Here is a 56,966-nt window from a genome sequence, read left to right as displayed (position 1 = left end):
CGGGCTCAACAACTGGCTCGATGCCGTGGTGGAGCGGATTGATCGACCGGCGGTTTTCGTCGGCTGGTCGCTGGGCGGTCTCATCGCCCTGGGAGCGGCGCGTCGCTATCCCGAACGCCTGCAGGGGCTGGTGCTGGTGGCCACCCTGGCGCGCTTCATTCGTGAGCGCGGCAACGACTACGGCATGAAGCAAAGCGCCATCGAAGCGACCCGGCGGGGCCTGAGCGAGGATTTTTCGACCACGTTGAGCGAGTTTCTGATGCAGCAGGTACTCGGCGAGCCGGGGGCGGCCCGCGCGGTGCGCAGCCTGCGCAACGACCTCATGGACCAGCCGCCGGCCCAGGAGGCGCTCGAACGCGGACTGGATATTCTTTTCGAGGCGGATTTCCGCGATGCGCTGGGCGATATCGAGGCGCCGGCGTTGGTCATCGCTGGCGCGCGCGATCGCATGGCCCATCCTGATGGCATGGCCGCCATGGCCGATGCAATGCCCAACGCCCAGTTCTGGCGCGTGGAGCGGGCCGCGCATGCGCCGTTCATCTCGCACGAAAAACCGTTCGCTGACCGGCTGGCTACGTTCGTGGATGCCTGCGTGCAGGGCGGGCAGGCCGGATGACGGCACAAACGCTGTTCGTGACCGGCACCGATACCGGTATCGGCAAGACGCGTATCGCGGTCGCCCTGCTGCACGGGCTGCGGGCCGCGGGTTTTTCGGCGGTGGGTTACAAGCCGGTGGCCAGCGGCTGCGAGGCCACCTCCGCCGGTCTGCGCAACGAGGATGCCCTGGCGCTACAGGCCGCGAGCACGCCGGGGTGGGACTACGGCGCCATCAATCCGATCGCGCTTGCCGAGCCCATTGCCCCGCATATCGCCGCGGCCGAGGCGGGGGTGACGATTGATACCGAGGTGCTCGATGACGGCCATGCACGCCTGGCGGCCGCCAGCGACTGGGTCGTGGTCGAAGGCGCGGGCGGCTGGCATGTACCGCTGCGCGCCCGTGTCGATTTCGCCGACTGGGTGGGTGGCCACGGATGGCCGACGCTGCTGGTGGTCGGCATGCGTCTGGGCTGTGTGAATCATGCCGTGCTCAGCGCTCGTGCGATCGCCGCCGCCACGCCATTCATCGGCTGGATAGCGAATACGCTGCCGCCGATCCAGCCGCGGCTGGAAGAAAATATCGCCTGCCTGGAGCAGGCGATCGCCGCGCCTCTGTGCGCCCGTGTGGCCTGCGATGCGCGCGCCGATCTCGCGCTGAATCCCGCGCCGTGGTTCGTGCGTATGAACAGGCGTGAATGAAGGCTGAATCGTTTGCCAGCACAATAGCGCTTCGCATAAACTCTCGGCCGGAGGACACGGCGGGATGTCGAGTCGATACGAAATCACCGAACCCATGCGCCGGTTGGTCATCGCCCCGAACGGGTCGTTGTCGGTCGCACAGGCGCAATGGTTTTTTCTCGGCATGTGTAGCGTGTCATTCGGTATCGCGGCCTTCATGACAGTGTTCGGTTTATGGCTGATATGGCCGTTCGCCGGGCTGGAAATGGCCGCGCTTGGGGCAGGTCTCTACCTGAGTTTGCGCGACAACGGTTACCGCGAGGTCATATCGGTATACGAGGATCGTATCGAGGTCGAAGCCGGCCTCAACGAGCCCGAGCGGCGTTGGGAGTTTCCGCGCCTGCTGACCCAGGTCCGGCTGAGTCCGGGCGTGTATCGGAACAGTCCGTCACGCTTGCTGTTGACCCGTCATGGCCACGGCTGTGAACTGGGTCGCTGCCTGAGCGAGGAAGAACGGGAGAAGGTTGCCCAGAGGCTGAAGTCGTGGGTGACCGCGCCGCAGCTGTCGTCATCGCGCGACGATAGCCGGCAACGTGTTTTATAGAGAGCGATTATGAATAAAATCAGCATTCTGTCTCGATCGGGCCTGGTCGCGCTGGGGGCGTTGGCCATGTCGCCGGCACACGCGGCGTGGACGCTCAACATGAACGAGGGCGTCACCGATCTGACCAGCAAGGTCTTCGGCCTGCACATGCTGATTTTCTGGATCTGCGTGGTCATCGGCATCGGCGTGTTCGGCGTGATGCTCTATTCGGTGATCGTGCATCGCAAGTCGCGCGGCTTCGAGGCATCGCATTTTCACGAGTCGACGGTGGTGGAAATCGCCTGGACGATCGTGCCCTTCATCATTCTGATCGCGGTCGCGATCCCGGCCGCCGGCACGCTGCTCCAGATCGAGGATTCCAGCAATCCCGACATGACGATTCGTGTGACCGGCCATCAGTGGCTCTGGGAATACGACTACGTTGATGCCGACGTGCATTTCTTCAGCCGTCTCGACCGCGATAGCGACAACGCGCGTCGACTCAACTCCGGTATCGACCCGAATACGGTCGACAACTATCTGCGCAACGTCGACAACCCGATGGTGGTGCCGGTCGATACCAAGGTGCGCCTGCTGCTGACCGCGAGCGACGTCATCCATTCCTGGTGGGTGCCGGAACTGGGTGGCAAGAAGGACGCGATTCCGGGCTATATCAACGATATGTGGTTCCAGGCGAACAAGACCGGCGTTTATCGTGGGCAGTGCGCCGAGCTGTGCGGCCGCGGCCACGCCTTCATGCCGATCGTGGTCAAGGTGGTCTCGCAGAGCGATTACGACGCCTGGGTGCGTGAGCAGGGCGGCAACCCGAATTCCGACTCCGAGCTGGCCACCGGTCAGCCGAGTACCAACGAGGCCAATGCCGAGGCACAGACGTCGGCCGACGAAAGCGCGACCGCCGGCAACGCCACCGAGGCGCGTACCGAGGACGGCAGCACCAACGATCCGCAGGCCGCCGAAGAGAGCATTGTCGGCACCGGCGAATCCAACAACGAAGGCGCCGACGACGCCGACCAGCGCGAGGCCGAGGCTTCCGATGATCGCGGTTCGCCGAAGGTGCCGGATCCGGACGAGCAGGATCAATCCTCCGCCGACGATAGCGAGCAGGACGGCTCGGCCGCTACGGGTGACGAAATGCCGCGCGATGCGCTGATGAGCCAGGGCAAGGAAGTCTACGGCAACCTTTGCGCCGCCTGTCATCAGCCCGATGGCAGCGGCATGCCCGCGGCGGGCTTCCCGGCCATGAAGGGAAGTGCGGTCGCCACCGGCGATATCAATACGCACATCGGCCAGATCCTCAATGGCAAGGGCGCGATGCCGCCTTACAAGGGCACGCTCGACGACAAGCAGATAGCGGCGGTTGTGACGTATGAGCGCAACGCATTTGGTAACGATACCGGCGACGTGGTGCAGCCTTCCCAGGTTGCGGCGCAGCGATAAGTAGACCGCCCGCACGGCGGTTCAGGAGTTTGCGATGAGCACTGTCAATCCGACTGATACCCACCACGATCATCACGATCACCACCACGGCCCGGTCACTCTGGCCGACGGCGTGTGGCCGTGGATGAAGCGTTGGATCGGTACGACCAACCACAAGGATCTGGGTACGCTGTACCTGATCTTTTCGTTCACCATGCTGTTTATCGGCGGCCTGATGTCGCTGGTGATCCGTGCCGAGTTGTTCGCGCCGGGCATCCAGTTCGTCGACCCCGGTTTCTATAACGAGATGATCACCCTGCATGCGCTGGTGATGATCTTTGGTGGCGTCATGCCCGCCTTCGTGGGCCTGGCCAACTGGATGGTGCCGATGATGATCGGCTGCTCCGATCTGGCGCTGCCACGCGTGAACAACTGGGGGTTCTGGATTCTGCCGTTCGCGTTCACCATGCTCCTGGGTACGTTGTTCGTCTCCGGCGGTGCGCCGGCCTCGGGCTGGACCATGTACCCGCCGCTGGTCATGCAGACCGGTAATGCCTTGCCGCTGATGGTATTCGCCATCCATCTGGCCGGTATTTCGTCCATCACCGGTGCCATCAACATCGTGGTCACCATCCTGAACATGCGTGCGCCGGACATGCCGCTGCTCAAGATGCCGCTGTTCGTGTGGACCTGGCTGATCACTGCCTACCTGCTGATCGCGGTGATGCCGGTGCTGGCGGGTGCGGTCACCATGATCCTGACCGACCACTTCTTCGGTACCACCTTCTTCGACGCGGCCGGCGGCGGTGACCCGGTGCTGTTCCAGCATATCTTCTGGTTCTTCGGTCACCCCGAGGTCTACATCATGATTCTGCCGGCCTTCGGCATTGTCTCCACGATCATCCCGGCCTTTGCGCGCAAGCCGCTGTTCGGGCATGACTCGATGGTGTACGCCGTGGCCTCGATCGCCTTTCTGTCGTTCATCGTCTGGGCGCATCACATGTTCACCGTGGGCATGCCGGTCTCGGCCGAACTGTTCTTCATGTTCGCGACCATGCTCATCGCCGTGCCCACGGGCGTGAAGGTGTTCAACTGGGTTGCCACCATGTGGCGCGGCTCGATGACCTTCGAAACGCCGATGCTGTTCGCGCTGGGCTTCGTGGTGCTGTTCACCATCGGCGGCTTTTCCGGGCTGATGCTCGCGCTCACCCCCGTGGACTTCCAGTACCACGACTCCTACTTCGTGGTGGCCCATTTCCACTACGTGCTGGTGCCGGGCGCGATCTTCTCCATCATCGCTGCGATCTACTACTGGATTCCGAAGTGGACCGGCGTGATGTACAACGAAAAGCTCGGTCAGTTCCACTTCTGGTGGAGCGCGATCTGGATCAACGTGCTTTTCTTCCCGCAGCACTTCCTGGGTCTGGCCGGCACGCCGCGTCGTATTCCCGACTACGCCACCCAGTTCACCGATTTCAACGTGATTTCGTCGATCGGTGCGCTGATGTTCTTCCTCGGGCAGTTCGTGTTCATCTACAACATGATCATGTGCATGCGCGGCTCGGGTAAGAAGGCCACGGGTCGCGTCTGGGAAGGCGCGCGCGGGCTCGAGTGGACGGTGGCCTCGCCGGCGCCGTACCACACCTTCGAGCAGCCGCCGAAGATCGACCCGCGCGAGCTGGCGTAAGCGGGCGGGCTGCTCGACATGTCGCCCAAGCGCAAGAACGCGCTGCTCGCGATCGCCCTCGCGGGCATCGCGGTCGGCGTGTATGTCGCCTTCTTCTTCGAGATGGCGGCCCGCTAGCCGAAAGTAGTCAGGGGAGAGGGGCGCGCTGCGGCGTGCCCTGCAACGGCCGAGCCCGTAGAGCGGGTGCAAGGCAGCAAGAATAGAAGCAAGGACCGATCGTTATGGCCACGCATACCAGCGAACACCACAAGTATTACGTACCGGAACCGTCGCCGTGGCCGTTCATGCTCACGGTCGCACTGTTTCTCATGCTGGGCGCCGCCGGCTTCTGGCTGAATGGCCATACCGGGGTGGCGCCGTATATCGCTGCCATCGGCCTGGCCATGGTGCTCGTCATGGTGTTCATCTGGTTCCGTGACGTGGTGCACGAGAACCGCACCGGCGCCTACGGCGTACAGGAAGACCGCACCTATCGCTACGCGATGATGTGGTTCATCTTCTCGGAAGTGATGTTCTTCGCCGCATTCTTCGGCGCGCTGTTCTATACCCGCATGATCGCGCTGCCCTGGCTGAACGGCGAGGGCGAGAAGTTCTTCACCAACGTCTACCTGTGGCCCCAGTTCGAAGGCGCCTGGCCCACCAACGGCCCGGGCAATATCGGCGGCGAGTTCGAAACCGTCAACGCTTGGCATCTGCCGCTGATCAATACGCTGCTCCTGCTGACCTCGTCGGTGACCATCACCTGGGCGCACTGGGGGCTGAAAGAGGACAATCGCTGGAAGCTGTGCCTGGGCCTTGCCGCCACGGCCGCACTGGGCGCGTTCTTCCTGTATTGGCAGGCGGTCGAATATATCGAGGCCTATCAGCATCTCGGCCTGACCCTGGGTTCGGGTATCTACGGCTCGACGTTCTTCCTGCTGACCGGCTTTCACGGCATGCACGTGACGCTGGGCACGATCATGCTCATCGTCATTCTGCTGCGTTGCCTGAAGGGCCACTTCAGTTCCCACGATCATTTCGGCTTCGAAGCCGTCGCCTGGTACTGGCACTTTGTCGACGTGGTCTGGCTGGGCCTGTTTATCTTCGTCTATATCCTCTGAAGGATTAGCGACGGGGTACGGTCAGGCTGCCGAAAGGCAGCTCTAACCATTGCGGGCGGCCTGCGGGCCGCCCGTCGTCGTTCAGCGGGCCGTGGTTACTGGCCTAGATTGTGCGGCTGTACGATGCCGGTCAGGTAGCCGAGCACCAGTAGCGCGATAAGCGCCAGGGACAGGCTGATCCGCCAGGTCAGTGCCTTGACCGTGCGTCTGGTGTCGCCGCTGTCGCGTACGAGAAACACCAGCCCCGAGGCCAGGGCCGCGATGATGGCGAACAGGAACACAACGATGAAAATCTTGACCATATGCGGTTAGGGCGCTATCGGTTTGCGCCCCCTTTGTGGGGTTGGGTGATCGTAATCGTCGGCGTGACGGCACTGTCCAGCCTCGGCCTGTGGCAGATCCAGCGCGGCGAGAGCAAGCAGGCGATGCTAGCGCAGCGCCAGGCCGCGGGCAAAAACCCCGCGCATGATTTCATGGCCGCACGGCGTGCCGAGGGCGGGTCAACACCGGCATATGGCCTGCGATACACCGTGACCGGGCGTTTGGATGCGGATCGGCAGGTGCTGTTCGATAATCAGGTGCGCAACGAGCGTATCGGCTACCACGTCTGGACGCCGCTGGTGCTTGAAGACGGCGGTCGGGTCATGGTCGATCGGGGCTGGGTGCCGCTGGGCCCGGGCGGGCGAAGCCAACCCCCCGATCCCGCGGCGCCCACCGGTGAGGTCACGATGGTGGGCGTTTGGCGCGACCTGCCACGCCCGGGCATGCGGCTCGGCGGTGACGGCGTGTGTCAGCTCGAGGGTTGGCCGCGGGTCCTCAACTATCCCGACGTCGAACAGCTGCGCTGCCAGTACGACGGCGATGTGGCCAACGGGCTGTTGCTGCTGGATGAGGCCGACCCGCGCGGGTTTGCCCGCAACTGGCAGAACCAGTTCGAGCAGATGCCACCGGTTCGCCATTTCGGCTATGCGCTGCAATGGTTCGCCATGGCGCTGGCGGTGGCCGTGATCTTCGTGGTTCTCAACACAAGGCGTATTCGATGACGACACAGACACGCGCCCGTCTCAAGCTTATCGGCGTGATGATGGTTTTCGTGGGTCCGCTCGCGCTGGCCTATCTGCTCTACTACGGCCTGTCGTACGGCGGGGCGGGCACCAACGGTGGAACCTTGATCGACCCGGCCATGCGGGTGCCCGACGTCACCCTGACTGATGCGGCCGGCAACACGCAGCCGGGCGGCGCGCTGTTCGAACAGAAATGGACGATTCTGCAGGTCGCGCCGGGCGGCTGCGAAGCCGCATGCATCGAATCGCTGAAGGAAACGCGCCAGATTCGTGCGCTGCTGCATCGGCGCGCGACCCGCGTGCAGCGCATTCTGCTTACCGATGCCTCCACGCTGCCGGATATGCCGGAACAGCCCGACCTGAGTCTGTATCGCGCGCCGCTGGACGAATTCAGCGCCATGTTCGAAAGCCAGGACGCGGCGACCCCGGGCACGGTGTATCTGATCGATCCGCTGGGCAACTGGATGCTTTACTATCCGCCCGGCGGTGACGGCTCGGCGCTGTTCAAGGACGTCAAGCACCTGCTCAAGCTCTCCCATATCGGTTAGGCCGGGAATCTGCCATGACCCGTTTTCGTCTCAATCTGATCGTGGTCTGTCTGACCTTCGTTGTGATCACCCTCGGCGCGTTTGTGCGCCTGTCGGATGCCGGGCTGGGCTGCCCGGACTGGCCCGGCTGCTACGGCCATCTCGATGTGCCCACGGCAGAGGCCGATGTGGCGCGCGCCAACGAGCGCTTTGCCCATCGCCCCGTGGAAGCGCCCAAGGCCTGGAAGGAGATGATTCATCGCTATGCGGCCGGCGCCCTGGGCCTGCTGATACTGGCGATGGCGCTGCTCACCCTCAAACGCAGCAGCAACCCGCATCAGCAGCGACGACTGCCTTGGGTGATTCTCGCGCTGGTGATATTTCAGGCGCTGCTCGGCATGTGGACGGTGACCCTGCTGCTCAAACCGTTGATCGTGACCGCCCACCTGCTTGGTGGCATGGCCACGTTCGCGCTGCTGGGCTGGTGTCTGTTTCGTGAGGGGGCGCTGTTCCAGGGCTATGCTCTGGCCATGCGCCGAGGCCTGCGTGTTGCCGCGGGCACGGCGCTCGCGCTGCTGGTCGGCCAGATTTTTCTTGGCGCCTGGACCTCGACCAACTATGCGGCCATGGCCTGCCCGGATTTTCCCACCTGTCAGACCTACTGGTGGCCGCCTACGGACTGGTCCACGGCCTTCACCCTCTGGCATGGGCTGGGCATCAACTATGAATACGGCATCCTCGACAGCGTGCCTCGTGCGACCATTCACTGGGCGCATCGACTCGGGGCGGTGGCGATTACCGGGGTCATGCTGGGGCTCGCAGTGCTGCTCTGGCGCCAGGGCCGGGTCGACCGGCGCTGGCGGGCCATGGCGCTGACCCTGGTCGCGGCGCTGGCGCTGCAGGTGACGATCGGCATTTCGGTGGTGGTCTTCCACCTGCCGCTGCCGGTCGCCGTCGCCCACAACGGCGGCGCTGCCCTGTTATTATTGACGCTTATGGCCATCAACCACGCAGTCTGGAAAGCGCGCGATCATGTCTAGCTCCTCCAGCTCAACAACGTTCGACCGTGCGACGCTGTCCCAGCGTCTGTCGGATTACTACGAGCTGTGCAAACCGCGCGTGGTGCTGCTGATCGTGTTCACTGCCATGGTCGGCATGTTCCTGGCCACGCCGGGCATGGTGCCGATTGATGCGCTGCTGTTCGGTACGCTCGGCATCGGCCTGATGGCCGCTTCGGCGGCCGCCGTCAACCAGATGCTCGACCGCAAGGCCGATCAGCGCATGGCGCGCACGCGCAAGCGCCCGCTGGTGACCGGCCATCTGGATATGGCCCAGTCGGCAAGATTCGCGGCCGCGATCGGCCTGCTGGGCATGGCGATCCTGCTCTGGCTGGTCAATCCGCTCACCGCCTGGCTGACGCTGATCACGCTGGTCGGCTATGCCGGTATCTATACGGTCTATCTCAAGCGCGCCACGCCCCAGAACATCGTGATCGGCGGGGCGGCCGGCGCGGCGCCGCCGCTACTGGGCTGGGTGGCGGTTACGGGGAGCGTCGACGCGCACGCGCTGATCCTGTTTCTGATCATCTTCATCTGGACCCCGCCACATTTCTGGGCGCTGGCGATCGAACGCCACCGCGAATATGCGGAAGTGGATATTCCGATGCTGCCGGTGACCCACGGCCTCGAGTACACCCGCACCCAGGTACTGCTCTATACCGTGCTGCTGTTCATCGTCTCGCTGCTGCCGTTCGTGACCGGCATGAGCGGGCCGCTGTACCTGGTCAGCGCGATCGGGCTATCGGGCTGGTTCTTGGTCTACGCGATTCGGCTCAAGTATGCGCCGAAGCCCGGGTTGGCCATGCGGACCTTCGGCTACTCGATTCTTTACCTTATGGCGCTGTTCAGCGCGCTGCTCGTCGACCACTACGTGCCGGCGATCTTCGGGGTCTGATCAGGCCGGGTCCGTGCCGCTGATCGCGCGGTCGAATTCGCGCAGACGATCAACGACCGCCTGTTTGCCCGGCTGCTCGGCCAGCGCTTCTTCTGCCAGCGGCGCGATCGCGCTGGCGCCCGGCAGTTCACCATTGTGTTCGATGATCTCGCGCATGCGCGGTATGAACACGAACTGTAGCCACTCGCTGAAATCCAGCGTATCCGCACAGAACGGCGTACGGCTGGCCATGGCGGCCGGTGAGGGCGCGTTCGCATGCCAGAGATCGGCGGCGCGCATGCTCTGCTCGATCGCTAGCATCAGGTCGGCAAGCTGGTGTAATTGCTTCATCTCGTTTTCAGGCATAAGGGCAGGACGAATCGGGCGAGGCGCGGTTCAGAACGGCCACCACCAGTGGCCGGGGTTTTCCAGGTCGGCACGACAGCCCCGCAGCTGGCCGGCATAGCGGTCGGCACGGGCGTTGACCCGGCCGGCGGTTCGTTCGAGCCAGGGTTTGCGGCGATAGCTGCCGCGCTTAAAACCGGTCTGGCCTTCGTGATAGGCCAGGTACTGGCTATAGGCATCCCACTTGGAAATGCCGAGCATGGCGTTGCTCTTGGCAACATACCAGCCCACGAAATCGGTGGCGTCGGCAAAGTCGTCGCGGCTGGCCCAGCCGTTGCCCGTATCGGTCTTGTACCAGTCCCAGGTGCTGTCGAGCGCCTGGGTGTAGCCATAGGCCGAGGTGATATGGGTCCAGGGGATGAACCACAGCAGGCGCCGACGCGGCGGACGCGCGTCGCCAACGAACGCGGACTCCTGATAGATGATGGCCATCTGTACATGAATCGGCGCGCCCCAGCGATCGAAGGCCGAGTCGGCCGCATCGAACCAGCCGTTCTTCTCGTAGAAAATATCGCAGACATTGCCGGGCGAACGCGGCGGCGCGGTGACACAGCCGCTGAGCACGACGGCCACGCAGATCAGAACAAGACGATGCATGCGCAAAGCGTAGCAGAGCTTTCGGATACGGTCGCCCGGTGGCAGGGCGGACAAGACTCGGAAGTCGTCGTGACAGTACGAAGTGCGCAGGGGACACGCTCGATGCTCTGCTCCGGGTTGTCCGGCGGTTCGCGGCGCGGGAGGCGAACCGGGCCGAGCCGACCGCATAGGCACGCCGGCTAAGACCGTAGCGCCCGACACGGGTATAATGCGGCGCCCTGCGTGCGGCTCGAAGCGTTGCAGCGGGCGCGCCCATGTCGAAAAGTTATAAGAAAATAAAAATTCAGACGTTTTAAGATAGATCGCGGGCGGCTAACCTGCGCGGCGCAGGCCGGCGGTCTGAAGAACCCACCTTTTGCGGATTGTTGATGAAGGTCTCCCCCATTCAAGAACACACCAGCCCGCTCGATGCCCAACAGGCCCAGCAGCTGTCGGCGTTGATCGAGACGCTCACGCCCATGCAGGTGACCTGGATCAGCGGTTATCTGGCCGGCATCAATGCGAGCGCCGCTACGGGCGAAGTCGCCGCGCCAGCCGAGGCTGCCGCGCCGGCCGCCCAGGGCGATGCGAGCGAGCCGTTGACTATTCTTTATGGTTCGCAGACGGGCAATGCGGAAGACATCGCGGAGAGCCTGCGCGAGCGCGCCGAGGCGGCGGGGCTGAATGCCACCGCCTACGACATGCTCGACTACAAGCCCAAGGATCTCAAGAAAGAGAAGAACGTCATTGTCTGCGTGTCCACGCACGGTGAGGGCGATCCGCCGGACAATGCCGAAGAACTGCATGCCTTCATCTTTGGCAAGAAGGCGCCCAAGCTCGACGGCTTGAAGTTTTCCGTGCTCGCCTTTGGCGATACCAGCTACGAACATTTCTGCCAGACCGGCAAGGATTTCGATGCTCAGCTCGAAAAGCTGGGCGGCACCCGCGTGACCGATCGCGTGGATCTGGACGTGGATTTCGACGAGGCCGCCGAAGCCTGGATCGAAAGCACGATCGACAAGTACAAGCAGGAACTTGGCGGCGGCGACACGCCGCACCCCACCGTGACCGCCATGCCTGGCGCGGCGCCGGCGGCCGAAGGTGCGAACTACTCGCGCAAGAACCCGTACTCGGCCGAAGTGCTGGAAAACGTGGTGCTCAACGGCCGTGGATCGGACAAGGAAGTCCATCACATCGAGATGGACACCGAAGACTCGGGGCTTGTCTGGGAGCCGGGCGATTCGCTGGGCATCATCCCCGAGAACGATCCCGCCGTGGTCGAGGAACTGATCGCCGCGCTGAACCTCTCGCCGGAAGAGAAGGTGACGGGCATCGATGGCGAAGTGACGCTGCAGCATGCGCTCACGCATCAGTACGAAATCACCACGCTCACGCGCCCGTTGATCGAGAAGTACGCGGTCCAGGCCCAGAACGAATCGCTCGATGCGCTGCTCGCCGAAGATCAGCGCGAAGCCCTGGCCGAATACATGCACGGTCGATTCCTGATCGATCTGGTCGAGGATTATCCGATCGAAGCCATGACCGGCCAGGATTTCGTACGCCTGCTGCGCAAGCTGCCGCCGCGGCTGTATTCCATCGCCTCGAGCCATGCCGCCAACCCGGACGAGATTCATCTCACCGTGGCCGCGGTGCGCTATGAAACCTTTGGGCGGGCACGTAGCGGCGTGGCGTCGATCCAGCTCGCGGATCGCAGCGAAGATGTGAAGCTGCCGATCTATATCGACCACAACAAGAACTTCAAGCTGCCCGACAACGACGACGCGCCCATCATCATGATCGGGCCGGGCACCGGCGTGGCCCCGTTCCGGGCGTTTCTCGAAGAACGCGAAGAACGTGAGGCCGCCGGCGACAACTGGCTGTTCTTCGGTGCCCAGCATTTTCTGACCGACTTCTACTATCAGACCGACTGGCTGCGCTGGCGCAAGGAAGGCCTGCTCACGCGCATGGATGTGGCGTTCTCTCGCGACCAGGAAGAAAAGATCTACGTACAGGACAAGATCCGTGCCGCAGGCAAGGAAGTCTTCGAGTGGATCGAGCGGGGCGCGACCGTCTATGTCTGTGGCGATGCCAATGCCATGGCCCATGACGTGCATGAAGCGCTGCTCGAGCTGATCGGCGAAAACGCAGGCCTCGACGCCGACGGCGCTGCCGACTATCTCAAGAACCTGCAGAAAGAAAAGCGCTATCAGCGCGACGTCTATTAAGCAGCGCCCGCGCCCTTGTACGCGTCAGGCGACCTGCTTTACCGACACCACCGATTTCGAGTTCCCTCATGAGCGATAAAGAACTATCCGCCGTCGAACACATCAAGACCGCCAGCAACTACCTGCGGGGCACCATTGCCGAGGGGCTGGCCGATGAACTCACGGGTTCGATCGCCGAAGACGATACCCAGCTGACCAAGTTTCACGGTTTCTATCAGCAGGACGACCGCGACCTGCGCTCCGAGCGCAAGGCCTCGAAGCTGGAGCCGCACTACCAGTTCATGCTGCGCCTGCGTTTGCCGGCAGGCGTGGTCACCGGCGAGCAGTGGCTCAAGATCGACGATCTGGCGCATCGCTATGCCAACGGCACGCTGCGCCTGACTACCCGTCAGACCTTTCAGTATCACGGTGTGCTCAAAAAGCACCTGCGCCCGCTGCTCCAGGGCGCCTACGAGGTGGGCGTGGATGCCCGCGGTGCCTGTGGCGACGTCAATCGCAACGTCATGGCCTCGGCCAACCCGGATCTGTCCGCCCTGCATGGCGAAGTGCATGACTGGTCGGTGAAGATTTCCGAGCATCTGGCTTGGAAGTCCCGTGCCTATGAAGAGATCTTCCTGCAGCAGCCGCCTCAGGGCGAGGACCACGAACCGATCTATGGCACCACCTATCTGCCGCGCAAGTTCAAGATCGCCATCGCCATCCCGCCGGAAAACGATGTCGACGTCTTCGCCAACGATATCGGGCTGATCGCCATCGTCGAGAACGACAAGCTGGTCGGCTTCAATATCGCCATCGGCGGCGGCATGGGCTCGACCCACGGCGACGAGGCCACCTACCCACGGCTGGGTTCGGTGATCGGTTTCGCCACGCCGGAAGATACGCTCGAGGTGGTCGAAGAGCTGGTCAAGATCCAGCGCGATCATGGTGATCGCGTCAACCGCAAGCACGCGCGCTTCAAGTACACCATCGACGACCACGGTCTGGGCTGGATTCACGAGCAGCTCGACGAGCGTGCCGGCATCAAGCTCAAGCCCGCCCGTGAATACAAGTTCGAGCGCAACGGCGACCCGCTGGGCTGGGCCGAGGGCGATAACGGCAACTGGCATCTGACCCTGTTCATCGAAAACGGCCGTATCGCGGATTTCGACGACAACGGCACCGCCCACTATGGTCAGTATCAGGGCCCGCCCGGCTACAAGCTCATGACTGGCCTGCGGGAACTGGCGAAGATCCATACCGGCGAGTTCCGGCTGACCGGCAATCACAACGTGATCGTCGCCAACGTCAAGCCCGAGGACAAGGCCGCGGTTGAAGAGCTGGTGGCCCACTACGGCCTCGACGACGGCCAGAAGTATTCCACGCTGCGTCATTCCGCGATGGCCTGTGTCGCGTTTCCGACCTGCGCGCTGGCCATGGCCGAATCCGAGCGCTATCTGCCGACGCTGGTGACCAAGATCGAGAAGATCGTCGACGACGCCGGTATCAAGGATCAGCCGATCGTCATCCGCATGACCGGCTGCCCCAACGGCTGCGCACGGCCGTTTCTCGGCGAGATCGGCTTCGTCGGCAAAGCCCCCGGCAAGTACAACCTGTATCTGGGGGCGGGCCACGACGGCGCGCGGCTCAACAAGCTCTATCGCGAGAACATCGACGAGCAGGAAATCCTCGCCGAGCTCACGCCGATCATCGAGCAGTACGCCGCCGAGCGCGAAGCCGGCGAACCGTTCGGGGATTTCGTCATTCGGGCCGGTATTATTGCCGAAACCACCGAAGGACGGTTCTTCCATGAAAACGTCGGCTCCCCAGAAGCGGCCTGATACCCATCGTCTGAGCGGCGCGGGCCGATGGCTCGCGCCCGCGCTGTTCCTGCTGTTTTGTGCTGCACCGCCGCTGCTGGCTCAGGGCGGCACGTCGGCGACGACTCGTGCCGACTCGGCCGGCAGTCCGGCCGCGCAACAGGACAAGGACGACATCATCCGTGAGCTGATCGCGCTCACGGATGCCGAGCAGCTGGAAGCGATCTTCTCGCGCCAGTTCATCGATCGCGTGGCCAATGCCGTGGCGCTGTTTCGACCGGATATGGATCCGGCCACCATGCGCGTCATCCGCCAGGAAGCCACGGCGGTCATCCGCGAACGTATCGAGTCGGGCGATGCGTTGTATTCCGTGCTCTACCCGGTGTACGAGAAGCACTTCAATATCTTCGAGCTCAACCAGCTGGTCGAGTTCTACCAGTCGCCGCTCGGCCAGAAGCTGGTACGCGTGTCTCCCGAACTGCTGAGCGAATCGCTCGCGCTGGGCCGCGAATGGGGCCTGTCGCTGGTACCGGAGATCATGGAGCGGGTGCAGTCGCGTCTGGACGAGTGATCGATCCGGGTCTTGATGACGCATGAAACGCGTCGGGCTAGCGGGCCAGCGGGCTGCTCTTAAGCAAGCAGGTGGTCCGCAAATGAACGCGAAGATACGCAAATAAGGCAAACACGGATGGCTCGAAGCCCAAGTGGCCTGATGTGCGCGCCGCCGGGTGATTTTTGTACACAGGCAACCGCAATGGTGTCGACACGACGGCGTTCGTGGGTCCAAGCGCCGCTGCGCTAAGTGAGGCGAATCGGCGCGGGCCGAATCCGGTCGACGTTTGCAGCAAGCGCCGAATACCTCGTCAGGCGCAGCCCGTAGCCGGGGCGTGCGTGTCCTTGGATAGCGCAACCGGCGCGAACAGGTGCGTTTTATTCGCGTGAATCTGCGTTCATTGGCGGACGGTCTTGCACGATAACGTGCCGACGCTTTATGCAGACCGGCTTTCCCAGCGTCCCACGCCCATGAAGATCAGGCGCAGCTGTTTTTCGGCGCGCAGCATCAGCGCATCGTCTTCGGCGTTATCCGGATCGACGTCGAGGATGCGCTCGGACAGCGTGATGACCGTATTGACCACGAGGTCGGAGATTACGCGCAGATCGTCCTGCGAGATATGCGAAAACTCGTCGAAGCGGGCCAGGTCGGCGGCCAGGGCGTTCGTGAGCAGCACGATTTCGTTATGAATGGCCTCGCGCATGGCCACCGTGCCGGCGAATCGCTCCTTGACCACGAACTGGAACAGCAGCCGGTTGTCGCGCACGTAGTGGGCGAACAGTTCCACCGAATAGCGAACCAGACCCTTGAGCGGCATCGAGGCGAGCGCCGCGTCGCCAAGAATCTGGCGAAGCGATCGGAACGTGTCCTCGATCAGCGTCAGCCCGAGCGCGTCGAGGTCTTCGAAATGCCGATAGAAGGCGGTCGGCACCACGCCGGCCTGGCGTGCGATGCGACGCAGGGAAATGGCTGAGAAGTTCGCTTCGCTGGATACGAGCTCGAGAGCCGCGTGCATGAGCGCTTCCCGCGCTTCGCCTCGACGTGGCGCGCCGCGCGCACGTGAGGACGGGATTTTCTCGTCGCGGCTCATGGTATTCGATGGTAACGGCATGAATGCATGACAGGCATGGGTAGCGACCTTAGCCGCTTGCAGGGCGCTTGAAAACAGCGGTCGGCCAGGGCGTGATCTCAGGCGCGAAATGTCGTGTGAACAAGTGTTGACTTAAGGTCGATAACCGGCCTAAAGTGTACACGTGTTCACATTCATGAGGAAGCGTCGATGAACCCCGTGGTTAAGAAGGTCCTCGGCAGTTCGGTGGTTGGTGCGCTGACCAGCCCGCTGTCCGTGGACGACTATCTGGCCCTCATCGATGGGCGTCTGTCGCTCTCCGAGCCGCGTGGCCGCGTCACGCAGGCAATACGCCAGACGCCCGACAGCGTCACCCTCGTAATCGCGCCCAACGACAACTGGCAGGGGCATCGTCCCGGCCAGCACGTGCTGCTGGGCGTGGATCTGGACGGCGTGCGTCACAGCCGCTGTTTCTCGGTGGCGAGCGCACCGGATCAGGCCACGCTCGAGATCACGGTCAAGCGCAACGGCGAGGGCCGGGTAAGCAACTATCTGGTCGACCAAGCAGCCCGTGGTCAGCTGGTCTATCTGAGCCCGGCCGAGGGCGAATTCTATCCCGAGGCGCGCACGGCGCACCCGGCGCTGCTGCTCAGTGCCGGCAGCGGCATCACCCCGGTGATGAGCGTGCTGCGCTACTGGATCACGAATCGACAGCTGCGTGACGTGGTGTTCATCCACTACGCGCGCACGCGGGCCGACATGATCTATGCCGACGAGCTCGAAGCGCTGGCACAGCGCCACGACGGGCTGCGGGTGGAAACGGTGTTCACGGCCGATGGCGGCGATCGAATCAGCGAAGCGTCTCTCACGCGGCTGGTGCCTGATCTGGCTACGCGCGAAACCTGGCTGTGTGGTCCGGCAGGCTTCATGGACGTGGCCGACGCGCTCGTGACGGCGGCCAGCGATCTGCCGCTGCATCGCGAACAGTTCGCGGCCACCCGTCGTGAAGCCGCGCACGGCGAAGGCTCGGTACGTTTTCTCAAAAGCGATATCGCTGCCTCGGGCGAAAGCGGTTCCCTGCTGGAAGTGGCCGAAGGCGCAGGCCTGAAGCCCAACTACGGCTGTCGCATGGGGATCTGCCATGCCTGCAAGTGCCGCGTGGCCGAAGGCAGCGTACGCGATCTGCGTACCAACCGGGTTCGCGACGTACGCGACAGCGACATACAGCTTTGTATCCACGCCGCCGCGGGTGACGTGGCGGTCGAACTCTAGAAAGCGGTTCGGCTGCGAGTTGAAGAAATTCTCACGATCGACGCCAAGGCGTCATGGAGTAGGACATGGGTAAGCCGACACATTTGAGCAAGGAAGATATCGAAGCGTTCGGCCGCGAAATCGATGCGGTTCGCGACGAAGTCATGAACGACCTCGGTGAGCGCGATGCCCGCTATATCCGCAGCATTCTCAAGACCCAGCGCTATAGCGAAGTCGCCGGCCGGGCGTTGCTGATGGCGGGCTTTCTGCCGCCGGCATGGCTCAGCGGCGTTGGCCTGCTGTCGTTGTCCAAGATTCTCGAGAACATGGAGATCGGGCATAACGTGATGCACGGTCAGTGGGACTGGATGAACGACCCCTCCATCGACTCGGCGACCTACGACTGGGACAACACCTGCCCGGCGCATCAGTGGAAGCATTCGCACAATTACATGCACCACACCTTCACCAACATCGTCGATCTGGATCGCGATGTGGGCTACGGCATCCTGCGCATGAGCGAAGACCAGGCCTGGCGGCCCCAGCATCTGGCCCAGCCGTTGACCGCGGCCACGCTGGCCACTTTCTTCCAGTGGGGCGTGGCCCTGCACGATCTGGAAGTCGAACGTCTGGGCAAGGACAAGACCTTCAAGGAAGCCGCCGTTCAGGCACGCGAGATCTGGGCCAAGGCCCGCAAGCAGGTGCTCAAGGACTATCTGCTGTTCCCGGCGCTGGCCGGGCCGATGTTCGCCCCGGTGCTCGCGGGCAACATCACCGCGAATCTCAACCGCAACCTGTGGTCGTTTCTGATCATCTTCTGCGGCCATTTTACCGACGAGGTGGAAATGTACGATGTGGAAGAGACGCGCGAGGAAACCCGGGGCCAGTGGTATCTGCGCCAGCTGCTGGGTTCGTCGAACCTCACCGGCAGCGTGCCGTTTCATATCCTGACCGGCCATCTGAGCTATCAGATCGAACATCATCTGTTCCCGGACATGCCTTCGCATCGCTATCGCGAAGTCGCGCCCAAGATTCAGGAAATCTGCGAGCGCTACGGCCTGAACTACAACACCGGCCCGCTCACCAAGCAGTTCGGCGGCGTGGTCAAGCGTATTCTGCGCATGTCGTTGCCCAATCGGCGTAAACGCAATACGCTCGAGGCTACGCCGTCCACGGATGCGCCTGTTTATGCTGAAGCTGCTTGAAACACTCAAGGACTCGGCCGAGTCGACCTTCGACTCGGCCGCCTTGCGCGTGGAGAACGTACACCGCCTGATCGGCGGCTATGTCGGTGATCGAGCCCGTCGCGTGCGCGGCCAGGCCAAGCCTGAAGCATCGCAGACGACCGACCACGGGCGCGCCAGTATTTACGACGTGATTCGTGGCGTGAACCGCGAAATCGGCGAGTTCGGTACCGACCTTTTCGAAATCATCGACGATGCCCGTGCGCGTCGCGAGGCCGACAAGCCGTCCGCTTCCAAGCGCTCCGATCGCGAATCCTGATTGCCGGAATCGTTACTTGCAGGATGCCTGACCCGGCCGCGAGCCCTTGGATGCGGCCGCCGTGATGCAGCGTCCGCCGTGGGCTGCGAAGACAGGCCCCAGGAACGAACGTTCGGTTCGCCGTGGCAGGCGCGAACGCGTAAAATCGCCCGCGAATCATAGCCGAGCGGGATCCCAATGACGGTACCGGTGTTTATGCGTCGATGCGGGCCCCAGCGGCTGGCCGGTGCAGTGCTGTGCTGGTTGCTGTTATGCCTTGTCGCGGCGATGCCGGCCGGCGCCCAGGTCGCGGACTCGCAGCAGAGTCTGGACAAGCGCATCGAGGATCTGCGCAGTCGCGTTGACGCGGTGCCCTCCCAGAGCAACATGGATGCGGCCCTGCGCGAGCAGGTGGTGGATACCTACCGCCAGGCAATCTCGTCTCTCGAAACCGCGCGTAACGCGCGCCAGCAAACGCGCGAGATGCGCAGCCAGGCCGAACAGGCCCCGGCACGTATTCGCGAACTGACCGACGAACTTCAGCAGATCCAGGCGCCCCCCTCGAGCGAAGCGCTGAGCGACCTGTCGGCCAGCGCGCTGTCCAGCCGGGTCGATGCGACCAGTTCGCGCCTTGCGGACAATCAGGCACGACTGACCGATTTGCGCGATCAGCTCAACCGCCTCGCCCAGCGGCCGGACGCCGCACGCGAAGCCCTGGCCGATGCGCGCGAGTCGCTGCGATCGCTGGACGGCGAAACCAGTCCGATCGAGCGTGATCAACCCAGCCAGCTGGTAGAGGCAAAAAGCGCTGCACAGGCGGCGCGGCGTGAGGCGCTGACTGCCGAAATCGAGCGTCTGCAGCAGGAAATAAGTAGTCAGGACGAGCGTCAGCGCGAGCTCGAAGCACGGCGTGCGCTCACCGAGGCGCGCCAGGCCTACGACACCGAACTATTGGCCGCGCTGCAGCTGGCACTCGGCCAGCGCCAGAATCAGAGTGCGATCGAGCTGCGCTCGGCCAGCGAAAACAAGCTCAGCGAGCTGCGGACCGCCGCCGAGCCGGTCAGCGACGCCGCGCAACGCAACGTCGAACTCGCCGACCAGCTCACCCAGATCACCACGCAAACGGAAGCGCTGACCAACGAGCAGGTGCGTCAGCACACCCGGGTCGACGATATTCAGCGGCGGCTGAGCCTGGTGCAGCGCCAGCTCGAAATCGGCGGCTCGTCGGTTGCGCTCGGTGACGTGCTGCGCGCCCAGCGCCGCGAGGTCGCCAAGCCGGGGCTGCTGTCCACGACCACCCGAAGCAGCACGGATGCCACCCAGCCGCAGATTGCCTCGGCCGAACTGCAGCGTTTTCAACTCCAGCAGCAGCGGGCGGACCTGGAAGACATCGACCGGCGCGTCGCGCAGCTCGTGGCCGAAAACCCCGAGCTTAGCGAAGGCGAGCAGCAGTCGCTGGCCGGGCTGCTGCGACATCGGCGCGAGATCCTTGATCTGCTGATTAGCGCGGAAGGGCGCTTCATCGAGATCGGTCGGGATCTGCGGCGGCTGTCATCGGAATACAGTCAGACCGTCGATTCGTTCAACCGACTGCTCAACGAGCGTCTGTTCTGGCTGCCTTCGTTCGGCGCCCTGAGGCTGGACTGGTTTGGCCGCGCCATCAGCGACTTGCCCTGGGCGTTCCAATGGTCGTCGTGGGTGAACGTACTGCAACGGCTGGCCGACGGGGCCCGGGCACGGCCGTTCATGACCGCGGTCGGCCTGACGCTGATCGTCGGTCTGTTGCTACTACGCGCGCCGCTGCGCAGCCGTCTGCGGCGACTGGCCGAGCCGGTCGGCAAGGTGCAGCACGATACTTTCTGGGTCACGCTGCGCGCGGCCCTGGCCACCGTGCTGCTGTTCATACCGCCGGTGGCGACCTTGTTGCTGGCGGGTTATCTGGTACGCACGGCCGCCAACGGTGACGTGTTCACCATGGCAGTGGCGGAAGTCTTCATTCGGGTCGCTATTCTTGTGCTTTTTCTGGAGCCTTTTGCCCAGGTCTGTCGCAGGTATGGCCTCGCGGAGAGCCATTTCCAGTGGCCCGAAGAGGCGCGGGCCGGCTTGTATCGAATGCTGCGCTGGCTGCTGGCCATGCTGCTGATCCCCACCATGCTGATCAGCTTCACGGAAGCCTTCGACGACGACAGCAAGCGGGAAACGATCGGCCGCGGCGCGTTCATGGTCAGCTCGCTGATGATCGCTGCGTTTGGATGGCGGCTGCTACATCCGACACGCGGCGAGCTCGCCGGGGTGATCAATTCGGAAGAGGGCTCCTCCTGGCGGCTCGGCTATCTGTGGTTGCCGATCGCGGTGGGCCTGCCGCTGTTGCTGTTCGGCCTAGCGGGCATGGGCTACTACTACACCGCCCTGCAGCTGCAGAGTCGCTTCTTCTATTCGGCGGGTCTGCTCGGCGGCGGCTTCGTGCTCTATGCGCTGATCGTCCGCTGGCTGACGGTCGCCGAGCGGCGTCTGGCGTTGACGCGGGCACTGCGACGGCGTGAAGAAGCGCGCGAGGCCAGGGCGACCCGCGATGCCGCTGCCGCGGCCGGCGAGAGTACCCCCGAGAACCTGGATACACTTGAAATCGATCTCGTCCAGATCAGCGAGCAGACGCGTGGCCTGATCAAGGTGGTGATCGCACTGCTGGCCATGGGCGCCCTGTGGCTGATCTGGTCCGATACGCTGCCGGCGCTTCAGCTGCTGGACAACATCACCCTCTGGCAGTACGCCAACGAAGTCGATGGCCGAACCCAGCTCACCCAGGTCACGCTCGGCGCGCTGCTGCTTGCGCTTGCACTGGGCGTGGTTACCGCTCTGGCCGGACGCAACCTGCCGGGCTTTCTCGAGATTACCGTGCTGCGGCGGTTTTCCATGGACGCGGGCAGTCGCTATGCCATGGCGACCCTGTTCCAGTATGCGATCGTGATTATCGGCATGCTCGGCGCGGTCGCGCTGATCGGTTTTCGCTGGTCGTCGATCCAGTGGCTGGTCGCCGCCGTCGGTGTCGGCCTGGGCTTTGGTTTGCAGGAGATCTTCGCGAACTTCGTCTCGGGTATCGTCATTCTGTTCGAGCGCCCGGTGCGGGTGGGTGATACGGTCACCGTGGGTACCCTGACGGGCACGGTGTCGCGTATCCGTATTCGTGCCACCACGGTCACGGACTGGGACAACAAGGAAGTGGTGATCCCGAACAAGACGTTCATCACCGAAACGGTGATCAACTGGACGCTTACCGACGACATCACCCGCCTGATCCTGCGCGTGCATCTGGCGCTGGATACCGATACCGAGCTGGCCGAACGACTGATCATGGACGTCATCAAGGACGAGCCGGTGGCGCTCGAGAATCCGGCGCCGACGGTATTCTTCGTCGGCTACGACGACAGCGCGCTGATCTACGAAGCGCGTATCTTCTACCACGATCTCTACAACTTGCTGCCGCTGCAGCATGCGATCTATAAGGGTATGCATGCAGCATTCCGGGCCAACGACGTGGTCGTGTCGTTCCCGCAGCAGGATCTGCACCTGCGCTCGGTCGACGACTCCTTTGCCAAGGTGTTCAAGGGGCCGCCGAGGCAGGCACAATCATCGGACGAAAACGCCAGCGATTCGGCGCCGACGCCCAGCACGAGCCGTTGAACGGCCCGCGGGCCGCAGGGGACGTGTCTCAGTCGGTGGCAGCCTCGGCATGCAGCTGGCGCGGCAGGGCCTCGGGATAATAGGCATACAGCCAGGTTTCGCTGATCCGGCGATCGCCACGGCGTAGCGTGGCCTGAAGATCGACCGGCGTATCGTTGGGCGGCAGCGCGCCTTTCCAGTCGAAGAATACCCGCCAGCGCCCGGTTTGCTCCACGTGCTGGACATAGGGATTGTCGATCTGGCCGTGACTGGCTTGCACGCTGGGCTCGGGCGGATTGTCCTCGTTGAACTCGTCGAGCGTGGCGCCGGCGAAATCGATGACGAACTTGCGCGCCAGCACCGACTGGTCTTCATAGGTGCCCGGCGCGCCCGCTCGGCCGGTGCGCGTGGACATAACCCGGGCCAGGGCAGTCGGGTTCGGCTGGTCGGCGCCCCAGTGCAGGCGATAGTCGAACTGCCACGCATCGCCGGCGGCTGCCTTGCCGGCCGGCACCCAGAACACGTTGATGTTGTCGTAGACCTCTTCGTCGGTCGGCAATTCGAGCAGGCCGACATGACCGCGCCCCCAATCGTGCAGCGGCTCGACCCAGAGGCTGGGGCGATTTTCGAAGGCGACGTCCGGATCCTGGTAATGATCGAACACGCGATCGCGCTGGAGCAGGCCAAAGCCTTTGGGATTGTTGTCCTGAAAAGCGCTGTACTGGGTACGGGGCGGGTTCACCAGGGCGCGCCAGAGCCGCTCGTCGTTGCCGGTGGTCATGGCCAGGCCGTCACTGTCGTGTATTTCCGGGCGCCAGTCGACGCCGCGGCGGGCATTGGTTTCGGAAAACCAGAACATGCTGGTCAAAGGCGCGATGCCCAGGCGCTGTACGTCGCGGCGCTGGAACAGCCGGGTTTCGATATCGAGGATGACGTCGTCAGGCCGGCTCAGCACGATGCGATATGCGCCGGTGATGTGTTCGCCTTCAAGCAGCGCACAGATCGTGAGGGTCGACGCGTTCGGTTCGGGTTTGATCAGCCAGTACTGGCTAAAGTCCGGAAACGCCTCGTCGCTGTCGTAGCCGGTATCGATGGCCACGCCGCGGGCCGACAGGCCGTACTGATCGAGTGCGCCCGGGCTGCGAAAATAGCTCGCCCCCTTGAAGGCCAGCCATTCGCGGGCGGGTTCGCCGCGGCCGAGCATGCGAAAGCCGGAAAAACCCAGATCGGCCGGCAGGCGTTCGGCAAGCGCCGGGTCGTCGTAGCGAAACAGATTGCCGTCGTATGCGATACGCCGACTGCGTCCGGACTCGACCACGTGGATCGCCACCGGCTTCCGGGCGTTCTGGTCGAGATGAAAGAACTCGACCGTGACCGGGGTCTCGGCGTCGGCCCAGAGCGCGGCCTCCTTGCGGGCATGAATACCCATGAAGGCCTCATAGCCGATTTCGTTCAGCAGCTCACCATAGCGCTCATCGGGCGCCTGATAGGGCTGTTGTGAAAGGCTGCGCGCATGCGCGACCAGGGTCTCGAAATCGAAGGTTTCGCCGTCGGCCGGCAGTGGGGCAACGATGTCGGCCCGAGCCCAGGAGGGCAAAAAAGAAACGCCTGCCAGTGCCGTTGCCGACACAAGCAGGCGTCTTCTACTGCGATCGATTGTCATGCGCGGCCAGTGGCGCAGTCGCGGCCCGCAGGCCGTATCGGGCGACTAGGCCGCGGTGACCATCGCGCCCCGAAGTTTCTTGATCGCGGCGACTTCGAGCTGGCGGATACGCTCGGCCGATACCTTGTACTTGTCGCCAAGCTCCTGCAGGCCGATCTTGCCGTCCTCGCGCAGCCAGCGGCTTTCGAGAATGTCCCGGCTGCGATCGTCGAGCTGGGTCATGGCCCGCGAGAGATTGGCGTGCTGGTAGGTCTGCCAGTCGCCGTTCTCGATATCCGAGGCCGGATCGTAGCCGTCGTCCGCGGACAGATAGTCCTCGGGCGCATAGCTGTCTTCGTCGTTGGCCGAGGGCAGGGCGTTGTAGGACGTATCGCCGCCCGACAGGCGACGCTCCATCTGCAGCACCGTCTCGGGCTTGACGCCCAGATCGCCGGCCACGGCCTGGACTTCCTTGTCGTTCATCCAGCCCAGACGCTTCTTGGAACTGCGCAGGTTGAAGAACAGCTTGCGCTGCGCCTTGGTCGTGGCGACCTTGACGATACGCCAGTTGCGCAGAATGAACTCGTGAATTTCGGCACGAATCCAGTGCACGGCGAAGGAAATCAGGCGCACGCCCACGTCGGGGTCGAAACGCTTGACCGCCTTCATCAGGCCGATATTGCCTTCCTGGACCAGATCGGCCAGCGGCAGACCGTAGCCGGAATAGCCACGGGCGACGTGAACCACGAACCGCAGGTTGGACAGAATAAGCTTCTGGGCTGCCTGGATATCCCCGTCATCACGCAGCTTGCGTGCGAGCTGCTGCTCGTCGTCGACTTCCAGTACCGGAATGCTGGAAACGGCCTGCAGGTAGGAATCGATACTGCCCGACGACAGCGTCGGCAGGTTCATCTTCGCGGGGGAAAGAGAGATATCGTTAGCCATGTGCAAAGCCTCCTTTGGACTTTTGCCTATTACAGACAGTCTAGCAAAAATTGGCGGCTGTTGATGCAGCAATCATAGGAATGACGTTAAGACCTCTGGGCGCACGTTAGGTTCCCTCTATCGGCGCCTAGAGCGGTTCGATGGCCGCCAGGCGTCGGTTCACGGTGAGAACGCAGCCCAGCCAGCCCAGCGCCACGCCGATGCCAAGCAGCATCAACACGCCATCGAAGCCCAGCCCGTGCATGGCCAGGGCGCCGTCGTAGGATCGGGTCAGCGCGCCCAGGGGCTCGGCCAGGGCAAGAAAACAGATGCCCAGCAGCACCAGCGCGAGCACGGCGCCGATCAGTCCGTACCAGAAGCCGCTATAGAGAAACGGCCGACGGATGAAAGCATCCGAGGCGCCGAGCAGCTTCATCACCTCGATTTCCTCGCGCCGGTTTTCGATGTCCAGGCGGATGGTGTTGCCGACGATGAACAGCACCGCGGCCGAGAGCAGCAGGCCGATCACCCAGGCCGAACGCTCGATCACCGACAGAATGGCATACAGGCGCTCGAGCCAGGCCTGGTCGAGCTCGGCCCGGGCCACGCCGGGTTCGTCTTCAAGCGATACCAGCAGGGCCCCGATTTCGGCGCGCGACATGTCCGAGCGTGGATTGATGGTGATCACAGCCGGCAGGGGGTTGTCCTCGAGCGCGTCGATTGCAGCGCCGAAGCCCGAGGATTCACGAAACTGTTCCAGCCCCGCGGCCGCGGAAATATAGGTGCTGGCATCGACCTCCTCGCGCTCGCCCAGACGCTCGGCCAGGGCCTGGCCTTCGGTGACCGATAGATCGTCCTGCAGATACAGCGAGGCCTGTACCGCGCGATGCCAGCTCTGCGACAGCGTATCGAGATTGCTCATCAGCACGTACAACCCGGCCGGCAGGGCCAGGGCAATACCGATGACCGTCGCGGTCAGCAGGCTGGCCAACCAGCGCCGGTGCAGGCGGCCGAGGCTCTCGACCAGGCAGCGCACGTGCGAGCTGGCCCAGCCCTGGGCCGGCGCGGCCAGGGTGCTGGGCAGGGTACGTCGACGGTTGCTCTGGGCCGCCTGGCGGTTCGGGTTGTCGCTGCTGCGTGCCATGGCGCTAACCGTTCTCCAGATGGCCGTGATCCAGGCGAATGCGGCGATGGCCCATGCGTTCGACCAGATCGATGGCGTGGGTGGCGATCATGATGCTGGTGCCGGCTTCGTTCAGGCGCGTGAACAGGCGCATGATATCGGCCGACAGGGCCGGGTCCAGGTTGCCGGTCGGCTCGTCGGCGAGCAGCAGATAGGGGCGGTCGACCACGGCCCGGGCAATGCCCACACGCTGCTGTTCACCGCCGGAGAGGGTGATCGGGAACTTGCGTTCCAGTGACAGCAGGCCAACCGTATCGAGCGCGGCGCGTACCCGGCGGGCGATATCGGCATGCCCCAGGCCGCGAATGACCAGCGGTAGCGCCACGTTGTCGAACACGGTGCGATCAAACAAAAGGTTGTAGTTCTGAAAGATCAGACCCAGGCGCTGGCGATAGCGCGGGATCTGGCGACGCTTGACGGCAGCCAGATTGGTGCCGTTAATCACCACCTGGCCACGGGTCGGGCGCTCGATCAGGCCGATGAGCTTCATGAGCGTCGATTTGCCGGCGCCGGAGTGTCCGGTCAGAAACGCCATCTCGCCGCGCTCCAGATGCAGCGATATGCCGTCGAGCGCAATCTTGCCACCGGGGTAGCGTTTGACGACGTTCTTGAAGGCGACGATATCGGTCATGGGCGAAACGTAGGCGGTCCTACTTGCTGCGATCGAACAGGGCGTCCATGAAGTGTTCGGACTCGAACACGCCCAGATCCTCGACTTTCTCGCCGATGCCGATGAAACGCAACGGCAGGCCCAGCCGCTTGGCGATCGCGAACACGATGCCGCCGGAGGCGGTGCCGTCGAGTTTGGTGATGGTAATGCCGGTCAGCCCCACCGCTTCGTGGAAGGCCACGGCCTGCTGCAGGGCGTTGCCGCCGGTGGTGGCATCCACCACCAGCATGACTTCGTGCGGAGCGAATTCGTCCTGCTTGCCGAGCACGCGCTTGATCTTCTTGAGCTCATCCATGAGATGGCCCTGCGTATGCAGGCGTCCGGCCGTATCCGCGATCAATACGTCGATGCCCCGCGCCTTGGCGCGCGAGAACGCGTCGAATACCACCGAAGCCGAATCCGAGCCGCTGCCCTGGGCCACCACGGGCACGTGGTTGCGCTCGCCCCAGCCCTGCAGCTGTTCGACCGCGGCCGCACGAAAGGTGTCGCCGGCGGCGAGCATGACCGACTGGCCGGCGTCCTGGAATTTCTTCGCCAGCTTGCCGATGGTGGTGGTCTTGCCCACGCCGTTCACGCCCACCATGAGGATCACGAACGGGCGCGTGTGTTCGGGAATGGACAGCGGCTCTTCACAGGGCGTGAGGATCGCGCCCAGATGTTCGCGCAGCGCCTTGCCCAGATCCTTGCCGGTACGCAGGCGCCCGCCGTCGAACATGACCTGCAGCCGGTGCATGACCTGGCCGGTAGCTTCGACGCCGACATCGGCGAGCAGCAGCTGGGTTTCGAGTTCGTCGAGGGCATCCTGGTCGACGGTTTCGCCGGGCAACAGGTTGCGCAGGTCGTAGGTCAGCCACGAGTCGCCCTTGTTGAGGCTGGCTCGCATCCGGGTGAAAAAGCCCGGCTGCTTGAGTTTCGAGGACTTGCGCGCCTTGGGATCTTGGGCCATGGAGAATGCGCTGCTTGGGCTGTTGAACGTGGACGAAAACGCACCGCGCGATCGCTGCGAACAGCGAAGGGCAGACGTTACGGATCGGGCGTTACTTTAGCATCGCCCGCGCCTCGGGGCGTGTCGATGAGCACGATAGTGCCTTCACCGGTTTCGACAACGCGTGCCTGCACCCCGGCTGCATCGAGATCGGCCGCCAGCGCGGCCTGGGCCGCGGCATAGCGATGCTGGTCGGCCGCCGTGGCCAGCAGATGGAAGCGATGCACGACCTGCTGGATATCGGTCATGCCCACCCACAGGGGGCGGCGGTCCGAGTCGCGCTCGCGCCCGGTCGGCCACAGCCGCAGCACCCGGCGGCTCTGTTCGGCCCCGGCCTGCTCGTGCACGAGCGTCAACGTGGGCTGGCGGCCGTCGTGGATACGCGGCAGCACCGCGAGCTGGTGGATATCGCTATCGCTGACCAGCCAGTGCAACGGCTGGCTCATGCCCAGCGCTGGCGCGGGCTGCCAGCCGGCCTGGCCGAGCAGGCGGCGCAGCTCCGGCGCGTGGGCGGCCACCTGTACATTCAGCGGCGCGCTGTCGCGCCCGGCGATGTCCTTGATACGGGCCTCGAGCTGGTGATAGCCGTCGATATCCCAGCGCTCGACGAGATCGGGCGTGCGTTGGGCCTCGGCCTTGGCCCAGGCCCGATAAGTGGTATCCGGCAGGATGCCGGCGACCACCGCGATCATGGCAAAGCCGGCCAGTACCGTGAGTACCGGTGCACCGTTCACGCGTGCCGGGCGCTGGCGGCGATAGCTGAGCACCAGCATGTTCAGCCAGACGAAGGCGATCGCCAGGCCGATGAGCAGATCGCTGGCCCAGTCCAGGCCCAGATAGAGACGGGCCAGCGCCAGCAGTACCACGCCGGCCACGGTCAGCGAGTGATAGTAGGGCCGCGCGGTCAGCGGCTGGCCGGCTGCGATCATCAGCCCCGCCATGCCGTAGACGGTGGCACAGAGCATGAGGTCCTGACCGCCGCCGGCCAGAAAAAGCGGGTCGGTGGCATCGCCGTGGAAATAGTCGCTGGGGGCAGGAATGGCCAGCCACCAGCGCAGCCCCAGCGTGACCAGCGCAGAAAAACCCAGAGCCACGATCCAGTGCGCAGCGGCGCGCCCGTTGCCCAGTAGGGCAAGCACCGCGGCCAGTACCGCCGCGAACGGAAGATAGATCAGCGGCGACCCCATCTGGGCGATGGCGAAGGCGATCTGATCCGATATCGGCGTCTGCAGGCTTTGTACGATATAGAAAGCCAGCGCATCGAACTTGCCGGGGTAGACCGGGCGTTGCCAGCCCCACATCAGCAGATAGGCCAGGGCCGTGGCCAGCATCAATACGCCGGCGCCGATCGCCAGGGCCGGGATCTCGGGCTGGCGCGGGTCGGCCAGGACATTGCCCAGACGCCCGCGGCGGCGATGACGACGGCTCCAGGCCAGCAGCCGGCCGGCATAGCGACGCAGGGCGACGCGGCCTGCGACCAGTACGAAGCGTACGCAGATCGTGGTGATCCAGACGATGGCGACGACCGCAACCAGCAGAATCGCCAGACGGGTGGCCACCTGGGCCGCCAGATCCAGCGATGCGCCGAACACCACGCCGGGCAGGATATAGCAGGGCGCCCAGATCGCGGTTGCGATCAGGTCCATGATCACGAAACGGGTGGTGGACAGGCCGGCCGCGCCGGCTACGGTCGGTACCACCGGACGCAGGGCGCCGATCAGCCGGCCCATGATGATGGCCTTGCCGCCGTGGTCGGCCAGAAAACGTTCGCCGCGGGCGACCAGCGCCGGCGCACGCGCAAAACCGGGCAGCGACGACACCCGCCCGCGATAGCGTCGACCCAGGGCGAAGCTCGCGCCGTCGCCGACCAGCGTGCCGATGATGGCCACCACGAACGTGGCGCCGAGTGGCAGCAGATTGGCCCCGATCAGCGCGCCGAAGGCGAACATGAACAGGGCGCCGGGCACCAGCAGCCCGAACAGGAACAGCGACTCGCCCAGGGCGACGGCAAAGACCAGCGCGAGTGCGGCCAGCGGGTGGGCTTCGACCCAGCCCAGCAGGGCGGCGAACAGCTCGTGCCCCATTGTGCTAGCGCCCGGCGGTAGCGCGTATGCCGAGCGTCACATGCGCCGCGTGACGATGCCATGACCCGCGGGCGGCCCCTGCGTCCACGGACCGTGCCGGCGGGCATGGCGGCGTCAACGAAGCGCGCGGGATGCGACGCATCGAAAGCCTGCGCCCTAGTCGCGCGCGAGCGCGGCGAATGCCGCATCGGCGGCATCGAGCGTGCGCGCGATCGCCACGTTGTCGTGGGCATGCGAAATGAAGGCCGCCTCGAACGCCGACGGTGCCAGATACACGCCGTGATCGAGCATCTCGTGGAAGAAACGCGAGAAGGCATCGGTATTGCAGGCGGCCACGTCATCGAAGCGGCTGACCTGCTTGGCGTCGGTGAAGAACATGCCGAACATGGCGCCCACGCGCTGGGTCATGAACGGGACGCCGTGTTTGGCGGCGCGTTCGTCCAGACCGGCGAGCAGCTTGTCGAGCTGCGGCGCGATAGCTTCGTGTACCTCGCCGTTCTTGATGCGCGAGAGCGTGGCGATCCCAGCGGCCATACCCAGCGGATGCCCGCTCAGCGTGCCCGCCTGATAGACCGGGCCGGTCGGTGCCAGGGTTTCCATGACCTTGGCCGGGCCGCCGACCGCGCCCACGGGCATGCCACCGCCCACGATCTTGCCCAGCGCGGTCACGTCCGGGGTGACGCCGAAATGCGCCTGGGCACAGCCCGGGTGCACGCGAAAGCCCGTCATCACCTCGTCGAAGATCAGCAGGGCGCCGTAGCGGTCGCACAGTTCGCGCAGACCTTCGAGAAAACCTTCGGCCGGGGGCACGCAGTTCATGTTGCCGGCCACCGGCTCGACCATCACGCAGGCGATATCGTCGCCGTGGGCATCGAACGCCTGCACGACCGAATCCAGATCGTTATAAGTGGCCGAAAGCGTGTCCTCGACCACGGCCTGGGGCACGCCCGGCGAGCCGGGGATGCCGAGGGTGAGCGCGCCCGAGCCGGCATCCACCAGCAGCGCATCGACATGGCCGTGGTAGTTGCCCTTGAACTTGAGGATCTTCTTGCGACCGGTATAGCCGCGCGCCAGGCGCAGCGCCGTCATCGCAGCCTCGGTACCGGAGTTGACCATGCGTACCGACTCGATCGAGTCGACCATGGAACACACCAGTTCCGCGAGTTCGGTTTCCAGGCCGGTGGGCGCACCGAAGGACAGCCCCTTGGCCGCCTGCTTCTGAACGGCATCGACCACATCGGGATGCGCATGGCCGAGGATCATCGGCCCGAACGAGCCGACGTAGTCGACGTATTCATTGCCGTCGACGTCGTAAATATAGGCGCCCCGGGCGCGTTCGATGAAGGCGGGGGTGCCGCCGACGCCGGCGAACGCACGCACCGGCGAGTTCACGCCGCCGGGCGTTACCCGCGAGGCACGTTCGAACAGCTGGGCTGAACGCGGGCCGGGGCGCTGCCACTGTGTCTCGGATGCGCTCATCGAAAATACTCCTGCGAAGATTGAACCATGCGGGCTGGCCAGTTAGCCGGCCCGTTGAAAAAGGGCTGCCAGGGCGCGGGCTGCCGCACCGCTGTCGGCGGCATGAAACAGGGCGCCCGAGACGGCGATCAGATCGGCGCCGGCGGCAATGATATCGGCCGCGTTATCGCGGTCGATACCGCCGATCGCCACCACCGGCACGCCGAGCGTGCGTGCCTGGGCGAGCACGGCCGGGTCGGCGAGGGGGGCATCGGGTTTGGTGGCCGAATCGAAGAATCGGCCGAAGCTGACATAGCTTGCGCCCTCGGCAATGCCGGCACGGGCGCGTTCGACCGAGCCGGAACAGCTGATACCGATGATCGCCTGCTCACCGAGCGCGGCGCGCGCACGCGCAAGGCTGCCGTCGCTCTGGCCGAGATGGACCCCGTCGGCGGCGACGGCCTGGGCCAGACGCCAGTCGTCGTTGACGATCAGGCGCGCATCGTAGGCGCGGGTAAGCGCGCGCAGCTCGCCGAGCAACGCGGCATCGGGGCCGGTCGCGCGCTTGTCGCGGTATTGCAACCAGCAGGCGCCACCGGCGAGTACCGCCGCCACGGCTTCCAGCGCGTCGTCGGCCAGTGTGGTGCGGTCATAGATGGCATAAAGCCCGCGCACGCTCACGGTGTTTCGGTGGCGATGCGGGCAGGGATACGCTGACCCTGGCCGGCGGCAAACGCCCGGTCCAGGGTCTCCCAGGTGTACTGCTGGGCGTGCTGCAACGCCTCGTCGGGATCGTGGCCCAGGGCGAGCCGGGCAGCGATCGCGCTGGCCAGGGTGCAGCCGGAGCCGTGAAACACGCCGTCGATACGCGGCCACTGATAGCGCTGGATCGCGCGGCCCTGTGCATAGCGGCGGTTGACGACTTCGGGGCTGTCTTCGTCGCCGCCGGTAATCAGCACGTTGGCGCTGTGCTGGCTCAACGTTTCTCCGCAGCGATCCAGGTCGGTTTCGCCGTCACACAACGCGCGCGTCTCGCGGGCGTTGGGCGTAATGACGGTGGCGCGCTCGAACAGCCGGTCCTGCAGCGCCCGGCCCACCGTGTCGTCGGCGAGGGTGCCACCACCCGCCGCCACCAGCACCGGGTCGATCACCAGCGGCGTATCGGGCAGCCGATCCATCAGGGTGGCGATGATTGCCACGTGCTCGGCGCTCGCGATTACCCCGAGCTTGACGGCGTCTATGGACATATCGGCCACCACCGCGTCCAGACATTCGCTGAAGAAGTCGGCGTCGACCGGCTTTACGCCATACACGTTATGCGTGTCCTGGCAGGTAAGAACAGAGATCACCGCCGCTGCATGCACGCCATGGGCGGCCGCTGCCTCGATGTCGGCTTGAATGCCCGCGCCGCCGCTCGGATCGTGCCCGGCAACGACCAGGATATTGGGTCGTGTCATGGCGCGGAGTCTAACACCCGCGGGGTATGGCTTTGTGTTATGCACAATGAAAAATATGGCCGTGCGAGCGCTTGCGAAAATTTTTTCATCGGTAGAATCGCGTAGGCGGTGGTCGTCCCTAAGTCCATGATTCGAAAGGAGTGTGTCGGTATGGTTACGAAATCGCCGCTTTGGCGAAACCGTTGAAAACATGCCGCTTGAAGGCGCTTATCGAAACAGTTTCCACAGAGTTATCCACAGCCTCTGTGTATTTCTTGTCTTTCGCGTTTACGGTCAATCGTTTAGCCCGATTACTTGAGGAATCGCCTGTTCTACGTGGCGGGTTATACACAGTGTCAACCCGCTTGTGGTCGGGCCATCAGTTTGTTATGCCGAGCTTCGTCAGTTTCCTGGCAGATGTAATTTACTGATCTGTAAATAAAAATTATTCGGGTGACAAAAAACGTCCAATCCCATTCCGGGCCATTCGCCGGAGGGGGCTGCGCGTCCCCGTTCCGTCCCCAGATTTATCCACAGGTTAGATCGGGTAGGGAACGCGTTGGACAGCGCTTGAAAACCTGCCGCCGTGGCCGAGTTCGATACGCCGGTAGCCGGGGCTGCGACTCGTGTCTTCGGCAAAATCCCGTGAGCCGGGGGCGAACTGGCGCATCGTGCTCGGGGTGATCAGGCAGGGCCGCCCGGCAAACTCCAGCTCCGCTGCCTGATGGGCATGGCCGCAAAGGATCGCACGTACCTGCGGATGACGGCTGATGACGTCTTCCAGCGCCTCGCGATCGCGCAGGCCGATCGCGTCGATCCAGGCCGCGCCCACGTCGACCGGCGGATGGTGCAGGCATACCAGGGTGGGCGCGGTATGGGCGTGCAACCAGCTGTCGAGCCGCTCGATCGCGTCGTGGCCCAGCGCACCCGCGTCGCTGCCCTGGATATGGCTATCGAGCGCGATCAATTGCCAGTCGCCCACCGTAAGCCGTTCGTGGACCACTGCATGTTGGAGCCGGCGCGCCATGCGGGCCGGATCGTCATGATTGCCGGCCATGGCCAGCACCGGACAGGGCAGGCGCGCGAGGGTGGCATCGAGCCGCGCATAGCCACGCTCGCTTTCGTCATCGACGAGATCACCGCCGAGTACGATCGCGTCCGGCTTCGGGGTTTCGGCGAGTGCGGCTGCGAGCAGGTGTTGAAAGGTCTTTTCCACCGGCCAGCCGTGCAGCCGCGCCTCGGGGTCTGCCAGCAGGTGCAGATCGGTCAGATGAATGAGTTGGTATATTGCGGGCATTGGTTTGCTTTGGTCTGGCGTGGGAAGCTCTGCATAACCTGTCACGGTCGCGCTGGCGTGCTTTGCGCGCGATTGGTAGCCAGCTGAGAGCGTAGCCTGCTTGCTGCACGGTAGCGAACACTGGCGCTGATCAAGCGCGCGCAAGGCCGGCAGCCCGAAAGGGGGCGGCCTCACAGACGCTGCGGCTGCGTTGCCGGGCTTGACCTGCCAACCAGGCAGGCGCTGCGCCTGGACGCCTTGCCGCACCGTCTGTGAGACTCGAACGCGAACCGCGAGCGGTTATGCAGAACCTGCCTTGGCGCCAGCTGCCATGCCCGCGGTGCGGGCCACGACCCGATGAATGACGAGAGAGCACGATGATCGACCCGGAACTGCTCGGCTATCTGCGCGATGTCAGCCTGCGTGAAACCGAGGTCATGGCCGCCAACCGCCGGACCACGGCACGCGAGGCCGATGCCAACCTGCAGATCGATCCCGAACAGGGACAGCTCATCGGACTGTTGCTGCGTCTGGCAGGTGCAAGGCGCGGCATCGAGGTAGGCGTGTATGCCGGCTATTCGAGCCTGTGGATCGCCCACAGCCTGCCCGCCAGCGGGCACCTGCTGGCCTGCGACACCGATGCCGAGATCACCGAACGCGCGCAACGCGACTGGGCCACGGCCGGCGTGGCCGATCGAATCGAGCTGCGTATCGGCCCCGCGCTCGCGACCCTGGATGCCGAAATCGCGGCCGGCATGGCGGGAGCCTACGATTTCATGTTCATCGATGCCGACAAGGCCGGCTATATCGACTACTACGAGCGCGGGCTGGCGCTCGTCGCAGCCGGGGGACTGATCATCGCGGACAATACGCTTTGGCATGGGCGCGTTATCGACATGGCCGATGAAAGCACCGACACCCAGGCGATCCGTGCGTTCAACCAGCATGTCCATGCCGACGAGCGAGTCGACATGAGCCTGGTGCCGATCGGCGACGGCCTGAGCGTGGCGCGCAAGCGATGAGCGAACGCATTGGCGACTACAGCGCGGCCGAGCGCAACAAGCGGCCGATATTCGAGGCGCTGGTCGAACACCTGTCGCAGGCGCGTGCGGTGCTCGAGGTCGGCGCGGGCGATGCCACGCATGCCCGCTATGCGCTCGAACGTCTGCCGCACTGTGTCTGGCAGACCAGCGAAGCGCCGGGACATCATCGACGTCTGGTCGCCGCGTTGGCCGACAGTGCCGATCACCGGCTGCCGCGCCCGCTTGCGCTGGACGTGAGGGCTGCCTGGCCGGCGGGGCCCTACGACGCCGTGTTCGGCGCGAACGTGGCCCACATCATGGATTGGGCCGCGGTCGAAGCGCTGTTCGCAGGGGCGGCGACGGTACTGCGACCCGCCGGGCGCCTATGTCTTTACGGCCCGTTTCTGCGCCGGGGTGAAACGCCCCGGCCCGGAAACGCGACTTTCGATGCCGCGCTACGCGATCGAGACCCGGCCATGGGATTGCGCGAGATCGAGGCGCTCAACGCGCTCGCGCAACAGCAAGGCCTGGTGGCGCTCGACGATATCGCCATGCCCAGCGACAACCGCCTGCTGATCTGGCAGAAAAGCGGCGACCGCAGTTTTTGATTCGGCATCGCAGCGGCTGTCCATGTCAGCCGCTTGCAGCCACCCGCCGCCCGTGGCGAAAGCGCGTAAGCGTGCGCCGAAGCCCTTGCTCGGCCCGGGCATTATCTGTTTCGTGCCGGGGCAAAAAGCGCCGCTAGTTGACCCGGTTGCGAATCTCGCCGTCCAGAAAGGCCTGAATGTTGGCGGTCACGCCTTCGAGCATACGCTGGCGCGCGCCGCGGCTGCCCCAGGCGCTATGCGGGGTCACGATCAGGTTCGGAATAGCGGGATCCAGCAGAGGATGATCGGCCGGCGGCGGCTCCTGATCGAGCACGTCCAGTGCCGCGCCGCCGATCTCGCCGTCCTTGAGTGCGGCAATCAACGCCGCGCTGTCGACGATCGCACCGCGGGCGGTGTTGACCAGGAATGCGGTGTTTTTCATCCGGGCCAGGGCATCGGCATCGATGAGGTGGCGGGTGTCGTCGGTTAACGGGCAGTGCAGGCTGATCATGTCCGAGCGCTCGAGCAGCTCGTCGACCGCCACGCGGCCATCGCGGATGCTTGTTGCCCCCGGTCGTTCGCCAACCAGCACGCTCATCCCGAAGGCCTCGGCGAGGCGGCCGACCGCCTGGCCGAGTTCGCCGTGGCCGATCAGGCCCAGCGTCTGGCCCGCGAGCTCTTCGATCGGATAGTCGAGCAGGCAGAAAAATTCGCTGGCCGCCCAGTCGCCGCGCTTGACCGCCGTGTCGTAGCTGGCCCAGCGGGTGGCGTGGGCAAGCATTAGCGCCAGCACATGCTGGGAAACGGCCGGGGTCGCATAGCCGGTGACGTTGACTACGGCAATGCCGCAGCGTGCCGCAGCGTCGACATCCACGTTGTTGAAGCCGGTCGCGGCAACGCAGACCAGCTTGAGCTTGTCGGCGTTCTCGAGAGTGTCTGCGTCGAGTACCACCTTGTTGGTGACCACGATATCCGCTCCGGCGACCCGTTCGGCCACCTGTTCACGCGTGGTGTTGTGGTGACACTGCCAATCGTCAACGGCGCCGGTCAGCGCGTCCCAGTCGAGCCCGTCGCCCATCGAGCCGACATCCAGAAAACAGCCTCGCATGGTAATTCCTTCTTAATTATCGATATATATGAGCGATAGCCTAACCGACGAACCGTCTATGCGTGGTACGGGTAGCGATTTTTCTCGGACAACATAGACTTGTTGTGAGTAAAATGCGGTTTTATACCTAACGTGTAAGATGCATGGGTTCGCGCTTTGTGGCGCGACTGTTCCCTATCGGGTTCTCAACCAAGGCTGAAGAATCACATGATCCGCAGGACAGAACAGCAAGATGAATCTCTGGGCAAGCATCTGCCTCAGACCTGCCCATCCGTGGAAGCGCTGGAATATGAACTCGCCTTTCTGGTGCGTCGCCTCGAAGCCGCGCGCCGGCGTTTCAATTTCGGTCTAGAGCGCGCTCACTATCTGTTGTTGATCCTGCTGGAACGCAAGGACCGACAGTCGGTGGGCGCTCTGGCCGAGCAGGTGAACCTGGATGCGTCGACGGTCACGCGTCAGGTCGCGGCGATGAAGCAGGCTGGACTGGTCGACAAGCTCGACAACCCCGACGACCGTCGCGGCGGCTTCGTGACCATCACCGAAGCCGGACGCGATGCCGCCGCGCGCGTGCGTGATCGCCGCCTGGAGCGCGTGGAAAAAGGTTTCGACGATTGGTCGGAAGCCGAGCGCGCCGAGTTCGCACGGCTGACCGCCCGCTTCAACGACGCCATGCGGGACGCGCTCAACGAAGCCTGATCGACCCGATCAGCTTCGCGGCTGCCCCGCGAAGGTGACTGCTTCAACCGGTTTCGACGATCCGGCCTGCCGGTAACGGCAGGCCGAGGTCGTGCCATAGATCGATCGTTGGCTGGGCCTTGTTGAGGCTGTAGAAATGCAGCCCCGGTGCGCCGCCGGCCAGCAGCTGTTCGCACATGCGTGCCACCACCTCGCGTCCAAAAGCCTGGACCGCGGTCTGGTCGTCGCCGTAGCCCTCCATCTTCTGGCGTATCCAGCGCGGGATATCGGCCCCGCACATGGCCGAGAAGCGCGATACCTGGCCGAAGTCGGTGATCGGCATGATGCCGGGCACGATCGGGATATCCACGCCCTGAGCGGCGACCTCTTCTACGAAATTGAAATAGGCGTCGGCGTTGTAAAAATACTGGGTCATCGCCGAATCCGCGCCGGCGCGTACCTTGCGCACGAAGTTCTCGATGTCGGCAGCGGGCGAGGGCGCCTGCGGATGGTATTCCGGATAGCAGCCGACCTCGATATGGAAATCGTCGCCGTGACGCTGCTTGATATGGGCGACCAGTTCGTTGGCATAGCTGAACACGCCGGGCTCGTCCATGCCCTTCGGCAGATCGCCGCGCAGAGCAACAATACGATCGACCCCGGCCGCCTTGTAGCTGTCGAGCAGCTCGTTAATCGACTCTTTCGTGCCTTCGATACAGGACAGGTGCGGGGCCGCGGCGATACCGGTGGCCTTCATCGTTGCGGCCACGGTTTCGAGGGTGCCCGAGCGGGTGGTGCCGCCGGCGCCGAAGGTCACCGAAAAGAAATCCGGGCCAAGAGTCGCCAGCCGGGCACGTGCCTTGTCCAGCCGTGCGGCACCTTTCGGCCCCTTGGGCGGAAAGAATTCGATACTGAAAGAGTTCTGCGATACGTGCGTCATGCCGATACGTCCACTGTCGGTGCGTCGATCCCTCGACCGGCTGCTGCGGCGTGTTTGCCGTGACATGAAAAGACCCGGCCCGCGTGGTCGGCGGGCCGGGTCTGCTCAGGGCCCGGTTTATTGGGTCGCTAGCGTTTTAGTAGCGGTAGTGATCCGGCTTGAACGGGCCTTCGGCCGGTACGCCTAGATAGTCCGCCTGTTCCTGGGTCAGCTTGGTGAGCTTGGCGTTCACGCGCGCCAGATGCAGGGCAGCGACCTTCTCGTCCAGATGCTTGGGCAGCACATAGACCTTGTTTTCGTAGCGTTCGGGATGCTTCCAGAGCTCGATCTGGGCCAGCACCTGGTTGGTGAACGAGTTCGACATCACGTAGCTCGGATGGCCGGTGGCACAGCCGAGGTTCACCAGACGGCCTTCGGCCAGCAGGATGATCTTCTTGCCGTCGGGGAAGGTGATGTGGTCGACCTGCGGCTTGATCTCTTCCCACTCGTACTGTTCGAGCGATGCCACGTCGATCTCGTTGTCGAAGTGACCGATGTTGCACACGATCGCCTCGTTCTTCATCCGCTTGAGATGATCGTGGTTGATCACGTGGTAGTTGCCGGTGGCGGTCACGAAGATGTCGGCCTGTTCGACCACGCCCGGGTCTTCCATATCCACCACGCGCAGGCCTTCCATGGCCGCCTGCAGGGCGTTGATCGGGTCGATTTCGGTCACGCAGACGGTCGCGCCCAGGCCGCGCAGCGACTGGACGCTGCCCTTGCCGACGTCGCCGTAGCCACAGACGATGGCGACCTTGCCGGCGATCATCACGTCGGTGGCCCGCTTGATACCGTCCACCAACGATTCACGACAGCCGTATAGGTTGTCGAACTTGGACTTGGTCACCGAGTCGTTGACGTTGATCGCCGGGAAGGTCAGGCCGCCTTCCTTGGCCAGATGATAGAGACGATGCACGCCGGTGGTGGTTTCTTCGGAAACGCCGGTGATTGCCTTGCCGAGCTTGGTATAGAAGTCCGGCTGTTCGGCCAGGCGCTTCTTCATCACCTTGAACAGGGCTTTTTCCTCGTTCGAGGTCGGGTTGTCGAGCAGCGACGGGTCCTGCGTGGCCTTCACGCCGAAGGTGGCCAGCGTGGTGGCATCGCCACCGTCGTCGAGGATCAGGTTGGGCAGGCCGCCGTCGTGCCAATCCATGATGGCGTGGCAGTACTCCCAGTATTCCTCGGCCGATTCGCCCTTGAACGCATACACCGGCACGCCGGATTCGGCGATCGCGGCGGCGGCGTGATCCTGGGTCGAAAACACGTTACAGGAGGCCCAGCGCACTTCCGCGCCGAGGGCGACCAGCGTTTCGATCAGCACCGCGGTCTGAATGGTCATGTGCAGCGAGCCGGCAATACGCGCACCCTTGAGCGGCTGCGATTCGCCGAATTCTTCGCGCAGGGCCACCAGGCCCGGCATTTCGGTTTCGGCGATCTCGATTTCGCGCCGGCCCCAGGGGGCCAGCGAAATATCGGCGACGACGTAGTCCTGGTCGATCTTTTCTGCGGGGGTGCTCATGTTCGTTTCCTGTTAAGTCGGGGGAGTCGTCGAGCCGGCGCGTGCTGCCACGCGTTGAACGGCCCGACCTTGGGTTGTCGGGTTTACGCCGCCTGCAGGCCGGCGTCCTTGGCCAGGGCTTCGGCCTTGTCGGTGCGCTCCCAGGGCAGGTCGATGTCCGAGCGGCCGAAGTGGCCATAGGCTGCGGTGGGCGCATAGATCGGGCGCTGCAGGTCGAGCATGGTGAGAATGCCGTAGGGGCGCAGGTCGAAGTGCTCGCGGATGAGCTGGGTCAGGCGTTCGTCCTCGACCTTGCCGGTGCCGAAGGTTTCGACCCAGATGGAGGTCGGTTCGGCCACGCCGATGGCATAGGAAACCGCCACTTCGCATTTGGAAGCCAAGCCGGCCTTGACCACGTTCTTGGCCACATAGCGGGCCGCGTAGGCCGCGCTGCGGTCGACCTTGGACGGGTCCTTGCCCGAAAAGGCGCCGCCGCCATGCCGGGCCATGCCGCCATAGGTGTCGACGATGATCTTGCGCCCGGTCAGGCCGGCATCGCCCAGCGGGCCGCCCACTTCGAACTTGCCGGTCGGGTTGATATGAATGGTCGGGTTGTCGGTGAGCCATTCGCCGATCACCGGCTTGATGATCTGTTCGTGGACCGCTTCTTTCAGGTCGGCCTGCGAGATGCTCGGGTCGTGCTGGGTGGAGAGCACGACGGCGTTGATCGCGACCGGCTTGCCGTCTTCGTATTCGAAGGTCACCTGCGATTTCGCATCCGGACGCAGCCAGTCGAGTTCGCCGGATTTCATCAATTCGGACTGGCGCCGGGCCAGGCGGTGCGCATAGGTGATCGGGGCCGGCATGAGCACATCGGTTTCGTCGCAGGCATAGCCGAACATCAGGCCCTGGTCGCCGGCACCCTGTTCTTTCGGGTCGCCGCGGTCCACACCCTGGTTGATATCGGCCGACTGCTCGCCGAGCACGTTCATGACCGCACAGCTGTCGGCATCGAAGCCCATCTCGGAGCTGGTGTAGCCAATGCTGCGCACGGTGTCGCGCACGATCTTTTCGACCGGCACGTTGACGTTTTTCTTCTCGTCGGTCTTGATCTCGCCGAACACCATCACGAGCCCGGTTTTGGTCGCGGTTTCGCAGGCCACGCGCGCGCTCGGATCCTGGGCCAGGTAGGCGTCGAGGATCGCGTCCGAGACCTGATCGGCCAGTTTGTCGGGATGGCCGCCCGTGACGGACTCTGAGGTGAACAGGTATCGGCTCATAAGACGTTATCTCTCTATCCGGATGAACGGATGAAAGTATACGCAAGCGTTATTGCGGTTTCCACGACAAATCGACGATCAGCGTAGCGCGTCGCCGATGTTCGGCCGTTGTCATGGTGGGCGTGTGGCAACCCGGCTTCCACCGATGAATTGCTTGTTTGAAAAAATGCTTTCACGGCGTGCGCTTGCGCGCGATCGGCCGTGGGGCTGCCCAGCGCTCGAAGCGTTGGCTGAAAACGGTGTTTTGGCTCGTGGTGGGATATAGGCAGGCTCGGGATGTGGCGACATCGCAAGGTGCGGCGTTGCGGGCCGCGGTCGCTAAGGTTAATGTGACATCGATTGATGTCAGAATAAACAGGTCGTTGCAACGGCCAGCGGGAGCAGCATGTTTCGATCCAAGCGACTTTCCGACGGCGCCCATGCCGTGATCACCGGGGCCGGTAGCGGTATCGGTCAGGCCTTTGCAGTAGCGCTGGCGGCCCGCGGCGGTGCGGTGGTGTGTTCCGATATCGATGCCGCACTGGCCGAGGCCACCGTCGCCCAGATCGAGGCGGCGGGCGGGCGTGCGCTGGCCACGGTCTGCGACGTCACCCGACTCAGCGACGTCGAAAAACTTGCCGACACCGCGATCGACTGGTTCGACGGCCGGCCCGATCTGGTCATCAACAATGCTGGCGTGGGCGCCGGCGGGGATGCGATCGGCGACATGTCCATGGACGACTGGCGCTGGGTGCTCGACATCAACATGTGGGGCGTGATCCACGGCTGTCACGTATTTGCTCCGATCCTGCGCGAAGCCGGCCAGGGCGGCATCATCAACGTGGCTTCCACTGCCAGCTTTGCCGCCGCGCCGCGCATGGGCGCCTATAATGCGAGCAAGGCCGCGGTACTGGCGGTGACCGAAACCCTGGCGGCCGAACTGGCCGATACGCCGATTCGCGTGACCGCGCTGTGCCCGACGTTCGTACAGACCAACATCATGAAGGCGGGCCGGATCAGCGCCTCGTCTTCGAAGATCGCCGACAATCTGATGCGCTGGGGCGGCGTATCGGCCGAGAGCGTGGTCAAGAGTGCGCTCGCCGGACTCGATCGCGGCCAGCTCTATGTGCTGCCGCAGTTGGATGCGCGTGTCGTATGGCGGCTCAAACGACTGTTGCCGACCGGCTATACAAAAGGCCTGGGTTTCATTAACCGTTTCACGACGCAGGACCCGTCGGCCACGACCGCCCGAGACTGAGGGCGTACCGATAGGTCGGCGGCGCCCGCCGCAGGGTGCCGCGTTGGATGCTGTACGACGCCGGGCGGTTGCCCCGTGCATTCATGGTTTCGCGATGGCTCGCCAGAGCATATCGAAGAGCACGTTGACCTGGGCGGTCAGCGGTGGCTCCTGCCTGCGCATGCTCTGCATCTGGATCAGTCGGGCCAGCACGCCATAGAAGTAGTCGAGCAGGATGGTCTCGCTGACCTGATCGTTGAGGATGCCGCGCTCGCGCCCGTCGGCCAGCACCTCCAGAAACAGATTGGTCAGGCGGCGCTGCTGGTCGGTCACGTCGTGGCGCATGGCGCCCGGGTAGACCGATCCCAGAATCATGCGGGCAACCTTCGGGTGCTGTTCGAAGAAGTCGAGTACCACCCAGAACACCTTCCGTAGCCGGTCCTTGTAGGTCTCGATCCCGATCAGGTGATCGCTCATGCGCTCGGCCAGCGCATTCGCCCAATGCAGTACGCAGGCATCGAGCAGGGCCTGCTTGTCGCCGTAGTGGCGATAGATGGTCTGCAGCGAGGAGCGGGCAGCGCGGGCGATCTCATCCAGACGCACTTCGTGAAAGGCCCGCTCGGCGAACAAATCCAGCGCGGCTGCCTCGATACGCAGGCGAGCGGCTGCACTTGCGCCCTGTCGTGTTTTTTCGGAAGGACGGGGCGAATGGCTCATGGATAAAGCGCTCTCACGGTGAACATAAAATTACACTTTGTATCAGGCATTCGTTCTATTCGAAATTATTATTGACATTGCGTAATGGCATTGACTAAAGATAGGGCGCGAACAGGAGATGATTCTCCATATCCTAAAGTGTAATTAAAGTTACAGATCGTGTCTGAAAAAAGTTGGATGACGCCCATGAGCAGTAGAAGCGCGACCGCGACCCGTAGCAAGACAAGCACGGCCAAAGCGCCTGCCCCCGGGATGCGGGGGCCGAACGGCCGGATCGCGATCGTGGCCGGCGTGCGTACGCCGTTCACGCGTATCGCAACCGCCTTTCGCGACCAGAATGCGATCGACCTGGGGGCGATGGCGGCCGCGGAGGTGCTGGCACGAGCGGGACTGGCCGCCAGCGAAATCGAACAGGCGATCTTCGGCATGACGATCATGAAGCCCGAGGCGCCGTTCATCGCCCGCGAAATCGTGCTGGCATCGGGCATGGATATGGCGACCGATGCCTATTCCATCACCCGGGCCTGTGCGACCAGTTTTCAGACCGCGGCCAGTGGCGCGGACGCGATCGCGCTCGGCCACGCGAACGTGGTGATGGCCGGGGGCACCGATTCGACGTCCGATATTGCCGTGCCCCTGTCCAAGCGTCTTTCGGATGCGCTGCGGGACGTATCGCAGGCAAAGAACGGCCGTGATCGTCTTCGTATCCTGTCGCGGCTGCGCCCGCTCGACCTTCTCCCCCGCCGGCCGTCGATCACCGAGTATTCCACCGGCAAGACGATGGGTGAATCCGCCGAGCAGATGGCCAAGACCTGGGGCGTGAGCCGTGCCGAACAGGACGACTTCGCCCATGCCTCCCACGCCAATGCAGCCGCAGCACTCGCGGACGGGCGTCTCAACGCCCAGCGCATGACCGCGTTCGTGGCCGCCGACGGCAGGACCGTTCCCGTGAGCGACGACAACCTGGTACGCACGAACAGCGAACGCTCGGGCTACGACCGCCTCGAGCCTATATTCGATCGGGCCAACGGTAGTGTGACCGCTGCCAACTCGAGCCCGCTGACCGACGGCGCCGCGGCCATGATCCTCATGAGCGAAGCGCGGGCGAAGGCGCTCGGCTACGAGCCGCTGGCTTATATCCGCAGCTATGCCTTTGCTGCGAAGACGCCGGCCCGCGATCTGTTGATGGGCCCGGTACTGGCTGCTCCCGTCGCGCTCGAACGCGCGGGCCTGTCGCTATCCGATCTCACCCTGATCGATATGCACGAAGCGTTTGCCGCCCAGGTCGAGGCCAATATTCGTGGTATGGAATCGAAGACCTATCTCGAAGAGATGGCGGGGCGCAGAGCGCTGGGCACGGTCGACCGCGACATTCTCAACGTCAACGGTGGCTCGATCGCCTTCGGCCATCCCTTCGGTGCCACCGGCGCACGCATCCTCATCCAGACCGCCCACGAGCTCAAGCGCCGTGGCGGTGGGCTGGCCCTGGCCACTGCCTGCGCGGCCGGCGGCATCGGTGCCGCCATGATTCTGGAACGCGACTGAGCGTTAGCCGCCCACCGATCTCGATTCCACTGCGAGCATCTTTTATGAGCAAGACCGCCACCCAAGAATCGTCCACGGCCGCCGAAGAACTCTTCGAGCTAGAACAGCGCGACGATGGCATCCTCATTCTGCGATTCGCCGTGCCCGGCGCGCGCCAGAACACCATCAACGCCGACTTCGCAGCGGCCTTCGATCGCGTGCTCGAGCTGATCGAGCACAACACCGAAGTGATTGGCGTGGTGCTGATCTCGGCCAAGCCGGGTTCGTTCATGGCAGGTGCGGATATCGGCCTGTTCGATCACGGGTATCTCGCCAGCGAGTTCGAAGCCCTGTCGAAGCGGGGCCAGGCCGGCTACCGACGGCTGTCGAAGCTGCATGTACCGGTGGTCGCCGCGATCGACGGCAGCTGTCTGGGCGGCGGCCTGGAAATGGCCCTGGCCTGCGATGTCCGTATTGCCGCCGATAGTGAGGCGACCGTGCTCGGGCTGCCGGAAGTGATGCTGGGCCTGCTGCCGGCCGCCGGGGGCACCCAGCGCCTGCCGCGGCTGGTGGGAATTGCCACCGCGCTCGACCTGATGCTCACCGGGCGCAAGCTGCGCCCCGCACAGGCACGGCGCATCGGCCTGATCGACACGGTGGTGGCGCCGGAAGCCTTGCTCGCCGAAGCCATTCGCCAGGCAAGAATCGCCGGCAAGCGCTCGACGACCGCCGCGACCTCGCCCCTGCGCCGTGCGCGGGCGCGTCTCGGCGCCGGCGTCACCGGCCTCAGCCAGGCCGCACTCGAGGACAATCCGGCCGGTCGTCGCCTGCTGTTCGATCAGGCCCGCAAAACGCTGCGTGCCAAGACCCATGGCCACTATCCTGCGCCCGAACGCATTATCGACGTGGTGGCCACCGGTTATGCCCGGGGCATGCAGGCCGGCTATGGCGCCGAGGCCCAGGCTTTTGGCGAACTGGCCACGGGCCCGGTATCGAAAGCGTTGCGCCATGTCTATCACGCCACCGAAGCGCTCAAGAAAGCTACCTTCGTGGCCCGTAACGTCAAGCCACGCGAGGTACGCCAGGTGGGCGTGCTCGGCGCCGGGCTGATGGGTGCGGGGATTGCCACGGTCACCGTCGACAAGGCCGGCTTGCCGGTACGACTCAAGGACGTCAGCGCCCAGGGGCTGGCCCGCGGCATGGATCATGTACGCGCCGTCTACGACAAACGGGTGGCGAAAAAGGCGATGACACGGGCCGCGGCCGATCGCTGCCTGAATCAGGTCACGGCGACCACGGACTACAGCGGCATGGGGGCCGCGGATATCGTGGTCGAAGCCGTGTTCGAGGATCTCGAACTCAAGCAGGCCATGCTTGCCGATATCGAAGCCGCGGCCGACGCCCAGGGCAATGCCGACTGTATCTTTGCCACCAATACCTCGTCGTTGCCGATCGCGCAGATCGCCGCTCAGGCAAAAAGACCCGAGAACGTCATCGGCCTGCACTATTTCTCGCCGGTCGAGAAAATGCCGCTGCTCGAGATCATTGCCACCGACAAGACCTCGAAAAAGACCATCGCCACCGCCGTGGCTTTCGGCAAGGCCCAGGGCAAGACGGTGATCGTGGTACGCGACGGGCCCGGTTTCTATACCACCCGTGTGCTGTCGCCGTATCTCAACGAGGCCGCGCGCCTGCTCGCGGAAGGTGCGAGCGTAGGCGCCGTTGATGAAGCGCTGGTCGACTACGGTTTCCCGGTGGGTCCGCTGGCCCTGCTCGACGAGGTCGGCGTGGATGTCGGCGTCAAGGTCGGCCCGATTCTGGAAGCGGCCTTCGGCGAGCGCATGACCCCACCGGCGGCGTCGGCAAGGATGATCGAGGCCGGCTATCTCGGGCGCAAGTCCGGCAAGGGGTTCTACGACTACACCGCGAACAAGAAGAAGGGTGGCAAGCGGCCGATCAACGCCGAGCTGGCCACGCTGCTGAGGGATGAGCGAGCGCAGGGCCGCACGCCGAGCGCGGCGGAAATCGCGGAGCGCTGCACGCTACTGTTCGTCAACGAAGCCGCGCACTGTCTTTCCGAGCACATTATCGACGATCCGATGCAGGGCGATATTGGCGCCATATTCGGACTCGGCTTTCTGCCGTTCGCCGGTGGGCCGTTTCGCTATGTCGACACGCTGGGCATCGATTACGTGGTGGACCGGCTACAGGCGCTCGCCGAGCGCCACGGCCCGCGTTTCGATCCGGCGCCCGTTCTCGTGACCATGGCCAAGGCGAGCGGCGACTCGCATCGTCGCTTCTACAGCGTGTAGGGCAGGCCGGCGATGACCGTAGTACGGCTTCGTTCGTCAAAGACTTCTATCCGCAGATTTAGTTGGTTGTCAGGCGGACATGGATTCATACAGGTGAAGCGCGTTTTTGTAGCCGCGCCCTTCGATCGGGCGACCGCTCGACAGCCGAATGACCGACTGATTTTTCAAATCCTTCAATCAGCGAAATCTGTGGATAAACGACTTGAAGAGCGAGGCCGAATTAAGCGTTCGAGGTCATGTAATGGCCGCTAGCGCAGTTGGAAAGATCAGGAATGCCTTCGATCAGCGCGGGTGTCTGCTACTGATCGGGTGATTTATTGGCGTGCTCGGCGTAACCCGCGCCCAAACGCCTCAACGGAGAAGCCCACAGCGGCTCGGGAGTGCGACCCATGTTCGAAAAACTGATGAAGTGGATGCAGGCCAACGAGGTGTTGCCGCGTATCTCCGATACCGAACGCCAGGCCCTGGAGGCCGGCGATGTCTGGATCGACGGGGAATTCTTTTCCGGCCACCCGGACTTCAAGCGCATGCTCGATGCCCGCTACGGACAGCTCAGCGCCGAAGAGCAGGCGTTCATGGACGGGCCCGTCAACGAGCTGCTCTCGCGTGCCGACTGCAACCAGATCGCCATGAGCCGGCGGGTGCCCGATGACCTTATCGACTTCATGGCAGCACAGGGGTTTTTCGGGCTGATCATCCCCAAGGCTTACGGTGGCAAGGGTTTTTCGACCCTGGCGCGCTCGGCGGTCATGGCCAAGGTCACACCGCACTCGGCGATTCTATCGACCTATGTGGTCATCCCGAACACGCTGGGTGCTGCGGAACTGCTGGTCGAGTACGGCACCGACGACCAGAAAGACCATTACCTGCCGCGTCTTGCCCGCGGCGACTATCTGCCGTGCTTCGGGCTGACCGAACCCACCGCCGGCTCCGATGCCGCCTCGATCACCGCCGATGCCGAGGCCTTTCGCGACGACAAGGGCGACGTCTCGCTGCGGCTGAATTTCGCCAAGCGCTATATCACCCTGGGCCCGGTCGCCAATCTGATATCGCTGGCCTGTCGCCTGCGCGACCCGGACAACCTGCTCGGCAAGGGCGAGGCGCCGGGTATTACGGTCGTACTCATCCATGCCGGTACGCCGGGCCTCAAGCAGGGCGATCGCCACGAGCCGATCGGCGAAGCGTTTCCCAACGGCCCGCTTATCGGTGAGAACGTCGTGGTCAACGCCGACAATATCCTGGGCGGGCGCGAACGGGCCGGCAGCGGCTGGCGCATGCTCATGGAGAGCCTGGCGGGCGGGCGCATGGTGTCGCTGCCTGCCTCGGCGGTGGGCGGCATGCGTACGATCGCGGCAGCGACCGGGGCCTATTCGATGGTCCGCCAGCAGTTCGGGCTGGCGATCGGGCGCATGGAAGGCGTGGCCACGCCTGTCGGGCGTGTAAATGCGCTGGCCTACATGAGCGAAGGCGCCCGCGTGCTCGGCTGTAGCGCGGTGGATGACGGGATCAATCCACCGGTCGTATCGGGGGTGATGAAGGCCTATACCACCGAGCTGGCACGCCAGTGCGCGACCGATGCCATGGACGTGTTTTCCGGGGCCGGCGTCATGCAGGGGCCCAACAACATCATCGGGCGCGGCTATTGCAGCGCGCCGGTGGCGATTACCGTGGAAGGCGCCAACATCATGACCCGCACGCTGATGGTGTTCGGTCAGGGCGCGATTCGTTGCCACCCGCATGCGCTGGATGTGGTCAAGGCGGTAGAAAACGACGATGCGCGGGCGTTTTCGAAAGGCATGCGTGGCTGGGTCGGCCACTTCTTCGCCAACATGGGGCGTACGCTTGGCCACGGTTTGACGCGCGGCGCGTTCGTACGGGTGCCCGACGTCGACCGGCACACGCGTCGCTACTACAAGAAGCTCGGTTGGGCCGCCTCGCGCTTTGCCCTGTTCACCGATCTGGCGCTGTTCTTCGTGGGCGGCAGGCTCAAGAAGCGCGGCAATCTCACCGGCCGCTATGCGGATGCACTGGCCTGGATGCTGATGGGTTTTTCCACGCTCAAGCGTTTCGAGGCCGAAGGCCGCCAGCCGGGCGATCGGGTGCTGGTCGACTACGCGCTGCGGCTCAGCCTCGCCCGGGTGCAGGAGGCCTTCGAAGGCATTTACGAGAACTTCGATGGCCCGCTCGGCACCCTGCTGCGCTGGGTCGCCCTGCCGTTGCTGCGGGTGAACCGGCTGGCACGCCTGCCCGATGATCGTATGGCGGTGGCCTGTGCCGGCGTATCGCAACGCCTGGATGCCCAGAGCGAGCGACTCAACGCCGATATCTTCATGCCGGAAAACAGCGAGTCGGGTGTGGGGCGGTTGTTCGCTGCGTTCAAGCAGGTCAATGAAGCCGCGCCGCTGGTCGATCGTATCAAGGCGGCACAGAAGGATGGGCGTTTGCCCGGCGGTGATCCGGACGGGCTGGCCGAGGAGGCAGCCGATGCCGGCGTGCTGAACGCGGACGAAGCCGCGGCCGTGGCCAAAGCCCGCGCGGCGCGTCTGGCCGCGATCGATGTCGACGTATTCAGCGAAGCCGAATTCTTTGCCCGGGCGGTCGATACGGCCGATGCCGCGCGGCGCGAGGCGGCATAAGGTCAGCGCTTTATGGGCCCGCCAACGAACGCGAATAAAGGAGCGATTGGTGATGTACACAGTGCGGCAGGCGGCGCGAACAGCTGCGCAGTCGACGTTCGAACGATCTGTCTTTCATCTCATTCGCCTGTTTTCGCGTTCATTCGCGCACAACCTGCTTGCTGGAGCGCAGCGCCGTAAGGGGCCTGCCTGTTCGAGTGTGTTTGCACGTTCGACGGGCAGCTGAAGGTATTCGACAAATCAGGGATAGACCATGACCAATCCGCTCCTGGCGGGCGTACGCATACTCGATCTCACCCGACTGCTGCCCGGCCCGCATGCGACCCAGCTGCTTGCCCAGCTGGGCGCCGAAGTGATCAAGATCGAGGACCCGGACGGCGGCGACTATGCGCGCGAGCTCTCGCCGGCACTGTTCGAACAGGTCAATCGTGGCAAGGCGTCGGTGACCCTGGATTTGCGAAGCGCCGACGACGTGGCAGCTTTCAAGCGGCTGGTGGCGGATGCCGACGTGGTCATCGAATCCTTTCGGCCCGGGGTGATGGATCGTCTGGGCTGTGGTTATGAAACGCTCAAGGCGATCAATCCCAAGCTGGTCTATGCCGCGCTCACCGGCTATGGCCAGAGTGGGCCCCTGGCCGCGGCCGCCGGCCACGATCTGAACTATCTGTCGCTGGCGGGGGTGCTCGATCAGACCGGCAATGCAGGCGCGGCCCCGGCGATGTCGAATGTCCAGATCGCGGATCTGGCCGGCGGCGCGCTCACCTGTGCGGTGGGGCTGCTGGCGGCGGTGATCGGCGCACGCAACAGCGGCGAGGGTACGTTCGTGGATGCGGCCATGCTCGACGGCTCGCTCGCGCTGCTGCCCGTGGCCATGGCCACGCGCCAGCAGTTCGGCCATACCCAGCCGCGCGGCGCCGATACCCTTACCGGGGCGCTGCCCAACTACCGGGTCTACAAATGTCGCGACGGGCGATATCTGGCGGTCGGCGCCCTGGAGCCGAAGTTCTTTGCCCGGCTGCTCGATCGCTTGAACCCGATCCGGGGGAATAGATCACCCAAGCCCGCGGGGCATCCCGAGAAGCAGGCGGGCCAAAAAGGGCGGCGCGCCGGCACGATGTCGACATGGGCCGATCGCCTGAACGCGGCCCTGGCCGATCCGCGTCGGGCACGGCGTCTGACCCAGCCGGTCCACTGGGGGCTGGCGGCGCTGTTTCGTACCCGTAGCCGCGATGCCTGGGTGAATTTGCTGACCGATACGGATGCCTGCACCACGCCGGTGCTCACCCTCGAAGAAGCGCTCGCCCATCCGCAGGTGCAGGCGCGCGGCATGCAGCAGGGCGGGGCGCTGGGGTGCCCGCTGCGCTTCGACGGCCACGCTCGCCAGGGGCTTTCGCCGAGTCCGGGTCTCGGCGCGGATAACGAACGGTTTCTCTAGCGCCAGCCGCGGCTGGCGCGGCGGGTTTGGGTTGGCTGGACACAGTGGCTAAACTGCGAAGCAGTATTTACCAACAAGGATCGCTCATGTCGCTAACCGACTCGACGATGATGCCGCTGGGCAAGAAGGCGCCCGATTTCTCCCTGCCGGACACCGTCTCCGGCCAGACGGTTTCGTTCAAGGACGTCGCGGGCGAAAAAGGCACGGTGGTGATGTTCATCTGCAACCACTGCCCCTACGTTCTTCATATCGTCGACGAAATTGTGGCGGTGGCCAACCACTACCAGCCGCAGGGCATCGGTTTCGTGGCGATTTCCTCCAACGATGTGGCCGAGCGCCCCGAGGATGGCCCCGAGCAGATGCAGGTGTTCGCTGAAAGCCGCGAGTTCGCCTTTCCCTATCTCTACGATGAAAGCCAGGCGGTGGCCAAGGCGTACGACGCCGTCTGCACGCCCGATTTCTTCGTGTTCGACGGCGACGGCAAATGCGCCTATCGCGGCCAGTTCAACGAGTCGCGCCCCAAGAACGGGGTGGCGGTGACCGGTGCCGAACTGCGTGCGTCGCTGGACGCCCTGCTTGAGGGCGACATGATCCCCGAAGACGTGCAGGTGCCCAGTCAGGGCTGCAGCATCAAATGGAAGGCGGCCTGATTCGCGAAAGGGTGGGCCGCGCCTGAACAGGGCGTAGAACGACCCGCCCGCCCCCTGCGAAAACGCCGGTGCGCTCGATGCGCCCGGCGTTTTTTTGCTCACTTGGGACTGTGCACGTTGTCCGGCATGCCCCGGCCGGCGGGCCGGCGTTTTAGCCCGGCATCATCCGGTTCATCACCCGCCAGTAGTTGACGGGCATGAGCCGCGAGATCGCCGAGATGATCTGGGCATCGATACCGATCAGGCAACGGCCCTTGCGTTTGGCCAGATCGTCGAGAATCTTGCGCGCGGCCTGATCGGGGGTGGTGCGGGCGAGCTTGTTGACGAAGTCGCCGGCGGCCTTTTCCTGGTCGTCGCTGCCGTCGGGGCCGACATAGAAGCGCGCGGAATGGGCGATTCCGGTCTTGATGCCGCCGGGGTGAACGCACATGACGTGCAGGCCGCTGTCCGCCGTTTCATGACGCAATGCCTCGGTAAAGCCGCGAACTGCGAACTTGGTGGCGTTGTAGGTCCCCTGGGTGGGCAGGCTGATCAGTCCGAACACGCTGGATACGTTGACCAGTGCGCTGCCCGAATTTTTCTTCAGCGCCGGTAGAAAGGCCTTGGTGCCATGCACCACGCCCCAGAAATTGATGCCCATGATCCATTCGAAGTCTTCGTAGGTGGCGTCTTCAATGGTCTGGGAGTGGGCCACGCCGGCGTTGTTGACCACCAGATCCACCTGTTGGTACTCGGCGATCACCTCGTCACGAAATGCCTCGACCGCCGCGCGGTCGGATACGTCCACCGATGCGGTCAGCACCGCGGCATCGCCGCATTCGCGACGTGTTTCTTCCAGGCCGGTCGTATTGACGTCGCACAGCGCCAGGCGAGCGCCGCGCTGTGCGCAGGCAGTGGCCAGGCTGCGTCCGATGCCGGAGCCGGCGCCGGTAATCACCACGACCTTGTTATTCAAATCCTTCATGCCTGTTCCTTTTCGTGAACCGTGGGCGGTGGCTGCTATCGCTTTTCATAGCGGCCGGGCCCGTGTCCGGACGGGCGATCAGCACCACCGTTCGGCGATCGTCAAAGTGACAACGCGCGATGTCAAATTACGTTTGACAACAAATAATGTCAATATGGCGGCATGAGCAATGCATCTTCATCGGCGCCGGCGGCCGGTAACGGACGTGCCTATGGCGGGCGCAGCCTCGACGAACGGCGCAGCCGGCGACGGGCGCAATTCATCGAAGCCGGGATCGCGGTTTATGGTCGCGACGGTTTTCGCGGCGCCACGGTGAAGTCGCTGTGCCGGACGGCGGGTCTGACCGAACGCTATTTCTACGAGTCATTCGCCAACAGCGAAGCCTTGTTTGCCGAGGTGTATCGCGCGCTCGTGGGGCGGCTGGAAGAAGACGTGGTCGCGGCGATCGATAACGCGCCCAGCGACGCAGAGGCGACCGCGCGGGCCGGGCTGCGGGTGTTTTTCGAAACCATGTATCACCAGCCCGGTACGGCGCGAATCCTGCTGATCGAGATTTTCGGCATCAGTGGCGAGATCGATCGCCTGTATCGGGAAACCACCCAGAACTTCACCCGTACGCTGCAGGCGCTGGTCAGCAACATCTTCGTGCTCGGCGAGGACAGCGGCACCGATGCCGGCGTACTGTCCACCGGGCTGGTGGGTTCGACCATTCATATCGCCATGTACTGGACGCTCAACCGCTATCGCGAGCCGCTGGACGTGATCGTGGAATCGAGTCTGGCGCTTTATGTCGCCATGGCACGTCAGGCCGAGCAGGGCAGCGACAGGGCCTCTTAGTCCGGCACCCAAGCAGAGCGGCCGGCGCCCGCCCAGAGATCATCTGTGTGCGTGCCGAGTGGATAAGCGCCCAAAAAAATGGCGCGGTAATCACCGCGCCATTGGTACTGCCTTTGGGCTTGTGACCGGCCGGGCGATCAGTGGTGGGTGGCGTAGGCCGCCTCGGCATCATCGACCAGGCCGTCCAGCTCGGCCAGCAGATCGGCGTTATTCTGCTGCCAGGGGTGGAAGCTGTACTGAAAATAGCTCAGCCACTCGGGAACCATGCGGCGGATGAAGCCCTGTTTGCCGAGGGTGAAGTTGAGCATCTTCAGGTGGCCGCGCCAGCCTTCCTTGCGACACTTCTCGTCGGCCTGGGTCATCTGCCAGTAGAAGCTGAGCAGCACGGGCCAGAACAGCGCGGTGGCCAGGGACATGGCAAAGGTGCGTTCTGCCCAGTTGCGCGGCCCGCGGCCGATGCATTTTTCGTAAACGTCGTAGGCCACGGCCTTGTGCTCGACTTCCTCAAGCGCGTGCCAGCGCCACATGCGTTCGAAATCCTCCTGCGAGCCGGCCATCATTTCCGGATAGCGCAGCAGCATGTCGCCCATCAGCGCGGTGTAGTGTTCCAGCGCGATGGTGGCCGCCAGCGGCAGCGATTTCGGGCTGCGCTGCTTGATCCAGTCGAGCAGGTTCCAGGTGAACTGGTCGAGCTTGTGGGCCGGCAGGCCGGCCTGCGCCATGAGCTCGTTGTACTCGATATGCTCGCGCGAGTGCATGGCTTCCTGGCCGATGAAGGCGGTCGCGGCCTTCTTGAGATCGGGGTCGGGAATCTGGTCGCGATAGCTGCGCACCGCGTCGATGAACATGCGCTCACCGGCCGGGAAGAGCAGGCTCAGCGCGTTCATGAACTGGGTGACGTTCGGGCCTTCCTTGTGCCAGTCGCAGATACGGTCGGCCGGCGGCAGGAAATGCAGGTCGCGCCGCTCGGGCATGACCGCGACGTTCTCGCTGTGCGGGAATTCGCGCTGTGCACCGCTCGTGTTGTTCTTTACGACATCGGAAGCGTTCTTGCTCATGGTGCCCTCCTTGGATCGGGGTCGGTATGCCGTTTCATACGGCGTGTTCTGGATAAACGGGGCGGGGGTGAATGAACTAGGCCGCGTGGCTGGCGTAGGCGGCCTCGGCGTCATCCACCAACTGGTCGATTTCGGCCAGCAGATGCGCGTTGTTCTGTTGCCAGGGATGGAAGCTGTATTTGAAATAGGCCAGATACTCGGGCAGCAGCTTGCGCAGATAGCCGGGCCGGCCGAGCATGAAGTTCGCCAGCTTCAGATGACCGCGCCAGCCGGCCTTCACGCAGGCCGGGTCGGCCGCAGCCAGGCGCCGATAGAACAGCATGACGTGCGGCCAGAAGGTGGCCGTGGTGGTCAGCATGACCGCGCTGCGCATCGCATAGGCTTTCGGCCCGCGGCCGACGCATTTTTCGTAGACGTCGTAGGCCACGGCCTTGTGCTCGACTTCCTCGAGTGCATGCCAGCGCCACATGCGTTCGTAGTCCGGCTGGGAGCCGGCCATCTGTTCGGGGTGACGCAGCAGGGTGTCGCCCATGAGCGCGGTGAAATGCTCGAGGGCGATGGTCATCAGCAGCGGCGTGACTTTCGCGCTGTTGTTCTTCACGTACTCGGTATGGGCCCAGACCTGGGCATCCAGCTCGCTGGCGGGCAGCCCGGCCGCGTCCATGAGCCGGTTGTATTCGATATGTTCGCGCGAGTGCATCGCTTCCTGACCGATGAAAGCGGTCGCGGCCTTGCGCAGATCCGGGTCGGGGATTTCGTCGCGATAGGCTCGCACGGCATCGATGAACATGCGCTCGCCGGCCGGAAAGAACAGGCTCAGCGCGTTCATGAACTGGGTCACGTTCGGGCCCGCCTGGTGCCAGTCGCAGATCCGATTGCCCGGCGGCAGAAAATGCAGGTCGCGCCGCTCGGGCATGACCGGGCCGCTGTAACCGGTGAATTCCTGTTGCAGGTCGACTGTGGTCTGCTTCATGAGAACCTCCTCAAGCGCGGGGGCGCGCCGCTTCGGTGGGCGATGATTTGCGGCTGCCGGGGGCCGGCAGCCGGTCGCGATTGGCCTCGACGAACGTGCGGCAGTGCACGGCAACCGTCTCGGCTTCGCTCTGTATGGCCCAGTGGCCGGCATCGAGGGTTTTTACCGTGAGCGTTTGTACCCAGCGGTCGAGCCCGGCCACGAAACCGGGGCCGACGAAGGGATCGCGTTCGGGCACGATCACCTGAACCGGCATCTGGGCATGGCGCGCTCGCGGGGCGCGAAGGCGGGCCACGACGTTGGCGCGATACAGCGCGATGCCGCGTGCGCCGTCGCCGGTCTGGCTGGGGTTGCGTGCCAGCCGCGCCCCTTCCATGCGCTCGACGATGGCATGCCACTGCCGACCCAGACCGGCACGCCAGAGCAGCGAGGGCAGGCCGGGCAGATGAAACGCGAACACGTACCAGGATTTGCGCAGCTGTTTGAACAGACCAGCGCGATCACGCTGCCACTGCTGGCGCAGCCAGTGGCCGACGTGGTCCAGACTGGGCCCGGAGATCGAGGTGAAGCTGGCGATACGAGTGGCCAGTGCCGGGTTGGTTATGGCCTCCCAGCTCTGGATCGAGCCCCAGTCGTGGCCGATGACATGCACCGGCGCATCGGGGCTGGCCCAGTCGATCACGGCTTCGAGATCGGCGGCCAGGTGGTCGAGCCGGTAGGCCGAGGTCGCGGTCGGCGCGCTCGAACGCCCGGCGCCGCGAACGTCGTAGCGAATACAGCGGTAATCCTCGGCCAGATGGGCGACGACGCGATCCCAGACCGCGTGGTTGTCGGGGTAGCCGTGCACGAACACGAGCACGGGCGCATCCGATGGGCCTGCGACATGGCAGGCCAGATTCACGCCATCGCCGCGAACCCAGACGGGCTCGTCGGCATTGTCGGCTCTGCTGTCTTGCTGCGGCATTGGCCACGTCCGATGTAATAGTTACATCAAACAGTGTCACAAAGGCGGGGTGAAAGCAACAGCGCCTGTGATACCCCCGGAACGAAGGCGCGCAGAGCCATTTCAGCGCTGCCGCGCTGCTTCGAAATCGATCAGGGAATGCCTTGCAGGTCAGCCGGGGCGCGGCGCCGCGCGGCCGTGGCCGGGCCGGGAACGGCCCGGTTTATCGCGCGTCGTGCAGGTGCTCCATGAGCAGCGCCAGACGATCGCCC

The 56,966-nt window shown here is 64.1% G+C and carries 50 protein-coding genes (1 of these 50 running past the window's edge); 27 read left to right on the top strand and 23 right to left on the bottom strand.

Annotated features, from left to right (window positions below; genetic code table 11):
- The 6 genes from bioH to CMN27_RS14120 form a co-directional block, all read left to right on the top strand.
- Positions 1–616 carry the 3' portion of a pimeloyl-ACP methyl ester esterase BioH gene (gene bioH, locus CMN27_RS14145; protein WP_293627456.1) on the top strand. It extends 170 nt beyond the left edge of the window, so 616 of the gene's 786 nt are visible here — the last part of the coding sequence; its start codon lies off the left edge, out of view; its stop codon occupies positions 614–616.
- On the top strand, positions 613–1,296 hold the full coding sequence (gene bioD / locus CMN27_RS14140; protein ID WP_293627454.1) for a dethiobiotin synthase: 684 nt from the start codon (positions 613–615) through the stop codon (positions 1,294–1,296). The genes bioH and bioD overlap by 4 nt, the downstream gene beginning before the upstream one ends.
- 64 nt (positions 1,297–1,360) lie before the next feature.
- Positions 1,361–1,879, top strand: coding sequence for a DUF2244 domain-containing protein (locus tag CMN27_RS14135; RefSeq protein WP_293627453.1), 519 nt, complete (start codon positions 1,361–1,363; stop codon positions 1,877–1,879).
- A 9-nt stretch (positions 1,880–1,888) separates the two neighbouring features.
- Entirely contained in the window at positions 1,889–3,316 is a 1,428-nt protein-coding gene (coxB, locus tag CMN27_RS14130) for a cytochrome c oxidase subunit II (RefSeq protein ID WP_293627452.1), read from the top strand.
- A 34-nt stretch (positions 3,317–3,350) separates the two neighbouring features.
- Positions 3,351–4,982, top strand: a complete 1,632-nt coding sequence (gene ctaD / locus CMN27_RS14125) for a cytochrome c oxidase subunit I (protein WP_293627451.1) — start codon at positions 3,351–3,353, stop codon at positions 4,980–4,982.
- Positions 4,983–5,203: 221 nt separating this feature from the next.
- The gene (locus CMN27_RS14120; RefSeq protein ID WP_293627450.1) at positions 5,204–6,082 is read left to right on the top strand and encodes a cytochrome c oxidase subunit 3; all 879 of its coding nucleotides are present in this window, start codon (positions 5,204–5,206) and stop codon (positions 6,080–6,082) included.
- A gap of 95 nt (positions 6,083–6,177) precedes the next feature.
- Here the strand turns inward: CMN27_RS14120 and CMN27_RS14115 are convergent, their stop codons facing one another.
- The gene (locus CMN27_RS14115) at positions 6,178–6,384 is read right to left on the bottom strand and encodes a twin transmembrane helix small protein (protein ID WP_293627448.1); all 207 of its coding nucleotides are present in this window, start codon (positions 6,382–6,384) and stop codon (positions 6,178–6,180) included.
- Between the two features lie 63 nt (positions 6,385–6,447).
- On the opposite strand from CMN27_RS14115, the gene CMN27_RS14110 reads away from it, so the two are divergent.
- From CMN27_RS14110 to cyoE, 4 genes are read left to right on the top strand one after another with little or no spacing between them, the layout of a single operon-like run.
- Positions 6,448–7,125 carry an SURF1 family protein gene (locus CMN27_RS14110; protein WP_293627446.1) on the top strand — a complete coding sequence of 226 codons (678 nt, stop codon included), beginning with the start codon at positions 6,448–6,450 and terminating at the stop codon, positions 7,123–7,125.
- On the top strand, positions 7,122–7,694 hold the full coding sequence (locus tag CMN27_RS14105; RefSeq protein ID WP_293627444.1) for a hypothetical protein: 573 nt from the start codon (positions 7,122–7,124) through the stop codon (positions 7,692–7,694). Before CMN27_RS14110 ends, CMN27_RS14105 begins: the two co-directional genes overlap by 4 nt.
- 14 nt (positions 7,695–7,708) lie before the next feature.
- Entirely contained in the window at positions 7,709–8,713 is a 1,005-nt protein-coding gene (locus tag CMN27_RS14100) for a COX15/CtaA family protein (protein ID WP_293627442.1), read from the top strand.
- Positions 8,706–9,626: a heme o synthase gene (gene cyoE / locus CMN27_RS14095; protein ID WP_293627441.1), complete on the top strand. Its 921-nt coding sequence runs from the start codon at positions 8,706–8,708 to the stop codon at positions 9,624–9,626. The genes CMN27_RS14100 and cyoE overlap by 8 nt, the downstream gene beginning before the upstream one ends.
- Here cyoE and CMN27_RS14090 read toward each other — a convergent pair whose 3' ends face one another.
- Positions 9,627–9,956 carry a YqcC family protein gene (locus CMN27_RS14090; RefSeq protein WP_293627439.1) on the bottom strand — a complete coding sequence of 110 codons (330 nt, stop codon included), beginning with the start codon at positions 9,954–9,956 and terminating at the stop codon, positions 9,627–9,629.
- Positions 9,957–10,001: 45 nt separating this feature from the next.
- The gene (locus tag CMN27_RS14085; RefSeq protein ID WP_293627437.1) at positions 10,002–10,607 is read right to left on the bottom strand and encodes a hypothetical protein; all 606 of its coding nucleotides are present in this window, start codon (positions 10,605–10,607) and stop codon (positions 10,002–10,004) included.
- Positions 10,608–10,975: 368 nt separating this feature from the next.
- On the opposite strand from CMN27_RS14085, the gene CMN27_RS14080 reads away from it, so the two are divergent.
- The 3 genes from CMN27_RS14080 to CMN27_RS14070 all read left to right on the top strand — a co-directional run bounded on the left by CMN27_RS14080 (position 10,976) and on the right by CMN27_RS14070 (position 15,178).
- Positions 10,976–12,811, top strand: coding sequence for an assimilatory sulfite reductase (NADPH) flavoprotein subunit (locus CMN27_RS14080; RefSeq protein WP_293627435.1), 1,836 nt, complete (start codon positions 10,976–10,978; stop codon positions 12,809–12,811).
- A 68-nt stretch (positions 12,812–12,879) separates the two neighbouring features.
- Positions 12,880–14,628 (top strand): assimilatory sulfite reductase (NADPH) hemoprotein subunit, encoded by a 1,749-nt coding sequence (gene cysI / locus CMN27_RS14075; RefSeq protein WP_293627433.1) that lies wholly within the window; start codon positions 12,880–12,882, stop codon positions 14,626–14,628.
- Positions 14,597–15,178 (top strand): DUF2059 domain-containing protein, encoded by a 582-nt coding sequence (locus CMN27_RS14070; RefSeq protein ID WP_293627431.1) that lies wholly within the window; start codon positions 14,597–14,599, stop codon positions 15,176–15,178. The genes cysI and CMN27_RS14070 overlap by 32 nt, the downstream gene beginning before the upstream one ends.
- A 418-nt stretch (positions 15,179–15,596) precedes the next feature.
- On the opposite strand, the gene CMN27_RS14065 is transcribed toward CMN27_RS14070, so the two are convergent.
- Positions 15,597–16,175 carry a TetR family transcriptional regulator gene (locus CMN27_RS14065; protein WP_293627429.1) on the bottom strand — a complete coding sequence of 193 codons (579 nt, stop codon included), beginning with the start codon at positions 16,173–16,175 and terminating at the stop codon, positions 15,597–15,599.
- A gap of 264 nt (positions 16,176–16,439) precedes the next feature.
- On the opposite strand from CMN27_RS14065, the gene CMN27_RS14060 reads away from it, so the two are divergent.
- The 4 genes from CMN27_RS14060 to CMN27_RS14045 all read left to right on the top strand — a co-directional run bounded on the left by CMN27_RS14060 (position 16,440) and on the right by CMN27_RS14045 (position 22,643).
- Positions 16,440–17,501 carry a ferredoxin reductase gene (locus tag CMN27_RS14060; protein ID WP_293627427.1) on the top strand — a complete coding sequence of 354 codons (1,062 nt, stop codon included), beginning with the start codon at positions 16,440–16,442 and terminating at the stop codon, positions 17,499–17,501.
- Between the two features lie 65 nt (positions 17,502–17,566).
- Complete coding sequence (locus CMN27_RS14055) at positions 17,567–18,685, top strand: acyl-CoA desaturase (RefSeq protein WP_293627425.1); 1,119 nt, start codon at positions 17,567–17,569, stop codon at positions 18,683–18,685.
- Positions 18,669–18,983 carry a hypothetical protein gene (locus tag CMN27_RS14050; RefSeq protein ID WP_293627423.1) on the top strand — a complete coding sequence of 105 codons (315 nt, stop codon included), beginning with the start codon at positions 18,669–18,671 and terminating at the stop codon, positions 18,981–18,983. Before CMN27_RS14055 ends, CMN27_RS14050 begins: the two co-directional genes overlap by 17 nt.
- A gap of 177 nt (positions 18,984–19,160) precedes the next feature.
- Positions 19,161–22,643, top strand: a complete 3,483-nt coding sequence (locus CMN27_RS14045; RefSeq protein ID WP_293627421.1) for a mechanosensitive ion channel domain-containing protein — start codon at positions 19,161–19,163, stop codon at positions 22,641–22,643.
- A gap of 28 nt (positions 22,644–22,671) precedes the next feature.
- Here the strand turns inward: CMN27_RS14045 and CMN27_RS14040 are convergent, their stop codons facing one another.
- The 10 genes from CMN27_RS14040 to CMN27_RS13995 form a co-directional block, all read right to left on the bottom strand.
- On the bottom strand, positions 22,672–24,219 hold the full coding sequence (locus CMN27_RS14040; RefSeq protein ID WP_293627419.1) for a glucan biosynthesis protein: 1,548 nt from the start codon (positions 24,217–24,219) through the stop codon (positions 22,672–22,674).
- A 111-nt stretch (positions 24,220–24,330) separates the two neighbouring features.
- Positions 24,331–25,209 carry an RNA polymerase sigma factor RpoH gene (gene rpoH / locus CMN27_RS14035; protein WP_293627417.1) on the bottom strand — a complete coding sequence of 293 codons (879 nt, stop codon included), beginning with the start codon at positions 25,207–25,209 and terminating at the stop codon, positions 24,331–24,333.
- Positions 25,210–25,336: 127 nt separating this feature from the next.
- Positions 25,337–26,332: a permease-like cell division protein FtsX gene (gene ftsX, locus CMN27_RS14030; RefSeq protein WP_293627415.1), complete on the bottom strand. Its 996-nt coding sequence runs from the start codon at positions 26,330–26,332 to the stop codon at positions 25,337–25,339.
- A 4-nt stretch (positions 26,333–26,336) separates the two neighbouring features.
- Positions 26,337–27,002, bottom strand: a complete 666-nt coding sequence (gene ftsE, locus CMN27_RS14025) for a cell division ATP-binding protein FtsE (RefSeq protein ID WP_293627413.1) — start codon at positions 27,000–27,002, stop codon at positions 26,337–26,339.
- A 19-nt stretch (positions 27,003–27,021) separates the two neighbouring features.
- Complete coding sequence (gene ftsY, locus CMN27_RS14020) at positions 27,022–27,987, bottom strand: signal recognition particle-docking protein FtsY (protein WP_293627411.1); 966 nt, start codon at positions 27,985–27,987, stop codon at positions 27,022–27,024.
- A 77-nt stretch (positions 27,988–28,064) separates the two neighbouring features.
- The gene (locus CMN27_RS14015; RefSeq protein WP_293627409.1) at positions 28,065–30,110 is read right to left on the bottom strand and encodes a VTT domain-containing protein; all 2,046 of its coding nucleotides are present in this window, start codon (positions 30,108–30,110) and stop codon (positions 28,065–28,067) included.
- 156 nt (positions 30,111–30,266) lie between these two features.
- On the bottom strand, positions 30,267–31,589 hold the full coding sequence (gene hemL / locus CMN27_RS14010) for a glutamate-1-semialdehyde 2,1-aminomutase (RefSeq protein ID WP_293627407.1): 1,323 nt from the start codon (positions 31,587–31,589) through the stop codon (positions 30,267–30,269).
- Between the two features lie 42 nt (positions 31,590–31,631).
- Positions 31,632–32,249: a thiamine phosphate synthase gene (gene thiE, locus CMN27_RS14005; RefSeq protein ID WP_293627405.1), complete on the bottom strand. Its 618-nt coding sequence runs from the start codon at positions 32,247–32,249 to the stop codon at positions 31,632–31,634.
- Complete coding sequence (gene thiD, locus CMN27_RS14000) at positions 32,246–33,025, bottom strand: bifunctional hydroxymethylpyrimidine kinase/phosphomethylpyrimidine kinase (RefSeq protein WP_293627403.1); 780 nt, start codon at positions 33,023–33,025, stop codon at positions 32,246–32,248. The genes thiE and thiD overlap by 4 nt, the downstream gene beginning before the upstream one ends.
- A 517-nt stretch (positions 33,026–33,542) precedes the next feature.
- On the bottom strand, positions 33,543–34,301 hold the full coding sequence (locus tag CMN27_RS13995; RefSeq protein ID WP_293627401.1) for a metallophosphoesterase: 759 nt from the start codon (positions 34,299–34,301) through the stop codon (positions 33,543–33,545).
- A gap of 356 nt (positions 34,302–34,657) precedes the next feature.
- Between CMN27_RS13995 and CMN27_RS13990 the strand changes: the two genes are divergently transcribed.
- On the top strand, positions 34,658–35,302 hold the full coding sequence (locus CMN27_RS13990; protein WP_293627399.1) for a class I SAM-dependent methyltransferase: 645 nt from the start codon (positions 34,658–34,660) through the stop codon (positions 35,300–35,302).
- On the top strand, positions 35,299–35,910 hold the full coding sequence (locus CMN27_RS13985; protein ID WP_293627397.1) for a DUF938 domain-containing protein: 612 nt from the start codon (positions 35,299–35,301) through the stop codon (positions 35,908–35,910). The genes CMN27_RS13990 and CMN27_RS13985 overlap by 4 nt, the downstream gene beginning before the upstream one ends.
- Before the next feature lie 133 nt (positions 35,911–36,043).
- Here CMN27_RS13985 and CMN27_RS13980 read toward each other — a convergent pair whose 3' ends face one another.
- Positions 36,044–36,997: a 2-hydroxyacid dehydrogenase gene (locus CMN27_RS13980; protein WP_293627395.1), complete on the bottom strand. Its 954-nt coding sequence runs from the start codon at positions 36,995–36,997 to the stop codon at positions 36,044–36,046.
- Positions 36,998–37,204: 207 nt separating this feature from the next.
- On the opposite strand from CMN27_RS13980, the gene CMN27_RS13975 reads away from it, so the two are divergent.
- A complete protein-coding gene (locus tag CMN27_RS13975) occupies positions 37,205–37,693 on the top strand; it encodes a MarR family transcriptional regulator (RefSeq protein WP_293627394.1) in 489 nt (162 codons plus the stop codon).
- Between the two features lie 43 nt (positions 37,694–37,736).
- Here the strand turns inward: CMN27_RS13975 and metF are convergent, their stop codons facing one another.
- From metF to metK, 3 genes are all read right to left on the bottom strand, one after another.
- Entirely contained in the window at positions 37,737–38,612 is an 876-nt protein-coding gene (gene metF, locus CMN27_RS13970; RefSeq protein ID WP_293627393.1) for a methylenetetrahydrofolate reductase [NAD(P)H], read from the bottom strand.
- A gap of 136 nt (positions 38,613–38,748) precedes the next feature.
- Complete coding sequence (gene ahcY, locus CMN27_RS13965; protein ID WP_293627392.1) at positions 38,749–40,170, bottom strand: adenosylhomocysteinase; 1,422 nt, start codon at positions 40,168–40,170, stop codon at positions 38,749–38,751.
- An 83-nt stretch (positions 40,171–40,253) separates the two neighbouring features.
- Positions 40,254–41,429: a methionine adenosyltransferase gene (gene metK / locus CMN27_RS13960; protein ID WP_293627391.1), complete on the bottom strand. Its 1,176-nt coding sequence runs from the start codon at positions 41,427–41,429 to the stop codon at positions 40,254–40,256.
- Positions 41,430–41,814: 385 nt separating this feature from the next.
- Between metK and CMN27_RS13955 the strand changes: the two genes are divergently transcribed.
- Positions 41,815–42,666: an SDR family NAD(P)-dependent oxidoreductase gene (locus tag CMN27_RS13955; protein WP_293627389.1), complete on the top strand. Its 852-nt coding sequence runs from the start codon at positions 41,815–41,817 to the stop codon at positions 42,664–42,666.
- Between the two features lie 81 nt (positions 42,667–42,747).
- Here CMN27_RS13955 and CMN27_RS13950 read toward each other — a convergent pair whose 3' ends face one another.
- A complete protein-coding gene (locus CMN27_RS13950) occupies positions 42,748–43,362 on the bottom strand; it encodes a TetR/AcrR family transcriptional regulator (RefSeq protein ID WP_293627387.1) in 615 nt (204 codons plus the stop codon).
- Between the two features lie 252 nt (positions 43,363–43,614).
- Between CMN27_RS13950 and fadI the strand changes: the two genes are divergently transcribed.
- The 5 genes from fadI to CMN27_RS13925 all read left to right on the top strand — a co-directional run bounded on the left by fadI (position 43,615) and on the right by CMN27_RS13925 (position 51,919).
- Entirely contained in the window at positions 43,615–44,907 is a 1,293-nt protein-coding gene (gene fadI / locus CMN27_RS13945; protein ID WP_366515461.1) for an acetyl-CoA C-acyltransferase FadI, read from the top strand.
- 44 nt (positions 44,908–44,951) lie between these two features.
- Positions 44,952–47,198, top strand: a complete 2,247-nt coding sequence (gene fadJ / locus CMN27_RS13940) for a fatty acid oxidation complex subunit alpha FadJ (protein WP_293627384.1) — start codon at positions 44,952–44,954, stop codon at positions 47,196–47,198.
- A 389-nt stretch (positions 47,199–47,587) separates the two neighbouring features.
- Entirely contained in the window at positions 47,588–49,834 is a 2,247-nt protein-coding gene (locus CMN27_RS13935) for an acyl-CoA dehydrogenase (RefSeq protein WP_293627382.1), read from the top strand.
- Positions 49,835–50,087: 253 nt separating this feature from the next.
- A complete protein-coding gene (locus CMN27_RS13930) occupies positions 50,088–51,269 on the top strand; it encodes a CaiB/BaiF CoA-transferase family protein (RefSeq protein WP_293627380.1) in 1,182 nt (393 codons plus the stop codon).
- An 86-nt stretch (positions 51,270–51,355) separates the two neighbouring features.
- The gene (locus CMN27_RS13925) at positions 51,356–51,919 is read left to right on the top strand and encodes a thioredoxin family protein (RefSeq protein ID WP_293627378.1); all 564 of its coding nucleotides are present in this window, start codon (positions 51,356–51,358) and stop codon (positions 51,917–51,919) included.
- 151 nt (positions 51,920–52,070) lie between these two features.
- Here the strand turns inward: CMN27_RS13925 and CMN27_RS13920 are convergent, their stop codons facing one another.
- Positions 52,071–52,883 (bottom strand): SDR family NAD(P)-dependent oxidoreductase, encoded by an 813-nt coding sequence (locus CMN27_RS13920; RefSeq protein ID WP_293627376.1) that lies wholly within the window; start codon positions 52,881–52,883, stop codon positions 52,071–52,073.
- 162 nt (positions 52,884–53,045) lie between these two features.
- Here CMN27_RS13920 and CMN27_RS13915 point away from each other — a divergent pair, with 162 nt between their 5' ends.
- On the top strand, positions 53,046–53,720 hold the full coding sequence (locus CMN27_RS13915; RefSeq protein ID WP_293627374.1) for a TetR/AcrR family transcriptional regulator: 675 nt from the start codon (positions 53,046–53,048) through the stop codon (positions 53,718–53,720).
- Between the two features lie 137 nt (positions 53,721–53,857).
- On the opposite strand, the gene CMN27_RS13910 is transcribed toward CMN27_RS13915, so the two are convergent.
- From CMN27_RS13910 to CMN27_RS13900, 3 genes are all read right to left on the bottom strand, one after another.
- Positions 53,858–54,778: a metal-dependent hydrolase gene (locus CMN27_RS13910; protein WP_293627372.1), complete on the bottom strand. Its 921-nt coding sequence runs from the start codon at positions 54,776–54,778 to the stop codon at positions 53,858–53,860.
- A gap of 76 nt (positions 54,779–54,854) precedes the next feature.
- Entirely contained in the window at positions 54,855–55,751 is an 897-nt protein-coding gene (locus CMN27_RS13905) for a metal-dependent hydrolase (protein WP_293627370.1), read from the bottom strand.
- A 10-nt stretch (positions 55,752–55,761) separates the two neighbouring features.
- On the bottom strand, positions 55,762–56,715 hold the full coding sequence (locus tag CMN27_RS13900; RefSeq protein WP_293627368.1) for an alpha/beta fold hydrolase: 954 nt from the start codon (positions 56,713–56,715) through the stop codon (positions 55,762–55,764).
- Between the last annotated feature and the right edge of the window lie 251 nt (positions 56,716–56,966).

Source organism: Salinisphaera sp., from assembly GCF_002729955.1.
GTDB lineage: Bacteria > Pseudomonadota > Gammaproteobacteria > Nevskiales > Salinisphaeraceae > Salinisphaera.
This window is presented reverse-complemented; position numbering and strand designations above follow the sequence as displayed.

What these genes read in the sequence shown, in the direction of transcription:
- bioD (WP_293627454.1), top strand. Translation starts at nt 613, where the DNA reads ATGACGGCACAAACGCTGTTCGTGACCGGCACCGATACCGGTATCGGC.
- CMN27_RS14135 (WP_293627453.1), top strand. Translation starts at nt 1,361, where the DNA reads ATGTCGAGTCGATACGAAATCACCGAACCCATGCGCCGGTTGGTCATC.
- coxB (WP_293627452.1), top strand. Translation starts at nt 1,889, where the DNA reads ATGAATAAAATCAGCATTCTGTCTCGATCGGGCCTGGTCGCGCTGGGG.
- ctaD (WP_293627451.1), top strand. Translation starts at nt 3,351, where the DNA reads ATGAGCACTGTCAATCCGACTGATACCCACCACGATCATCACGATCAC.
- CMN27_RS14120 (WP_293627450.1), top strand. Translation starts at nt 5,204, where the DNA reads ATGGCCACGCATACCAGCGAACACCACAAGTATTACGTACCGGAACCG.
- CMN27_RS14115 (WP_293627448.1), bottom strand. Translation starts at nt 6,384, where the DNA reads ATGGTCAAGATTTTCATCGTTGTGTTCCTGTTCGCCATCATCGCGGCC.
- CMN27_RS14105 (WP_293627444.1), top strand. Translation starts at nt 7,122, where the DNA reads ATGACGACACAGACACGCGCCCGTCTCAAGCTTATCGGCGTGATGATG.
- CMN27_RS14100 (WP_293627442.1), top strand. Translation starts at nt 7,709, where the DNA reads ATGACCCGTTTTCGTCTCAATCTGATCGTGGTCTGTCTGACCTTCGTT.
- cyoE (WP_293627441.1), top strand. Translation starts at nt 8,706, where the DNA reads ATGTCTAGCTCCTCCAGCTCAACAACGTTCGACCGTGCGACGCTGTCC.
- CMN27_RS14090 (WP_293627439.1), bottom strand. Translation starts at nt 9,956, where the DNA reads ATGAAGCAATTACACCAGCTTGCCGACCTGATGCTAGCGATCGAGCAG.
- CMN27_RS14085 (WP_293627437.1), bottom strand. Translation starts at nt 10,607, where the DNA reads ATGCATCGTCTTGTTCTGATCTGCGTGGCCGTCGTGCTCAGCGGCTGT.
- CMN27_RS14080 (WP_293627435.1), top strand. Translation starts at nt 10,976, where the DNA reads ATGAAGGTCTCCCCCATTCAAGAACACACCAGCCCGCTCGATGCCCAA.
- cysI (WP_293627433.1), top strand. Translation starts at nt 12,880, where the DNA reads ATGAGCGATAAAGAACTATCCGCCGTCGAACACATCAAGACCGCCAGC.
- CMN27_RS14070 (WP_293627431.1), top strand. Translation starts at nt 14,597, where the DNA reads ATGAAAACGTCGGCTCCCCAGAAGCGGCCTGATACCCATCGTCTGAGC.
- CMN27_RS14065 (WP_293627429.1), bottom strand. Translation starts at nt 16,175, where the DNA reads ATGCACGCGGCTCTCGAGCTCGTATCCAGCGAAGCGAACTTCTCAGCC.
- CMN27_RS14060 (WP_293627427.1), top strand. Translation starts at nt 16,440, where the DNA reads ATGAACCCCGTGGTTAAGAAGGTCCTCGGCAGTTCGGTGGTTGGTGCG.
- CMN27_RS14055 (WP_293627425.1), top strand. Translation starts at nt 17,567, where the DNA reads ATGGGTAAGCCGACACATTTGAGCAAGGAAGATATCGAAGCGTTCGGC.
- CMN27_RS14050 (WP_293627423.1), top strand. Translation starts at nt 18,669, where the DNA reads ATGCTGAAGCTGCTTGAAACACTCAAGGACTCGGCCGAGTCGACCTTC.
- CMN27_RS14045 (WP_293627421.1), top strand. Translation starts at nt 19,161, where the DNA reads ATGACGGTACCGGTGTTTATGCGTCGATGCGGGCCCCAGCGGCTGGCC.
- rpoH (WP_293627417.1), bottom strand. Translation starts at nt 25,209, where the DNA reads ATGGCTAACGATATCTCTCTTTCCCCCGCGAAGATGAACCTGCCGACG.
- ftsX (WP_293627415.1), bottom strand. Translation starts at nt 26,332, where the DNA reads ATGGCACGCAGCAGCGACAACCCGAACCGCCAGGCGGCCCAGAGCAAC.
- ftsE (WP_293627413.1), bottom strand. Translation starts at nt 27,002, where the DNA reads ATGACCGATATCGTCGCCTTCAAGAACGTCGTCAAACGCTACCCCGGT.
- ftsY (WP_293627411.1), bottom strand. Translation starts at nt 27,987, where the DNA reads ATGGCCCAAGATCCCAAGGCGCGCAAGTCCTCGAAACTCAAGCAGCCG.
- CMN27_RS14015 (WP_293627409.1), bottom strand. Translation starts at nt 30,110, where the DNA reads ATGGGGCACGAGCTGTTCGCCGCCCTGCTGGGCTGGGTCGAAGCCCAC.
- hemL (WP_293627407.1), bottom strand. Translation starts at nt 31,589, where the DNA reads ATGAGCGCATCCGAGACACAGTGGCAGCGCCCCGGCCCGCGTTCAGCC.
- thiD (WP_293627403.1), bottom strand. Translation starts at nt 33,025, where the DNA reads ATGACACGACCCAATATCCTGGTCGTTGCCGGGCACGATCCGAGCGGC.
- CMN27_RS13995 (WP_293627401.1), bottom strand. Translation starts at nt 34,301, where the DNA reads ATGCCCGCAATATACCAACTCATTCATCTGACCGATCTGCACCTGCTG.
- CMN27_RS13990 (WP_293627399.1), top strand. Translation starts at nt 34,658, where the DNA reads ATGATCGACCCGGAACTGCTCGGCTATCTGCGCGATGTCAGCCTGCGT.
- CMN27_RS13985 (WP_293627397.1), top strand. Translation starts at nt 35,299, where the DNA reads ATGAGCGAACGCATTGGCGACTACAGCGCGGCCGAGCGCAACAAGCGG.
- CMN27_RS13980 (WP_293627395.1), bottom strand. Translation starts at nt 36,997, where the DNA reads ATGCGAGGCTGTTTTCTGGATGTCGGCTCGATGGGCGACGGGCTCGAC.
- CMN27_RS13975 (WP_293627394.1), top strand. Translation starts at nt 37,205, where the DNA reads ATGATCCGCAGGACAGAACAGCAAGATGAATCTCTGGGCAAGCATCTG.
- metF (WP_293627393.1), bottom strand. Translation starts at nt 38,612, where the DNA reads ATGACGCACGTATCGCAGAACTCTTTCAGTATCGAATTCTTTCCGCCC.
- ahcY (WP_293627392.1), bottom strand. Translation starts at nt 40,170, where the DNA reads ATGAGCACCCCCGCAGAAAAGATCGACCAGGACTACGTCGTCGCCGAT.
- metK (WP_293627391.1), bottom strand. Translation starts at nt 41,429, where the DNA reads ATGAGCCGATACCTGTTCACCTCAGAGTCCGTCACGGGCGGCCATCCC.
- CMN27_RS13955 (WP_293627389.1), top strand. Translation starts at nt 41,815, where the DNA reads ATGTTTCGATCCAAGCGACTTTCCGACGGCGCCCATGCCGTGATCACC.
- CMN27_RS13950 (WP_293627387.1), bottom strand. Translation starts at nt 43,362, where the DNA reads ATGAGCCATTCGCCCCGTCCTTCCGAAAAAACACGACAGGGCGCAAGT.
- fadI (WP_366515461.1), top strand. Translation starts at nt 43,615, where the DNA reads ATGCGGGGGCCGAACGGCCGGATCGCGATCGTGGCCGGCGTGCGTACG.
- fadJ (WP_293627384.1), top strand. Translation starts at nt 44,952, where the DNA reads ATGAGCAAGACCGCCACCCAAGAATCGTCCACGGCCGCCGAAGAACTC.
- CMN27_RS13935 (WP_293627382.1), top strand. Translation starts at nt 47,588, where the DNA reads ATGTTCGAAAAACTGATGAAGTGGATGCAGGCCAACGAGGTGTTGCCG.
- CMN27_RS13930 (WP_293627380.1), top strand. Translation starts at nt 50,088, where the DNA reads ATGACCAATCCGCTCCTGGCGGGCGTACGCATACTCGATCTCACCCGA.
- CMN27_RS13925 (WP_293627378.1), top strand. Translation starts at nt 51,356, where the DNA reads ATGTCGCTAACCGACTCGACGATGATGCCGCTGGGCAAGAAGGCGCCC.
- CMN27_RS13920 (WP_293627376.1), bottom strand. Translation starts at nt 52,883, where the DNA reads ATGAAGGATTTGAATAACAAGGTCGTGGTGATTACCGGCGCCGGCTCC.
- CMN27_RS13915 (WP_293627374.1), top strand. Translation starts at nt 53,046, where the DNA reads ATGAGCAATGCATCTTCATCGGCGCCGGCGGCCGGTAACGGACGTGCC.
- CMN27_RS13910 (WP_293627372.1), bottom strand. Translation starts at nt 54,778, where the DNA reads ATGAGCAAGAACGCTTCCGATGTCGTAAAGAACAACACGAGCGGTGCA.
- CMN27_RS13905 (WP_293627370.1), bottom strand. Translation starts at nt 55,751, where the DNA reads ATGAAGCAGACCACAGTCGACCTGCAACAGGAATTCACCGGTTACAGC.
- CMN27_RS13900 (WP_293627368.1), bottom strand. Translation starts at nt 56,715, where the DNA reads ATGCCGCAGCAAGACAGCAGAGCCGACAATGCCGACGAGCCCGTCTGG.